Consider the following 55,923-nt stretch of genomic DNA (forward strand, 5'->3'; position numbering starts at 1 on the left):
TCCCCGGAGCCGGGCGAGCTCAACGAGTTCGCGGACAACACCGCTACCCTTTTTGAGATCCTGCCCAAGTCCATCCTCCCGGAAGCGGCCCAGGCCATGGTTTCCCAGGATCTGAAGCTCAAGCGCGTGGTTACCGTCGGCGAGCTGGACGGCGACACCGCCAAGCACACCATGACCGGCGACGTGAAGGGCACCCCGGTGGACCTGGGCGCCGAGTACACCGCGACCCGCGACGGCGATAACACCAAGCTGGACTACGAGCTCGAGGCGAAGGTGAACATCCCGTTCATGGGCGCCGCGCTGGAGCCGAAGGTGGCCGATGCGCTGGAGGAGATCGTGGAAAACGAGGCGAAGCTGACCGAGCAGTGGATTAGCGAGAACCTCTAATTCCCCACTACCACAACCTGCGCGCCACTCCGGGTGCCGCCGGCAAGCCCTACGGGGTAATCACCCGCGGCACCACCGGAGTAAATCGTTTACGCAGGTCAGACCGCTGGACCCGCTATAACCCGCGGGTCCAGTCCCTATTGCGCTCCGCCGCCGAGCCGCTGGCGGTGGACGTGGGCTATGGCGCATCCCACACCACCACCGTGGAGTGGGCCGGGTGGCTGCGCCAGATCCGCCCCGACATCGAGGTCGTGGGCCTAGAGATCAACCCCGAGCGCGTCCTGCCGCCGCGCGACGGCGTGCGCTTCGAACTCGGCGGCTTCGAGCTCGCCGGCTACCGCCCCCACCTCGTACGCGCCTTCAACGTGCTGCGGCAATACGACGTGGACCAGGTCCCTGACGTGTGGCGCACGGTGTGCGCGGGGCTTGCCCCCGGCGGCCTCTTCGTCGAGGGCACCTGCGACGAGCTGGGGAGGCGTTGCGCATGGCTGCTTCTCGACGCCTCCGGTCCCCGCACCCTCACCCTGTCCTGGAGCCCCTTCCACACCTCGAAGCCCTCGGAGGTGGCGGAGCGGCTGCCCAAGGCGCTGATCCACCGCAACGTGCCGGGCGAGCCGATCCACCAGTTTCTTGCCGACGCCGACGCCGCCTGGGAACGCTCCAGCGGCTGGGACCCGCACGGCCCCCGGGTGCGGTGGCGCCACGCCCTCGAAGACCTCGCTCGGGACTGGCCGGTGCACCCGCAGCGACGCCGCCTGGCGGACAACTTTGTCACTGTGGATTGGCAGGCAGTCGCTCCTGCTTCGTAAACTGGCCGCATGAAAACTGCGTGGAAAGTTGCCCTGTCGATCATCGTGGCGGTGCTGCTGCTGTTCATCGTGGCGGAGGCAGGCATCCGGGCGTTCGTTGCTCACCAGGTCACCTCCCAGTCCCCCGAAGGCACCTCAGTGTCCTTCGGCGCCAGCCCCGTGACCATCGGGCTGCTCGGCGGGAAATTCCCGCACATGACGGTGGACCAGCAGTCCGACCTTAAGGTCAACGGCGACCAGATCACCGGCAACCCGGCGTCTGTGGTGGACATGGACAACGTCCGTCTAAACAACGGCGAGCCGGTGGCCGAGTCCGTGCGCCTGACCACGGAGCTGCCCAACGACTTCGTGCGCGCCATGCTGAACCAGCAGATCCAGGATCAGATCGGCGACAACTTCCTCGCCAACGTGATCACCGTGTCCGACGTGGTATCCAACGAGGAGGCCGGCACGTTTTCCATCGTGTTTACCTCGGGCGCCGCCGGGATTGAGCTGCAGCCGGTGATGCAGGACGGCCAGCTGACGTTCCAGGCGCGCAGCACCGAACTGTTCGGCTTCGCCCTGCCGGACGACGTCGCCGACGCGATCAGCTCCGCCATGTCCCAGGGTGTCGCGCAAGAGGCCACCGGCGGGATGAGCGTGGAAGACTTCACGGTCATCCCCGGTGGCCTCCGGGTGACGGTTTCCGGCAACGATGTGAACTTCAAGGAGCTGCAGGAGCTGCAGCAGTCCCAGCAGCCTGAGCTGCAGCCGGCGGAGCCCGCCTACCAGCCGTAGTCGCCGTTGAGGATGCGCTGGATCTGCGGACGCACGTCGAAAAAGTAAATGCCAATTGCCACCGCGCCGAACCACGCGATGAAGGGGAAGCGCAGCAGGCACGCCAGCGCCGCCAGCGCCAGGATGCCCACCCAGGCACCCTTGGACTGGCGGTTCGCCGCCTCGAAGGCGTCTGCGCGGGTGGTGGCCGCCATGACAGCGCCGACGATGCCGGCTACGCCCACCACCAGCATCAGCACCATCCCCACGCGGGACGGCAGCATCATAATCTGGTGAATTTGACTGACTGCGGCGGTTTCCATGGCGTTTACTTCTTCAGGTCCTCGACGTTGACGGTGGTGGTGTCGGTCTTGGTGTTGTCCACAACTTCGCCGTCGATGATATCGCCGTCGGTTTTCTCGCCGGCGAACTGGTCCTGGATGCGCTGCACCAGGCCCTCGAAGCGGGCGCGCAGGTCGTCCACGGTGCCCTCAATGCCCTCGGTCTGGGTGCCGTCGAGGCGCTCGTTGAACGCGGCGCGTGCTTCGTCGATAGTGCTGCGCAGCTTCGCCTTCACATCGTCGGTGAACTGCAGGTCCCGCTCGCGCAGGCTGTTGAAGAGCTTTTCGGCCTCATCCGTGAAGTTGGTAGCGGCGCCGCGCACCTCGCGCTCGGTGTTCGCGTTGCTCAGGTTCTGGCGCGCGTCCTCGGTGGCGGACTTGAAACGGTCCGACAGCTCGCCGGTGGCCTTGCTCAGCGCCGCACCGATAGCGGAGCCGGCGGACAGCAGCGCGTCACCAGCCTCGCGCAGGTTGTTGCGCACCTCCTCGCCGGTGTCGTTGTTGAGGTTGTCGTTGAGGTTGTTGTTCTCGGTCATCATTCGCTCCTTCGCTAGTAGAAGATCAGTTGCGAACCAGTGTAAATAGCTAACCCGGCCAGTGCACCGACGATCGTGCCATTGAGGCGGATGAACTGCAGGTCTTTGCCCACCATGAGCTCGATTTTCTCCGCCGCTTCCTCGCCGTCCCACCGTTCGATGGTCTCCGCGATGATGCCCACAATCTGGTCGGCGCCGTTGTCCGCAGCGAAGTGGGTGGCCTTTTCCAGGGCTCGTTCGGCGTCGGCGCGGACCGCAGGGTCGTCGACAAGCTTCTGCCCCCACTCGCGCGCCGCGGCAGCTGCTTTTCGACGCAGCCCGCTTCCCCCATCCGACGCCTGCGCAACAATCGACGCCGAGACCTGCTCCCAGATGCTGCCCGCGGCGGACGTGACCGCGCCGGAGCCCATGATGTCGGCCTTGAGCGCCTCCACCCGCGAAATCATCTCCCCGTCGAACTGGAGGCCCTGGGCGAACTGGTTGATCTGGCGGCGGATCGCACGGCGCGCCTCGTGGTGCGGGTTGGTGTCCACGTCCTCCATGAACGCGACCATCTCGTCGTAGACGCGCTGGCCCACCAGCTCCTTTGCAAATCGCGGAGCCCAGCGCGGCATCCGCTCGTCGATCATGGTGACCACGGCGGCCTCCATGGTGTCGACCTTGCGGCGCCCCCAGGCGACAATGTCGTCGACCACCGGATCCACCTTGCCGTCCGCGATCAGCCCCTCCAGGGTGCGGCCCAGCGGCGGGCCCCAGATCGGCTCGGCCAGGCGGTCAATGAGCTGAGCGTTAATGAACGCCTCCGCCTCAGCCGGGTCAATGCCCTCCATCATGCGGACGGTGAACTTGCCGGCCTCCGCGCTGACCCGCTCCGCGTTCTCCGGCTTGGCAAGCCAGCGCCCGACACGCTCCGGGATGCCGGCGCCCATCACTTTGTCCGTGATGGTGCGGGCGTTGAGGAAGTTCTCGGACACGAAATCACTGAGCACACCGGCAACCTGGTCCTTTTTGTTAGGGATGATTGCGGTGTGCGGGATGGGAATGCCCATCGGGTACTTAAACAGCGCGGTGACGGCGAACCAGTCCGCCAGACCGCCGACCATGCCCGCCTCCGCGGCGGCGCGGACGTAGCCGATCCAGGCGGCGTCATTGCCCTGGGACTGCGCCCACGAGCAGAACAAAAACACCACCGCCATCAGGCCCAGAAGACTGGTCACCGCGATCTTGTGCTTGCGCAGCACGCGGCGGCGCTCCTCCTCATTCGTGGGGGTGGGCATCATGGAAAGCTGCTCGCTCATGCCCATGATTAAAGCAGGCGTGCCGACACGGGCACGAAAAATGCCCCCTCCGCAGGTGGAGAGGGCATTTTCGGTGCGCGCGGCGCTGCGCGGTTAGTTCACGCGGCCGGTGCGCTTGCGGTAGGCCTTGTAGTCCTTTCGGCCCACGACAATCAGGATGGCGCCGAGGACAGCGGTGACCACTGCCTCAATAACGCCGAGGATGAGCAGGCGCTCCGCCAGACCGTGCGTCTGGGAGCCGAAGCCGTACACCATCGCGCCGGCGCCCCACACGGCCAGACCGATGCCGAAGAGGGTGGACAGGATCAGGCCCATTGCAACCCAGGTCGGGATCCGGGACAGGGAGGAGTGCGGAGCACCCAGGGACACCGGATCGTAGCCCTCGATGTACGTGTCATCGATGCGGCCAGCGTACTCCGGGTAGGACTCGTTGCGGATATCTGCAACTGCGGTGGAACCCATTGTTCTTGCTTCCTTCTTCAGCTTCGGTGTGGCTTCAGCGTGAGCTGCTGCGATAGTACGAGTATACGACAGGCTTCGTTGTTGGCCCTAGTTGTCGCCTCTAGTCGTCGCCGCCCTTGAAGGCAGCGCGGGCGCGTTCGGCGTTGATCGCGCCAACTGCATCCAGCGGGATGCCAGCCGGGCACACATCAGCGCACTCGCCGTACAGCGAGCAGTGGCCGAAGTTGGTCTCCAGCTCGTCAACCATCTTGCGGGCGCGGCGGGAACGCTCCTGCTTACCCAGTGGCAAAAGCTTCAGGTGCTTCAGCTTCGCGCCGGTGAACAGGTGCGCGGCACCGTTCGGGCACGCAGCCACGCATGCACCACAGCCGATGCAAGCAGCGTAGTCGAGCGCGGTTTCAGCGTCGTGGTGGTTAACCAGCAGCGTGTCAGCGTCCGGTGCGGTGCCGGCGTTGACGGAGACGTAGCCACCCTGCTCCATCACGCGGTCCAGCGCGGAGCGGTCCACAGCGAGGTCCTTGATCACCGGGAACGCGCCGGAGCGGAACGGCTCGATCTTCAGGGTGTCGCCATCCTTGTAGTTGAACAGACGCTGCAGGCACGCAGTGGTGTTCTGGCCTGCGCCGTGCGGGCGGCCGTTGACCAGCAGGCCACAGGTGCCGCAAATGCCCTCGCGGCAGTCGGAGGCGAAGACGAACGGCTCCTTGCCCTGCTCGACGTAGGTCTCGTTCACGTGGTCGAGCAGCTCCAGGATGGACATCTGCTCCACAGCGTCATCGACCTGTACGGTCTCGAAGCTGCCCTCGGTGTCAGGACCAGCCTGGCGCCAGATTTCAAGTGTCAGTTTCATTACTTGTAGTTCCTTGCCATCAGCGGGATCGAATCAAAGTGCAGGGGTTCTGCGTGGCGGATGAACTGGCCTTCACCGGCCGGCTCCCAGGCCGACACGAAGCACCAGTTGTCGTCGTCACGCTCTGCCTCGCCGTCATCGGTGAGGTGGTCCATACGGTAGTGCGCACCGCAGGACTCGTCGCGGTCCAGAGCGTCGATGCACATGAGCTCGCCGAGGTTGATGTAGTCGACGAGGCGCAGCGCAGCTTCCAGCGTCTGGTTCATGTCGTTCGGGGAGCCCGGGATGGAGATGTTGGTCCAGAAGTCCTCGCGCAGGGCGCGGATCTTCTTGATGCCCTCCTCCAGGCCCTCCACGGTGCGGGACACGCCGCAGTGCTCGTAGAGGATGTCGCCGAGCTGCTCGTGGAAGTGCTCCGGGCCGTGCGGCTCCGGACCGCGGATGGACATGATGCGCTCGATGCGCTCGGTGACGTCAGCCACCACGTCCTGGGCCTCGCGGGAATCCTCCGGAAGCTTCTCCTCGCCGAGGTGGTCGGCCAGGTAGTTCGGCACCGTGAACGGCAGGGTGAACCAGCCGTCCACAGAAGCGGACAGCAGCGAGTTTGCGCCCAGGCGGTTCGCGCCGTGGTAGGTCCAGGAGCACTCACCGGCGGCGAACAGGCCGTCGATGGAGGTCATCTCGTTGAAGTCCGTCCACAGGCCGCCCATGGTGAAGTGGACGGTCGGGGCGATACGCATCGGAGCCTTGTACGGGTCCTCGCCGGTGGAGTCCTCGTACATCTCGAACAGGTTGGAGTAGCGCTCGCGGATGGTGTCCTCACCGAGGCGCTCAATCGCATCCTTGAAGTCCAGGTACGCGGAGTTGTGCAGCGGGCCCACGCCGTAGCCGGCGTTGAGCTGCTGGGAGATGGCGCGCGAAGCCACGTCGCGGGGCACGAGGTTGCCGAAGGCCGGGTAGCGGCGCTCCAGGAAGTAGTCGCGCTCCTCCTCCGGGATGGTGTTCGGGTCGCGGTCGTCGCCCTTTTCCTTCGGGGTCCAGATGCGGCCGTCGTTACGCAGCGACTCGGACATCAGCGTCGTCTTCGCCTGCCACTTCGCGTTGACCGGCAGGCCGGTCGGGTGGAACTGCACGAAGCACGGGGACGCGAGGTACGCGCCACGCTCGTAAGCGCGCATCATGGCGGAAGAGTTGGAGTTCTTGGCCAGCGTGGTCTTGTGGTACACGTTGCCGTAACCGCCGGTAGCGAGGATGACAGCGTGTCCCGTAAACGGCGCGATCTCACCGTTGATCAGGTTGCGGGTGACAATGCCCTCGCAGTGCTTCTTGCCGTCCTTCTCGGTGATGATCAGATCCATCAGGTCGTGGTGAGTGAAGATCTCCACGTTGCCCAGGTGGATCTGACGCTGCAGCGACGACGCGGTGGACAGCTGCAGCTGCTGGCCTGTTTGGCCGCGGGTGTAGTAGGTGCGCGAGACCTGCACACCGCCGAAGGAGCGGGTGGCCAGGGTGCCGCCGTACTCGCGGGCGAAGGGAGCACCGATGGCGTTCATGTGGTCGATCACGCGGACAGACTCAACGGCCAGGCGCCAGCAGTCGGACTCGCGGCAGCGGTAGTCGCCGCCCTTGACGGTGTCCTTGGTGTGGCGGTAGGCGCCGTCGTTGTCCACCTTCTTGCCGCGGGCGGAGTTCACGCCGCCCTGGGCCGCAATGGAGTGCGCACGGCGCGGAGCGTCGTGGTAGGTGAAGGCCTTGACGTTGTAGCCCAGCTCGCCGAGTGCGGCAGCCGCAGCGCCGCCGGACAGGCCGGTGCCGACCACCAGCACGGTGAACTTGCGGCGGTTCAGCGGCGAGACCAGGTTCATGTGGTCCTTCTGGTACTGCCACATGTCCTTCATCCGAACCTCGTCGCGGTTCGGCTCGTTGGACTCGAGGACGTTACCCGGGGTTACGCCTGCAGCGGCGGACTCGGGCTGGCGGAAGCCGCCGGTGCTCTGCTGGCCCTTGGACTGAGCGGAGGTCTGCTCCCCGCCGTTGGAACCCTGGGCCCCGGAAAGACCGGAAATAGAGGTAGTCATAGTTGTTCTCCTAAAAAGCCGTTACCTGGAAAAATCCGGGACCCAGCCGAACGCGATAGCGAGCGGCATGACAACGTTGCCAGCGACAACGATGAACGGGAGGATGTACGCGAGGATGACCATCAGGCCTTCGCCGCGCTTACCCAGCCAACCGAGGTCGGACACCGCAAGGTAGATACCGTGCGTCAGGTGCAGCAGCAGCGCCAGGTTGGCAACCACGTACACCAGCGTGACCCACCAGCGACCCGGGGCAAAGGTGGCGAGCAGGTTGTTGCGCACCGCACCGTGGACGAACTCGTCGGAGGCGACAGCCTGGCCGAGAGTCAGGTCCAGCAGGTGGAAGATGATGAACAGCAGCAAGATAATGCCGGTCCAGATCATCGACTTGGTGGCGGTGGACTGCCATCCACCCATCAGGTTCGTGCGCTTGAAGCGGCCGCGGGATGCGCTGGAGCGGGCGCGCAGGGCGAATGCGCCCCACACGTGCAGCACCAGGCAGGCCAGCAGGGCGATGCGGAGAATCCACAGGAAGCCCTCGCGCGGGAACAGCGGCTCGCCGATCGTGCGCAGGAACTCGCCGTAGTCGTCGATCGGCGCGGAGCCGTCGGCGTTCAGCGGCATAAAGATCTTCAGGTTGCCCACCATGTGGCCAAGGACGAACAGGCCGAAGATAAGGCCGGTGATGGCCATGGTCAGCTTGATGGCCCACGTGGGGTAGGACGGCCGCTCGCGCAGCGGCTTCTCAGTAATTTTTCCGTGACGAATGGCTTCACGGTCTGCGTTTTGTACAGTCATGGCACCTCCAGTGTCGCTAATACTCTAGGAGATAGCCCCCGCTCACACACACTGGATTGCCAGGTTCACCCCACATCCCCCTAACCTCAACCCCCACTTGAGCCATTCATCCAGCACGCCACACCGATTGTGACCTTCGCCACCGCCGAAGTGATCCGCCTCGAATCCCACATTCTTCACCCCGTTCAGTGTCAATCTTTGGTTGGTTAGCTGGACCTTACTTCGGCGCCAACTCCGTTCGCCGAAAATCGGTACCCTGGCTGCCATGGCTATCGACAAGAACACTGAAAACAAAGCAACCCGCCAGATCGACGCTCCCGCAGCCGAGATCTTCGACATCCTTTCCAACCCCGAGCGCCACGCCGAGACCGACAACTCCGGCATGGTCGTCTCCGCGGACCAGGGCGAGCGCCTGAAGAACGTCGGCGACACTTTCACCATGAATATGACCAAGGAGGACGGCGACTACCAGACCGTCAACGAGGTCTTCGCCATCCAGGACGACCGCATCATCGGCTGGAAGAACGTGGAAAACACCACCGCCGAGGTGAAGGTCGGCGCGAAGTGGCTCTACGAGCTCGAGCCGATCGACGCGGACAACACCAACGTCACCCTCACCTACCAGCGCGATGAGCTGGAGGAGAACCTCCTCGCCATGACCGAGAAGTTCGACGACGACTTCCTGGCCAAGTCCCTCGACTCCCTCGCAGAAGCAGCCGCAGGCGCATAAGCCCTAGCTTTTCGACGTCACCAAAGGCGGCCCGCCGGACCCAGCGCCCGGCCGGCCGCCTTTCCCATGCCCGCCTGCCCCCACACCAGCCTCGCCCGCTCTCCCGATCTGCTAGTTCTCCAAAATCGCGAACTAGCAGATCAACTGTCCAATTTTTCGTTTTCGCAGTTGATATCGGCAACGACTTTCGCTACGAGCCTGATCTGCTAGTTGCCCGGAGGAAGGCGGGGCAGAGAACTAGCAGATCTGCCGCTGAAACAGCCCAGCCACCCCATTTTCACCGTCCGGGCGGGTCCCACTCCGGCCCGGAACTGATCGTCTAGCAGTGTCGGAACACTGCCAGACGATCCCATGCCGCGATCCTGACAGAGGTTCACGCAAAATCGAAGAGCTCTCGCTCATCTGTGGATAGCTCGCCGCCATCGTTGTCCACAGCTCAGGTCTTTTGAAACCTCTCTGTGCAAAAGGCGATATCGGCATTTGCCGTCCCGGTCCGACCGCGACCAGGGCTTTTGCCACCGCGTCAGACCTAAATGCCGATATCGTCCTTTACATTCGCCCCTGCCCCCGCCCCGCAGGTACCGCAGCACCTATGACCGCTGCTTCCACCATCGGCACGCAAAAAGGCGGGCCCTGCCGGAAAGCGGGGCCCGCCTTTGGTGCGTCGTAAAGCGGAGTGCTTTTAGAGGTTGATCATGTGGCCTTCGACGCCGTGCGCGATCTCCTTGAGCACCTCAGACAGAGTCGGGTGGATGTGGATGGAGCGCGCGATCTCGCCAGCGGTGAGGTCGAAGCGCTGCGCCAGCACGACCTCCGGCAGGAGCTCGGAAACGTTGGCGCCAACCAGGTGCGCACCGAGGATCTCGCCGAACTCGGCGTCCGCGACGAGCTTGCCAAAGCCGGCGGTCTCGTTCAGGCCGACTGCCTTGCCGTTTGCGGAGAACGGGAAGGTGGCGACCTTGATGTCGCGGTCCGGCCACTTCTCCTTCGCCTGCTCCTCGGTGTAACCCATGGAAGCGACCTGCGGGTTACAGAAGGTGGCGCGCGGGGTCATCATGTAATCCTCGATCTCGAGGGTCTCCGCGTCCGCGATGGTCTCGGCGGCGATGATGCCCTGAGCCTCAGCCACGTGGGCGAGCTGCAGCTTCGCGGTCACGTCGCCGATGGCGTAGATGCCATCGACGTTGGTGCGCATGCGCTCGTCGATAGCGATGGCGCCGCGGTCCGTGAGCTCGACGCCCGTGTTCTCCAGGCCGTAGCCCTCGGTGCGCGGGGCGAAGCCGACGGAGATCATCACACGGTCCGCGGTGAGCGTCTCCACCTTGTCGGAGCCGTTCTTCTTCACGTCCACCTCGACGGAATCGCCGTTGTCGCGCACCTCGGTGGTGGCGTGGCCGGTGAGCAGCTTCACGCCGAGCTTCTTGTAGGCCTTGGCGATCTCCTTGGACACGTCCTTGTCCTCGTTGGGCAGGACACGGTCCTGGTACTCGATGACCGTGACGTCCACGCCGTAGTTGGACAGCACGTAGGCGAACTCCATGCCGATCGCGCCAGCGCCGACGATGACCATCTTCTCCGGGGCCTCCGGGTTGAGGATCTGCTCCTCGTAGGAGACCACGTTGTCGGACAGCTCGATGCCCGGCAGGGTGCGCACCACAGCGCCGGTGGCGATGATGCAGTCGTCGAAGGTGACGGTCATACCCTTGTCGTCGCCGTCGGTGATCTCGATGGTCTTGGCGTCCTTGAAGGTGCCCAGACCATTGATCTCCTGGATCTTGTTCTTCTTCATCAGGTAGTGCACGCCGCCGACGATCTTCTGGGAGACCTTGCGGGAGCGCTTGTGGGCATCCGTGTAGTCGAACTCCACGTCGCCCTTGATGCCGAACGTCTTTGCTTCGTGGTTGAAGATCTCAGCCACTTCAGCGTTCTTAATCAGGGCCTTGGAGGGGATGCAGCCCACGTTGAGGCAGACACCGCCCCAGTACTGCTTCTCAATAACAGCTACTTTTTTACCCAGCTGAGCTGCGCGGATGGCGGCGACGTAGCCACCGGGGCCAGCGCCGAGGACAACAACGTCAAAATGTTCTTTACTCACGCTGCATATCGTACGTGTCCGTCTGGCAAAATGTTGCGGAGCATCTTGTTTCTTCCTTGAATGAAAGTGAGCGGTTCACTGTGAAGTTCACTCGCACGGCGGTAGCCCTGGGCGCCGCCGCCCTTATCGCCGCAGGCTCCGCGCCCGCCGTCCAGCACTTCGCGGAGGGCGGCGCCGACAAGCCGGTCACCACCCTATCCCCGGCGGCGACGACGGTGCAGACCTCGCTTCCCACCCCAACAACAAGCACCACCGCGAGCTCGACCACCACCACGTCGGAGAAGCCGAAGGTTGTGCCGAAATCCACGACGGCGACACCTTCCACGACGGCCACAACAGCGCCGACGACGGCGGCGACAGATGCGACGCCGACAAGCACGAGCCCGACCGTAACGGTCGTGGAGACCACCGAGGACCCGGAGCCGACGGACGAGCACCCGAACGTCCGCCCGCTCGACGAGGCGCCGAAGACGTACCAGGGCAAGGACCAGGCGTGGGTGCGCATCCTCGATCGCCACCGCGACACCTGGGACAACGAGGCAATCTCCGTGAAGTCCGAGTCCATGGAGCGCGACATCCCGGTGGCGATCTTCTACGCCACCGACGAAAACGGCGACCGCAAGGAGAACGCCCCGACGGTCTACCTGCTCAACGGCGCCGGCGGATCCGAGCAGGACACCGACTGGGTCGCGCAGGCCTACGACGAGCTGGAAAAGACCTATAAGGATTCCGGCGCGAACGTTGTCATCCCGATGGAAGGCGCGTTCTCCTACTACGTGGACTGGGCCGCCGAGCCGCCGGTGGACACGGACACGAACCCGTTCTTCCACGGCAAGCAGATGTGGTCGACCTTCCTGGCTGACGAGCTGCCGCAGGCGGTTGAGCCGTACATGAACGCCGACGAGGAGCACCGCGCGGCGGCTGGCCTGTCCATGGCCGCGACCTCCGTGCTGCTGTTGGCGGAGCACAACCCGGGCTTCTACGACGCGGTCGGCTCCTTCTCCGGCTGCGCGGCGACGTCCCGGCCGATCCCGTGGGCATTCCTGGACCTGACCGTCAGCCGCGGCGCGCCGAATGTGATGACGCCGGAGTACATCTTCGGAGAGCGCGGCTCGGACTACAACCGCCACTACGACGCGCTGGTCAACGCTGCGGATCTGAAGGGCACCGCGGTATACCTGTCCACCGGCACCGGCCTGGCGGGCGCGAGCGATACGCCGGGTTACCTGAAGGACCGCTTGATCAATGAGTACGGCGTGGACCCGGACTCGGCTTCGGCCCGCGCGCTGTCCAACGCGATGACCCTGCAGGTTGAAGGCGGCGTGATCGAGGCTGCGATGAACGCCTGCACCCACGATCTGATGGTGAAGATGCGCGCCAACGACGTGGAGGTCACCCACGCTGAGCTGCGCAATGTGGGCACCCACAGCTGGGCGTCCTGGCGCGAAGACGTGCAGCTTTCCTTTGACAAGGTGTTCAAGAAGGCGCTCGGCCTGGAGCAGTAGGCACCTGCTTTTCGACGAACCAAAGGTGCCTCCCCGACAACAGTCCGGGGAGGCACCTTTTTGCTGCGCAGCGCGCTAAAACATGCCCATGCCGTAGGCGATGGTGGAGGACATGGAGGAGCCTGCGTGCACGAGCTCGCCGAGAATCTGGTTGATCTGCACCTGGACAGTTTCGATGGGGTTCATTTTTGGGGGTCCTTTCGGGGTTTCCGGGCGGGCGGCGCAACACGCCACACGCGTAACGCTGGCCACTACAGTAACGAATGTCCCATAGAATGGCGCAATAATTGCCTGTCAGTTTAACCCCCTCCCCCAGGACTGGATACACACATGAAGAAGATCAAGGCGGCGGCGCTTGCCGCCCTCACGGCAGTCTCCCTCGCCGGCACCAGCGCACCGGCGACCTCCGCCCAGCAGCCAGCCGGCCAGGAAGGCGTTGTGAAGGCGTGGGACGCACGATCGAACCCGCCGCGGATCACCCGCACCGGCCAGCCGCAGGAGTGGGCCAACCAGGTGGACCACAAGACGGTGCTGTCCTACAACGTGTACTCCCCCTCCATGCGCCGCGACATCCCGGTCGCAGTGGTGCCGGCCACCGACGCCGCCGGCAACCGCGTGCGCAACGCACCGACGCTGTACCTGCTCAACGGTGCCGGCGGCGCGGAGCAGAACCAGGACTGGCTGAAGCTCTACCCGGTGAAGGACTACTTCGCCGGCAAGGGCGTCAACGTGGTGGTGCCGCAGGCCGGCGCGTTTTCCTACTACACGGACTGGGTGAAAAACGACGTCGCCTCCGACTACATCAACGGCCCGCAGAAGTGGGAGACGTTTTTGACCAAGGAGCTTCCCGGCCCGATCGAGCGCGTGGTGGGCGCCAACGGCCGCCGCGCCGTGACCGGCGTGTCTATGTCCGCCACCTCCGCCCTGCTGTTCGCGCAGCATAACCCGGGGATGTACCAGGCCGTGGCGGCGTTTTCCGGCTGCGCGTCCACGTCTTCGCCGCACGGCTACAATTTCGCGCGCGTGACCGTCAACCGCGCGGGCAACCCGAATTTCCGAACGGTCACCCCGGAGATGATGTGGGGGCCGATGAACGGGCCGTACAACCGCTACAACGACGCGCTTTTGGGCGCGGAGAAGCTGCGCGGCACCCGTCTGTACGTCTCATCCGGCACGGGCCTGGCGGGCCACCCGGACCAGGTCAGCTACCTGCTGGGTAAGGGTGCGCCGATGCCGGCGGCGCAGCTCGGCGCGGGTGTGCTGCAGGTCGAAGGCGGCGTGATCGAGGCCGCGGTGAACAAATGCACCCACGACCTAAAGGCCAAGCTGGACGGGCTGGGCATCCCGGCGCACTTCGAGCTGCGCAACGTGGGCACCCACTCCTGGCCGTACTGGACCGAGGACATGGACCGCGCCTGGCACACCACGATCAAGCCTGGTCTGGGGGTTTAGCGTGCGCGATATCGAGCCCAAGCTTCTCGACGACCTCACGGCCGCCCCCGCCCTGAAATGGGCCCGGGAGTGGTCCGACGCGACAGAAGCGCGGCTCGATTCGTCCGCGCTGCGTAAGCGGATCCGCACCGCTTTGGATTCGGACGACCGGATCCCGTTTGTCACCCGGCGCGGCGAGTACCTGTACAACTTCTGGCGCGACGCCGAACACGAGCGCGGAATCTGGCGCCGCACGTCCCTCGCCTCGTTCCTCGCCTCGTCCCTCGGCGAGGGAGCAACCGAATGGGAGGTCCTCCTCGACGTCGATGCGCTGGCCGCCGAAGAGGACGAGGACTGGGTGTACAAGGGCGCAACCGTGTTGCCGTTGAGCTGGGACCGGGCGCTGATCCGCCTGTCGCGAGGCGGCGCGGACGCGGTGATGGTGCGCGAGTTCGACCTTGAAACCCGCACCTTCGTGGATCCGGCCGACGGCGGCTTCAGCATCGACGAGGCGAAAACGGATGTCAGCTGGGTGGACCGCGACACCATCCTGGTGGGCACCGACGAAGGCCCGGGCACGGTCACCAACTCCGGCTACCCCATGCAGGTGGCGCGCTGGACCCGCGGCGGCGACACAACCGTCATCTTCAGCGGCGAGCCCGACGACGTTGCCGTCGGGGCGGGCTATGACGTGGTGGACCGGAGGACCGTCGTCACGCGTGCGCTCGATTTTTACACCTCGCGCACGTGGGTAGACGGCGAGTTTGTGGACGTGCCGGACGATTGCGACGCCATCCCCCACCGGAAGTGGCTGTTCATCCAGCCGCGCACCGAGTTCGCGGGCGTGCCCGCAGGTGCCCTCGGCGTCATCGACCTCGACGCGTTCCACAAAGGCGACCGCGATTTCACCGTCCTCGAGCAGGACGCGACCGTCGAAGCGATCACGTTCACCGAAAACGCGCTGCTTATCACCTGCCTTGTGGACGTGGCCACCAGCATCTCCCGCGTCGCGTTGGGCACCTGGGAGCGCACCGAGCTCACGCTGCCCGCAGCCGCGAGCGCCCACGTGGTGGCCGCAAGCCCGCTCGCCGGCGACGAGTTCTGGGTCGCCGCCTCCTCCTTCACCACGCCGACAACGCTGTTGCGTGGCGACGCCTCCGGTGCACTCACCGAAGCCAAACGCGCCCCTGCCCACTTCGACACGAGCGGTCTTGAAACCCGCCAGCACTGGGTGACCTCCGCCGACGGCACGCGCCTGCCGTACTTCATCACCGGCAACTTCTCCGGTGGTCCCCGTCCCACGCTGGTGGGAGGCTACGGCGGCTTCGAGGTCTCGCTTACACCCGCGTTTTCCAACGTGCGCGGCATCGCGTGGCTGGAGCAGGGCAACTTCTACGTCCAGCCCAACCTGCGCGGCGGCGGCGAATTCGGCCCTGAGTGGCACTCGCAGGTGGTCAAGACCAACCGCCACAAGGTGTGGGAGGACCACAAGGCGGTGCTCGAGGACGTCGTCGCCCGCGGCTACGCCACGGCTGCGCAGATTGCCATCCGTGGCGGCTCGAACGGCGGGCTGCTCACCTCCGGCGCGCTGGTGCAGTACCCGGAGTGCTTCGGCGCGGCGGTGATCCAGGTGCCGCTGACGGACATGCTGCGCTACCACACCCTGTCCGCCGGCGCGTCCTGGATGGCGGAGTACGGCGACCCGGACAACCCCGAAGAGCGCGCCGCGATCGAAACCTGGTCGCCGCTGCACAACGTCCGCCCGCGCGAGGAGGTGGCCTACCCGCCGGCGCTGGTGACCACCTCCACGCGCGACGACCGCGTCCACCCCGCCCACGCCCGCACCTTCGCGCTCGCGTTGTGGCGGGCTGGCCAGCCGGTGGACTACTTCGAAAACACCGCAGGCGGTCACGCAGGTGCCGCCGATAATGCACAGGTGTCGCGGGTGGAGGCGTTGATCTACCAGTGGATCGACGGCAAGATCGGCAGACCCCTGGCGTAGACTTCCCGGCGATGAGAAACCTGAGGCTTCGCTCCACACCCATCCCCGGCACCCGCGACCGCTACACCGGCGTGGAGTTCAACCTGGGGTTCCACGTCACGCACTACGACCTGGATTTTGACTACAAGGTTGCCCCGAACCGTCTCGAAGCAACTGCGACCTTGACGCTGAGCACCTGGCGGGAGCTGAACCACCTCACCCTCGACCTCACCCAGGGCCTGTCGGTGCGCCGCGTGGAGGTGTCCAACGGCTTCGGCATCAAGCGCTATCGCCACCACGGCGGCAAGCTGCGCATCACCTTCGACCAGTTCATCCCGGTGGACACGGAGATGCAGCTGACCATCCGCTACGCCGGCTCGCCGCGCCCCCGCCGCACCGCGTGGGGCCTGCTGGGCTGGGAGGAACTGGAAAACGGCGCGCTGACCGCCAACCAGCCCGACGGCGCGCCGTCCTGGTTCCCCTGCGACGACACCCCGGACGAGAAGGCCACCTACACCTTCAACGTGCGCGCGGACCGCGGGTATGTGGCGGTGACCAACACCACCGCCCGCCCGATGGCCACCTACCTGGCCACGGTGCAGGTGGGCCAGTTCCACCGCGTGGCGCTGGGCCGCAACACGGTGGCGTGGCTGCCGGCGGCGACCCAGGTGGGCGACTTGGACAAGCAGCAGGCCATGCTGGACTACTTCGAAACCGTCTTCGGCCACTACCCGTTTGAGAACTACCAGGTGGTCGTGCATGAAGATGAGCTGGAGATCCCGCTCGAGGCCCAGGGGCTGTCCATCTTCGGCGTAAACCACCTGCAGGGCAACGAGCGCCTCATCGCGCACGAGCTGGCGCACCAGTGGTTCGGCAACTCGCTGGGCATCGCGCAGTGGGAGGACATCTGGCTCAACGAGGGTTTCGCCTGCTACGCCGAGTGGCTGTGGGCGGACTTTACGGGGCAAATGCCTATCGACGCCTCCGTGCGCACCCATTACGCCAAAATCACGCCCATGCGGTTTACCCTGGCTGACCCGGGCCCGCGCGACATGTTCGACGACCGCGTGTACAAACGCGGCGCGATCGCCCTCCACGCGCTGCGCCGCGCCTTCGGCGACGCCGTGTTCTTCAACGCGGTGCGCGATTACGTGGCCACCAACGCCCACGGCATTGTGGAGACCTTCGACCTGGTCAACGCGTTTAAGCGCCAGGGCGTAGACATCTCCCCGATCCTGGACGCGTGGATTAACCACCCCGAGCTTCCGGAGTGCCCGTGAAAAATCTCTCCCTGGCCACCATCTTCGCCGCGGCCAGCGGCTTTGTGGTCATGTGGATTGCCAGCTGGGCCCTGGACGCCGAGCACGGCTACAACTCCTTCTTGGCCTACTGGGGCCTGTTTTTCGCCTGCACCGGGCTCATCGACGGCATCACGCAGGAAACCACCCGCGCCGTGGCAGCCTCGCGCGAGACGCAGGTGCGTGGCAGCGCCAACCCGTGGAAGCTCGGCGCGGCGATCGGCGCGGCACTAGCGGCAGTGGTGCTGCTGGTGGGGTTTTTCGCCATGGGCCGCATCGTGCCCACCCACCCGGGCGCCGCCACGGGGTTGTTGGCGTTCGGCCTGCTCAGCTACGCCTTCCAGGCGGTGCTCTCCGGCATCTTGAGCGGCTCCGGACTGTGGAACCGCTACGCCGCGCTGGTCGCCCTTGACTCCGGCGTGCGCCTCGTGCTTGCGGTGGTGGTGTGGGCGCTCGGCGGCGGGCTGGTGGAGTTTCTGGCTATCACCGTCATCGGCGCGCTGAGCTGGGCGGTCATCCTGGCGCTGGCGCCGGTGCGCGTGCAGCTGGACGTGGACCGCGGGGCGTTTGTGCGCCGCGTCGGCTCCGCCATGGTGGCCTCCGGGGCGTCGGCCGCGCTGATCACGGGCTTTCCCACCGCCGCCTCCGCCGCCTTCCCCGCAGCAACTGCTGGCGCTGCCGTCGCCGCGATCAACAACGCCGTCATGCTCACCCGCGCGCCGGTGCTGGTGCCGCTGCAGCGTTTCCAATCGGCGCTGGTGGTGCGCTTCGTGGAGCGCCGCGACAGCGTCTACAAGGCACTCGCTGCCCCGGTCGGCGCGATCATGGGCGTCGGCCTTATCGGCTTCGCGGCCGCCTGGCTGATCGGCCCGTGGATTTTGCGGGTGGCGTACAAACCGGAGCTGTTTGTCGACGGGCTCACGCTCGGCCTGCTCACCTTCGCCTCCGCCTTCATGGGCATGCTCATGATCACCGGCGTGGCCGTGCTCGCCTTGGAGCGTCACGCGTTCTATGTCGCCGGCTGGCTCGCCGCCACCGCCACCGCGTTCGCTGTGTTGTTCCTCGCGCCCTGGGGTGTTGCCACAACAGTTGTGGTGGCGCTGTTCGCCGGGCCGATCGTCGGTGCACTCGTGCACCTGGTGGGCCTTGTAAGGTAGCCGGATATGGAGTCTTTGCTGGTCACCGGCGGCGCCGGTTTCATCGGGTCGAATTTCGCGCGCATGGCGTCCGAGCGCTACCGCGTCGTGGTCGTGGACAAGCTGACCTACGCCGGCAACCGCGCGAACCTGCCCGAGGACATTGAACTCGTACGCGGGGACATCTGCGAGCAATCGCTTATCAGCGAGCTCGTGTCCGCCGCCGATGCCGTCATCCACTTCGCCGCCGAATCACACAACGACAACTCGCTGAGGGACCCGTCCGCGTTCGTGCACAGCAACGTCAACGGCACGTTCGCGCTGCTGGAGGCGGTGCGAAAGTTCGGCAAACGCCTGCACCACATCTCCACCGACGAAGTCTTCGGCGACCTAGAGCTCGGCGGCACCGACGCGTTCACCGAGACCACGCCGTACAACCCCTCCTCGCCCTACTCGGCGACGAAGGCCGGCTCCGACCACCTCGTGCGCGCCTGGGTGCGCTCGTTCGGGGTGCGCGCGACGATCTCGAACTGCTCCAACAACTACGGGCCCTACCAGCACGTGGAGAAGTTCATCCCGCGCCAGATCACCAACATCCTCACCGGCCAGCCCGCGAAGCTCTACGGCACCGGCGCGCAGGTGCGCGACTGGATCCACGTGGACGACCACAACGACGCCGTGCTCGCCATCTTGGAGCGCGGGCGCATCGGCGAAACCTACAACATCGGCGCGAGCAGCCCCGGCGACGCCCACGTCACGAATAAACAGGTCATAGAGACCATCTGCGAGCTCATGGGCGGCGAATACGTCCACGTCGCCGACCGCCCCGGCCACGACCAGCGCTACACCATGGACGCCTCCAAGCTGCGCCGCGAGCTCGGCTGGCAACCGCAGCACACGGACCTGCGCAGCGGGCTGGAGCAAACCATCGCCTGGTACACCGACAACCGCTGGTGGTGGGAAGACGACAAGGCAGGCATCGAACGCGGATACGCGGAAAGGGGACAGTGAAATGACCACCATCGACGGCCTCGAGGTTCACCGGCTCACCGTCCACGAGGACAACCGCGGCTGGTTCAAAGAGAACTGGTCCGGCCAAAAACTCACCCCGAAGCAGCACAACGTCAGCTTCAACGCCCGCCGCGGTTCGACCCGCGGCATGCACGCCGAGCCGTGGGACAAGTGGGTCTCCGTGGCCACCGGCCGCGTGTTCGGCGCGTGGGTGGACATGCGCGAAGGCTCCGCCACGTACGGCGAGAAGTTCACCTGCGAGATTGGCCCGGACACCGCCGTGTTCGTCCCGCGCGGCGTGGCCAACGGCTTCCAGGCGCTCGAGGACGACACCACCTACATCTACCTGGTCAACCAGCGCTACTCCCCCGGCGGCGCGTTCTGCTCCTACAAGGAAATCGACTGGCCGCTCGAGCCCACCGAGCTGTCCGCCAAAGACCTCGAGCATCCATTGCTTATCGACGCCACTGCGCTGCCCCCACGCCGCATCCTCGTCACCGGCGCCAACGGCCAGTTGGGGCGCGCGCTGCGCCAGATCTGGTCGGAAGATCAGGCCCACTTCGTGGGCCACGACGAGTTCGACATCACGGACCCGCCCGAACTGGATTGGGCGGACTACTGGGCCATCGTGAACTGCGCCGCCTACAACGACGTCAACGGCGCGGAGGACGACCGGGCCGGGGCATGGAGGGTGAATGCGGCGGCGCCGGCGGAGCTTGCGTCGATAAGCAATGAGCACGACCTCACGCTTGTCCATGTCTCCTCCGACTACATCTTCGACGGCAGCGTCGAGGTGCACGACGAGGCGGAGGTGGCGTCGCCGCTGAGCGCGTACGGCGCGTCGAAGGCCGCGGGCGACACCGCGGCGCAGGTCGCGCGTAAGCATTATGTGGTGCGCACGAGCTGGGTGTTCGGCGACGGCCGCAACTTCATGTCCGTCATGGCCGACCTGGCGAACAAAGGCGTCGCGCCGAAAGTCGTGTGCGACCAGCGCGGCCGCCCCACCTGGGCCGAAGACCTGGCCAAAGGTATTGCGCACCTGCTCGACACCGGCGCCGAGTACGGCGTGTACAACATCACCTCCGACGGCGACGCCGTCACGCGCGACGAGATCGCCATGGCCGTGTTCGTCGCCGTCGGCGGCGACCCCGCAGACGTCCACCCCGTGACCACCGAGCAGTACGGCACCGAATTCGGTGTGGAAGCGCCGCGCCCGCGCGAATCCACCCTGGCACTGGACAAGATCAAAGCCGCAGGCTTCAACCCGACGAACTGGCGTGCCGCGCTGGCGCTGTATGTGGCACTGCGGTAGCTAGACTTCGCTTCTATGAAGGGCATCATTCTCGCCGGCGGCTCGGGCACGCGCCTGTACCCGATCACCCAGGGCATCTCGAAGCAACTCATGCCCATCTACGACAAGCCGATGATCTACTACCCACTATCCACGCTGATCAGCGCGGGCATCAGGGAGATTCTGATCATCACCACCCCGGAGGACCGGCCGAACTTCGAGCGTTTGCTTGGCGACGGCTCACGTCTCGGCATCATGCTCCACTACGCCGAACAGCCCCGCCCGGAGGGACTGGCGCAGGCGTTTTTGATCGGCGAGGAGTTCATCGGCGACGACTCGGTGGCACTCGTGCTCGGCGACAACATCTTCGACGGCAGCGGCATCGCCCAGGTGCTCGGCCAGGTGCGCGACATCGACGGCGGCGCCATCTTCGCCTACGAGGTCTCCGACCCGCAGCGCTACGGCGTGGTCGAGTTCGACGCTTCCGGCACCGCGCTGTCCATCGAGGAAAAACCCGACGAGCCGAAGTCCAACTTCGCCGTGGTGGGGCTGTATTTCTACGACAACGATGTTGTGGACATCGCCAAATCCATCACCCCCTCGGCACGCGGGGAGCTGGAGATCACCTCCGTCAACGAGGCCTACCTCCGCCGCGGCGACCTGAAGGTGCACCGTCTGCACCGGGGCGATGTGTGGCTGGACACCGGCACCATCGACTCCATGAGCGAAGCCAGCGCCTACGTGGAGGTGCTGCAAAAGCGCACCGGCACCGTCATCGGCTCGCCGGAGGTGGCGGCGTACCGTGAGGGCTTCATCGACGCCACGCAGCTGGAGGCCCTGGGCGAGCAGGTGCTGAAATCCGGCTACGGCCGCTACCTCATCGACGCAGCAAGGGACTAACCATGGCCACGATTACTGCACTGGTGACCGTCTACCACGGCACCGACGAGCACGACCTGGTCCGCGCCCTCGACTCGCTGGCGGCGCAGACACGGCCCGCGGATGAGCTGGTCATTGTGGCGGATGGGCCGGTGTCGGAGGGGGTCCGGAGGGTCGTCGAAAAGCAAGATGCCCGGGTGATCTGGCTGACTGAGAACGTCGGCGCGGGCCCGGCTTCGCAGGCTGGCCTTGCCACGATCGATTCCGACTACACCGCACGGCTGGACTCCGACGACGCCGCGAAACCGGAGCGCTTCGTCCGGCAGCTGGAGTATTTGGAGGCGCACCCGGAAGTTGGCGCGCTGGGCACCGCGGTCGAAGAGTTCGCGGAAACCCCCGGTGACACCGGCAAGGTGCGCGCCCTGCCGGAGGACCCACACGCGTACGCGAAGATGAACTCGCCGGTGAACAACCCCTCGGTGATGCTGCGCACCCGGGCGGTCAAGGAGGCCGGGGGCTACCGGGACGTGCACTTCATGGAGGACTACGACCTCTACGCGCGGCTGATCGCGGGCGGTTGGCAGGTGCGCAACCTACCCGAGGCGCTGACGGACTTCCAGGTCACCGACGCGCAGTTTTCCCGCCGCACCGGCCGCGAGATGCTCGCCGCGGAAGTGCGGATGCAGCGCAACCTGGTCGCCTACGGCCTTGTTTCACGCCCGCGGGCGGCGTTCAACCTGGCGGTGCGCACCGCGTACCGCGCGTTACCCACAGGTTTGCTCCGGCGCGTGTACGCCGCTTTGTTCCACCGCGAGGGGTAACCTAACGGGCGATATGAGCGGATTTTCAGACACTTGGCTGATCGTGCCTTGCTACAACGAGGGCACGGTCATCTTCGACGTGCTCACGAATGCGCGCGAGACGTTCCCCAACATCGTGGGCGTTAACGACGGGTCCGCCGACGACTCGGCCGCGCAGATCCGCGCCGCGGGCGCCCACCTGGTGGACCACCCGGTCAACCTGGGGCAGGGCGCGGCAATCCAGACCGGTGTGGAGTACGCCCGCGCCCAGCCCGGCGCGAAGTACTTTGTCACCTTCGACGCGGACGGCCAGCACCAGGTCAAAGACGTTATGCGGATGATCGAGCGGCTGCGCACAGAGCCGTTGGACATCATCGTGGGCACCCGTTTTGCTGGCCAGGAGAACTCGCAGGTGCCGTGGATCAAGCGTGCGGTGTTGAAGACGGTGGTGATGTTGTCGCCGCGCACGAAGAAGCTCGGGCTCACGGATGCCCACAACGGGCTGCGCGCCTTCAACCGCACGGTGGCCGAGGAGATGAACATCCGCATGAACGGGATGTCGCACGCCTCGGAGATCGTGTCCATGATTGACAAGCACGGCTGGCGCGTGGACGAGGAGCCGGTGGACATCCTTTACACGGAGTACTCGATGTCGAAGGGCCAGTCGCTGATCAACGGCGTGAACATCCTCGCCGACGGGCTCGTTGCAAGGAGGTTGCCATGATTCAGGCGTTGTTGCTGCTCGCGGTTGTTGCGTTGGCCTGGTACTTCTTTGCTAATCGACGAAAAGCTAACGCCAAAGCCTGGGTAAAAATCGGCTTCGCCCTCTTAATGGTGGCGGCCGTGTGGGCGATTGCCCGCCCCGACGATGTCACGGTGCTTGCCAACTGGCTGGGTGTGGCCCGCGGCACCGACCTGATGCTGTACGTGCTGGTGGTGGCGTTCTTCTTCGTCACCGTCTCCACGTGGACGCGCTTCCGCGAGCAGGAGTTGCGCTACGCGCGCCTGGCCCGCGCCGTCGCGCTGCAGAACGCGCAGGCGCCGGAGCAGGACGCGGAGCGCTAGAAGCCGCGGCGGATCCACTCCTCCAGGTGCGGCGCCTCTGCGCCGACGGTGGTGTGGTCGCCGTGGCCGGTGCGCACCACCGTCTCTGCCGGCAGGTCCAGCACGGACTTCTGCAGGGAGTGGATGATGGTGTCGAACGAGGAGAACGACCGTCCCGTCGCGCCCGGCCCGCCCTGGAACAGGGTGTCGCCGGAGAACAACTCGCCAGCCTCTTCGGCGTAGATGACCACGGAGCCCGGCGAGTGGCCCGGGGTGGACAGCACGCGCAGGTCGGTGCCGGCGATGTTGAACGTGGCGCCGTCGAGAAGCTGGCGGTAGTGCGCGCCCGGGTTTTGGCGCTGCCACAAGAAGCCGTCGGTGGGGTGCAGGTACACCGGGGCGTCCACAAGCCGCGACAGCTCGGGCGCGGCGTCGATGTGGTCGGAGTGGCCGTGGGTGGCCAAGATGCCTTTCACGCGCCTGTTTCCCACCGCCTCGGCGATGGCTTCGGCGTTGTGGGCGGCGTCGATGATGTAGACCTCGGAGTCGTCGCCGACGATCCAGACGTTGTTGTCCACCTCCCACTCGCCGCCGTCGAGCTTGAACAGGCCGGAGGTAACGACGTTGTCGATGCGCATTTAGAACTCCACCACGCTTCGCAGCACGTCTCCGCGCTTCATCTTCTCGAAGGATTCCTCGATGTCGCCGACGCCGATGCGCTCGGAGACGAACTCGCCCAGCGGGAAGCGGCCCTGCTTGTACAGCTCCACGTACGCGGGGAAGTCGCGCTCCGGCAGGCAGTCGCCGTACCAGGCCGGCTTGATGGAGCCGCCGCGGGCGTAGAGGTCGATCGCGGGGATGTCCACGTGGTCGGTCTGGTTGGGCACGCCGACCATGACCATGCGGCCGGCGAAGTCGCGCGAGTAGAACGCCTGGCGCCAGGTGGGCTGGATGCCCACGGCGTCGATGGCCACGTCCGCGCCGAAGCCGCCGGTGAGTTCGCGCACGGCCGCGATCACCTCGTCCTCGCTCATGTCCTTGGCGCAGATGGCGTCGGTGGCTCCGAACTCGGTAGCGGCGTCGCACTTTCGCTTATCGACGTCTACAGCCACCACCGTCGTCGCCCCCGCCAACGCCGCACCGGCAACAGCCGCCAAGCCGACCCCGCCGAGGCCGAACACGACCACGGACTCGCCGCGCTGCACGTCACCGGTGTTCACCGCGGCGCCCAGGCCAGCCATGATGCCGCAGCCGAGCAGGCCGGCCGCCGCCGGGTCGGCGTCCGGGTCGACCTTGGTGCACTGCTTTTCGTGCACGAGGGTTTTCTCCGCGAAGGAGCCGATGCCGAGGGCGGGGGTGAGCGACGTGCCGTCGTCAAGCGTCATGCTTTGCGAGGCGTTGTGGGTGTTGAAGCAGTTCTTCGTGTCGCCTTTGCGGCAGGCGCGGCACTCGCCGCACACCGCGCGCCAGTTCAGCACCACGAAATCGCCTTCCTGAACGTGGGTGACGTCCTCGCCGACCTGGTCCACAATGCCGGCCGTCTCATGACCGAGGAGGAACGGGTAGGCGTCCTCGATGTCGCCGTCGCGGTAGGCCAGGTCCGTGTGGCACACGCCGGTGGCCTGGACCTTGACCACCACATCGTTGGGGCCGGGTTCCGGGATCACAATGTCCACGACCTCGACCGGGGCACCCTTGGAACGGGCGATTACTCCTTGAACAGTCTGTGTCATGCCCCCAGACTAGGAGCGGGCGATGACGTTTGCCACGTGCTCGTGGCCGCGCTGGTTCACGTGGATAGGCAGGTTGCCCGGGCCGCCGTAGAAGTCCACCAGCCCGGCCCACATGCGCTTGTTGTCCGGAGCGCACATGTTGTTGTGCCAGGTGGAGGGCTTCAGGTCCAGAAACTCCACGCCGGCGGCGCGGGCGGCGTCAACCTGCATCCACTGCGCGAGGTTCTCCCAGCGCTGCACGTCTTGGAAGCGGGTGGCGTCTGCGACGTTCGGGGCGATGTGGAACAGGCACACGCGGTCGCCGGCGGTGACCTTCGGGTAGCCCACGATCTGGATGCGCGCGTTCGGCGCGGCGGCGCGGATGCGGTTGATCTGTGGAACCATGTAGCGGGTGAAGTCGCGGCGGATGTCGCCGTCCGGGCGCGAGTTGTTGTTGTACGTGTCGTTGAAGCCGACGGAGATGATCACGCGCGCCGTCGCCGGGGACAGCCCCCGGTCCGCGATAGCGCGGTCCACCTGCTGGAAAAAGCCCGGGCCCTTGGAGATGGTCACCACGCCGGTGCACGAGTAGTCGCGCGCAGCCAGGCCGAGCTTGGCGGCGGAGCGCTTGCCCCAGTTCGTGGGGGAAGTCGGGCACCAGGTGCCGTTATCCGAGCGCCCGCGCGGGTCCAGCCCCATCTTGCCGGCGGCCCACTGGCCCATGTTCGGGTCGGAGATGACAGAGTCGCCGAAGATGACCATGTTACGGTCCTGCGCCTGCGCTGCCGGGGCGAGCGGGGCGACAAGCGCGGCCGCCGCAACGAAAATGGCGGCGAGGCGGCGGGAAAATGACACGGTGAAATCCTTTCACAGAGGTCTCTTGCGTAACAGTAGGCTACATTATCCACATGCGACCCACCCACCGTCCGCTGTTCTTACTCAAGTCTTTCGCCCGCTTCGTGCCCGCCGTTACACGCGCCGGCATCGTCAGCGCCGAAGGCGGCCCCCGCGCGGCCCTCGCACTCGCCCCCAACCTCGCGCGCTACTGGTTCACCACCGCCCGCGAGGTCGAACAGGGCGCCGCCGCCGCACCGGAGCGCATCGCGCTTATCGACGACACCGGCGTGACCACCTACCGCCAACTCCGCAACGACTCACGCACCCTGGCCAAGTGGCTCCTCGACGTGCAGGACGAACGCGGCTTGGACGAGCTGCGCATCGGCGTCATGGCCCGCAACGGCCGCGGCATCATCCTCCCGCTTGCCGCCAAAGGCTACGCCGGGGCGCACATCTTCCTGCTCAACATCGGCTCCTCGCCAGAGCAGCTCGCGGGCATCTTCGCCGAAAACGACATCAACGTGCTGTTCATCGACGACGAATTCGCCGACCGCCTCCCCGCCGACGCTGCCAACACCGCCGGCATCACCATCGTGCGCGCGCACGAGGACGGCGGCGCTGGGCTTTCGATTGGGCAGGTGGTCCGGATGGACGTCGATAGGCAACTGCCCCGCTGGCCGAAACACGGCAACTTAGTCCTGATGAGCTCCGGCACCACCGGCATCCCCAAAGGCATCGTGCGGCCTGAACCGCGCATGCCGTTCGTGGTCGCCGGCTACCTCGAAGCCATCCCGTGGCGCGCGGGCGACACCGTGCAACTGACCGCGTCGATCTTCCACACCTGGGGCTGGTCCGCCCTTCAGGTCGCGCTGGCGACGCGCTCCACCATCGTCACCCGCCGCATCTTCGACCCGGAGGCCTGCTTCCGCGACATTCAGAAATACCGCTGCGACGGGTTGATCTCCTCACCCATCTTCTTCAAACAGATGCTGGACCTGGAGGAAAGCTACGACACGTCCACGCTGCGCTACCTCGCCTCTGCCGGCAACGCCGTCACCCCGTCGCTGCTGCGCCGCACCACCGAGCGCTTCGGCCCAATTCTGGCCAACATCTACGGCTCCACCGAACTCGCACTCGCCGCGGCCGCCTCGCCCGAACAAATGCAGGCCGACCCCACCACCGTGGGCAAAATCCCGCCCGGCACGGTGCTCAAGCTTTACGACGACCACGGCAACGAAGTCCCCACCGGCGAAACCGGCCGCATCTTCCTGCACAACGAAACCGCGCTGCGCGGCTACACCAACCCGGCGACCGAGACTGTGGAGATCGACGGCCTGGTGGAAATGGGCGACCTCGGCTACCTCGACGCCGACGGGTATTTGCACGTGCAGTCGCGCAACGACGACATGATCATCGTCGGCGGCGAAAACGTCCACCCGCAATCCGTGGTGGAAGTGCTCGAGGACATGCCGGGAGTCGGTGAGGTGTACGCGCACGGCGTCGACGACGAGCAAATGTTCAAGCGCATCGCCGTATGGGTGGTCAAAAGCGCCGACCTCACCGCCGATGCGGTGCGCGACTGGGTGCGCGCCCACCTGGCCGACCACTCCATCCCCCGGGACGTGCACTTCGTGGACGAGCTGCCGCGCAACGCCGTGGGCAAGGTCGTGCCACGGTTTCTGCCCGGTTTAGGGCAAAAAAATTGAGCCACCAGCGAGAATCGAACTCGCGACCTTCTCATTACGAGTGAGATGCTCTACCGACTGAGCTATAGTGGCCGGGCATACAAGATGCACCACCGCGAAAGTGTAGTGCAGCCGAGGGCAACTAAGAAACCGGCAGCTCAGGACACCTTGCAGGCGAGCCGAATCCGGCCGAGCATCCCACCAAACGCCACCGCCGGCTGCACCTGCTGCGCCAACCGCTCCCGGCACTGCGCGATGGCCTCCTGGCACTCCACCAGGCCTTCTGGGGTGGTGCGCTCCGCGATCTCTCGCGCCAAGCCCTCGTAGTCCGGGTGGATCAGGGCAAGACCGGCGCCGGACTGGATGATCATCGCGTCGCGGTACACCCCCGCCAGGTCCACCAGGACCAGGTCGAACATGTCGCGTTTGCGGCGGGTGCCGCGTTTCTTCTGCTCCTCTTCGAGCGCTTTTATCGACGACGCAACGCCACCCAACGCCCTGCCCGCGCCTTTGCCTTTCGCGCCCATGCCGAGGGCGTTTTCCAGCTTCGCGCGCTCGGCTTCGTCCTCGGCCTTGTGGGCCTCCACCGCCTCGGTTTCCGCCGCTTTGACCAGCCCGCCGACGGCCTGGAACGCCTGCGCGCCGTGGAACACCAGCTCCGCCAGGTTGATCGCCATGGAGCGGCGCTGTTGCACCTGGTCCGAGCGCACCAAAAGCCGCGCACGCCCCACGTGCCGCATCGTCGCCGCGGCGGCAAGGCGCGCGTCGTGCTCGGTCGCGCCTTCCTCCTCGACCAGGATGCGCACAACCTCGTCCTCCGTCGGCGCCGGCACGTACAGGTGGCGGCAGCGCGACCGCAGCGTCTGCGAAAAGTCCTGCGGGTCCGCCGAGGGCGCGCACATAATGATCACGGTGTGCTCCGGCGGCTCCTCCACGGTCTTCAGCAACGCGTCGGCGGCGTCCGTGTTCAACCGGTCGGCGTTTTCGATGATGATGACGCGCCAAGCGGCGACCGTCGGCAGGCGGGCCGCCTGCGGCACGATCGTGCGTCGCACGTAATCCACTGGGATGTTCACCCGCTGCGGCACCACGTGCAGCAAATCAGTGTGCGTGCCCGCCAACGCCAGCCGGCATGCCTCGCAGCGCCCGCACCCGACCTCGTCCGGGTCCGTGCACATCAGCGCCGCCGCGAACGCCAACGCAGCCTGCGAGCGACCCGCCCCCGGAGGGCCGATGAAAAGCCAGGCGTGGGTCATGGCGTAGCCGTCGCCAAGCCTTGCGGCCGTCGCCGCCGACATGATTGCCTCGCGCACCGCCGGCGTACCGGCAAGCCGCTCACTGACGCTACGGGTAGTCACGGATGATCACACTACCCGCGCGCTAAGGTGATACACCATGGAACGATTCTGGCGCGATCTGCGGTGGCTCTGGGGCACGTCCTGGCCCCTATATGCCGCGACCGTGCTGGGAACCAACGTCATCGCCGCCATCGGCTCGATGCTGTTCGTGCGCTACCTCATCCCCATGCCGGAAGTGCGTGAACTCGGCCTCGGCGGGCAACTCGGCGCTATCGGCGTGATCTACGCGGCCGTCGCCGTCGTTCTGGGCATCGTGGTCACGCTGTACCTGTTCCGGCCCGTGCTGGAATGGCAGCGCCACCCCGACGGGCACGACCCGAACATGGTGCGCCACCTGGTCATGCGGCTGCCAGTGCTACAAACCATCATTGTGGTGGGCGTGTGGGGTATCGGCATCGCGATTGTCACCGCGGGGGCCTGGCGTGTCGACGTCCGCCTGGCCACCGTCGTCCTCGCCACCGCCTCGCTGACCGCCTTTGTCACCGCGGTGCTGACCTACCTGCAGGCCGAGCGCCTCGTGCGCCCCATCGCCGCCTCCGCTCTGGCGCGCCGCTTCGAGGACTCCACGCTGCAGCCGCCGATCAAGTGGCAGCTGTACCTGACGTGGTTCACCACCTCCGCCGTGCCGATGGTGGGCGTTTTGTTGCTGACGGTGGCGCAACGCCACGGCTACTTCACCGGCAACGTCGGCGAGCTCACCTCCGCTATTGTCGCGCTGATCACCGCCGGCATGGCCACCGGATTTGTGGGCACCGCGCTGGTGATCATGAGCGTGGTCGACCCGATCAAGGAGCTGCAGGCGGCGATCAACCGTGTGCGCCGAGGCGAGCAGAACACGCAGGTGGACATCTACGACGGCTCCGAGATCGGCGTGCTGCAGGCAGGGTTCAACGAGATGATGAAGGGGCTGCGCGACCGCCAGCGCGTCCGCGACATCTTCGGCCAGTACGTCGGAGCGGAGGTGGCGCAGAAGGCGCTGGAGGAGATCCCGGAGCTCGGCGGCGAGGAACGCAAGGTGGCGGTGCTGTTCATCGACGTCGTCGGGTCCACCACCTACGCCGTGGACCACACCCCGGAGGAAGTCGTCGCGGCGTTGAACGACTTCTTCGACGTCGTCGTCGAGGTGGTGCACCGCAACAAGGGCGTGATTAACAAGTTCCAGGGCGATGCGGCCTTGGCGGTGTTCGGGGCGCCCGTTTCGCTTCACGACGCCGCATCGCACGCCCTCCAGGCCGCCCGCGAACTCCAACGGGACCTAGCCGGCCAGGAGCTGCGCGCCGGCATCGGCGTGGCGTCCGGGCACGTGGTGGCAGGCCACATCGGCGGCTCGGACCGCTTCGAGTACACCGTGATCGGCGACGCCGTCAACGCCGCGGCACGCCTGACCGATATGGCGAAGGACACTCCGGGCCTGGTGCTGACCAACGCCGCGACCCTGCGCGCGGCGAACGAGGTGGAGCAGCAGCGCTGGACGCTGATGAAGTCCGTGGAGCTGCGCGGCCGCGGCAAGATGACGCAGCTGGCGCGCCCGGTGCGCTCCACGTTGGCCGACCGCTCGTAGTTTTTGGGCATGCCGGTGTGCCCCGCCTGGTGGGGCGGGGTGTGTGGGGGTGGGTGTTAGTCGAAGAGCAGTTCCATCGCGCCTGGGGTGGTCATCGGGACTTTCGTGCCGTTGGGTGCGACCCAGCGGATGCGAGCGTTGGGGTTGTCGATGTAGCCGAACGGGCCGTGCCGGTTGTCGGCGTTGACCCCGTTGTGGAACGGGCACAGTTCGGCGAGGTTGTCCATGTTGGTCATCCCGCCGAAGCGCCAGGCGTTGATGTGGTGTGTTTGGGTGGTCTCGGCCGAGTGCTTGCAGTCGGGAAACGCGCAGGCCGGGCAGAGCAGTTTCGACATGGTCTTTTGTTTTGGGTTGGCGCAGCGCTTTGCGTGGTAGAGGTTGACGGGGCCTTCTTGGGGGTGGAACGCGGCGACTTCGAGTATGTCGCCGAATTCGTGCTCCATGTATTCGGCACCGGTCATGGTGGTGCCGTCGGTGCAGATCAGCGTGACCTCATCGCCGGTGCCGGATTGGATGCGGGCCCAGTCGGCGATCGGCACCAGGATGATCGGGCGGAAGTTCGCCTTCGGTATGCCTTTGCCGTCGCGCAGGATCCTGATGAGGGTGTGGGCCATTTGGGCGGCGGCTGGGTCGTCTGCGTCGATGAGTTTGCGCAGCAGGTGCTCAAGATCGGCCAGGTCGCGCTCGTTGTAGGTGAGGATCATGGTGCGCATGCCCGCCTTGGAGCGGCTAAACCTGCACGAGGGTGCTGCGGGTTTGATGGGTTGTTTGATCAACCGTTTGATCCGCTTGGTCAGGGCCCTATATGAGCCGCGGTGGCGCACCAGGTCGAGGCGGATGCGCCAGCGTTCCGCGGCTCCTTCGACGGCGAGGAGCTTTTTCTCGATGTGCACGAGCTGGTCGACCGGTAAGCCCTCGGCGGCGGCTAAAGCGTCGCGTTGTTTGCGGGTGAACTGGGTCGGCCCAAAGTAGGTGTGGTGCACCCGCGCCAAATCGCGCACCCGGCCAGACGATAGGCCGGCGGCCATGGCTACGTCGCGGTCGAAGTCGGCGAGGACACCCACGCCTGCGGTAACGAAGTCGGTGAAGTTCATGGCCCAGAAGCTATGGCGGCCACGCAACTCGAACAAGACCCAAATCAAAATCTGTGGATAACCGCGTTGAAGCGTCAACAACCAACGCCGGTTATCCACAGCAACAGCTTTAGCGCTTGCGGGCCTTCACTACGCGCTTCGTGGTCTGCTTCGGCTTTGTCGCCTTCTTGGCAGCCTTCTTCTTCGTCGCCTTCTTCTTGGTGGCCTTCTTGCCGCCGCCTTCCGCCTCGCGGGCGCGGCGGGCGGAGAGCAGCTCGTTGGCGCGCTGGTCCGTCATGGTTTCCGGGGTGTCGCCGCGCTGCAGGGACGCGTTCGTCTCGCCGTCGGTGACGTACGGACCGAAGCGGCCGTCCTTGACGGTCATGGGCTTGCCGGAGACGTCGTTGTCGCCGAGCATCTTCAGTGGCGGCTTCGCGGCGGCGCGGCCGCGGCGCTTCGGCTCGGCGTAGATGCGACGGGCCTCTTCCAGCGTGATGGAGAAGATCTGGTCTTCGCTGGCCAGCGAGCGCGAGTCGGAGCCCTTCTTCAGGTACGGGCCGTAGCGGCCGTTCTGCGCGGTGATCATCTCACCGTCCGCCGGGTCCTCGCCGACCTCGCGCGGCAGCGACAGCAGCTGCATCGCCTCGTCGAAGGTGACGCTCGACGGCTCCATCGTGGAAAACAGTGACGCGGTGGCGGGCTTGAGCTGCTCGTCGACGAGCTGCGCCATGCGCTTTTCCTTCTGAGCAGCCGCCGTCTTGGTCTCCCAGTTCTTCGCGCGTTTGCCTTCCTCGGCGCGCTGCTTATCCTCCTCGGCGCGCTCCGCGGCGATGACTTCCTCGGCACGGGCTTCGGCGGTGGCGCGCTCGTCGTCACGCACGAGCTCCGTGACGTACGGTCCGAAGCGGCCCTCCTTCGCCACCACGGTGCGGCCGTTGGCGGGGTTGACGCCAAGTTCGCGGCCGGACTGCGGGGTGGCGAAAAGTTTCTCCGCCATCTCCAAGGTGATTTCGTCCGGGGTGGCGGACTCGGGCAGGTTGGCGCGCTGGTACTCGGGCTCGCCGTCCTTCTCGCCGATCACGCGCTCGATGTAGGGCCCGTAGCGTCCGACGCGGACGACGACGGGGCGGCCGGAGGCGTCGTCGAAAAGCTTCAGCGAGTTCGCCGCGCGCGCGTCGATGGCCTCGAGGTTGTTCTCGATCATGTGCTTCAGCCCGCCGCGGCGCGCGAGTGCCTGCGCCATGGATTCGCGTGCGTCGGCGTCGCCGAAATAGAAGCCGGACAGCCACTTGGTGCGGTCCTGGTTGCCGTGGGCGATCTCGTCGAGCTCGTCTTCCATGGACGAGGTGAAGTCGTAGTCCACGAGCGCGTCGAAGTTGTTCTCCAGCAGGCCCACCACGGAGAACGCGACCCAGGACGGCACGAGCGCGTTGCCGCGGACGAAGACGTAGCCGCGGTCCTGGATGGTTTTGATGATCGACGCGTAGGTGGACGGGCGCCCGATACCGAGCTCCTCCATCTTTTTCACCAGCGAGGCTTCGGTGTAGCGCGCCGGCGGGTTGGTGGAGTGGCCGTCGGCCGTGACCTTCTGCGTGGCCAGCTCGTCGCCCTTGGCCAGCTGCGGCAGGCGGGTTTCGTTGGCTTGGCGGTCGGAGTAGGCGCGGAGCCAACCGGGGAAGGTGACGGTGCGGCCGGTGGCGGCGAACTCGCACTTCTCCCCAGCGGCGTCGCCGGCGACGGTGACCTTCATCGAAGTGCCGCGGGCGTCTTGCATCTGGGAGGCGACGGTGCGCGCCCAGATGAGTTCGTAGAGTTTGAACTCCTCGGCGTCCAAGGACCCCGCCAGTTGCCCGGGGGTGGCGAAGCGTTCGCCGGCGGGGCGGATGGCTTCGTGGGCTTCCTGCGAGTTTTTCACCTTGCGGTCGTAGGTGCGCGGCGCGTCGGTGACGTAATTGGCACCGTACAGCTCGCGGGCGGCGGAGCGCGCGGCATCTAAGCCCTGCTTGGACAGGGAGGTCGAGTCTGTACGCATGTAGGTGATGTGGCCGTTTTCGTACAACCGTTGCGCGATGCGCATGGTGCGCGCGGAGGTGAAGTGCAGTTTACGCCCGGCTTCTTGCTGCAGCGTGGAGGTCATAAACGGCGCGTAGGGTTTGCGCGAGTAGGGCTTTTCCTCCACTGCGGTGACGTGCATGGGCGCGGTGCCCAGCGCGTCGGCAAGCGAGTGCGCCTTTTGCTTATCGACGATCACCGCCTCGCCCTTCAGCCGCCCCCGGTCATCGAAATCGCGACCCTGGGCGATGCGCTTGCCGTCGAGGGCGACGAGCTTGGCGTCGAACGTCTCGTCCTTGTGCAGCTCCGCCACCAGATCCCAGTACTCGGCGGGGATGAACGCCATGCGTTCGCGTTCACGCTCGACGATGACGCGGGTGGCCACGGACTGCACGCGCCCGGCGGACAGGCGCGGCATGACCTTCTTCCACAACACGGGCGAGACTTCGTAGCCGTAGAGGCGGTCGAGGATGCGGCGGGTCTCCTGGGCGTCGACGAGCGCCATGTCCAGCTCGCGGGTGTTTTCGGCGGCTTCGCGGATCGCGGATTCGGTGATCTCGTTGAACACCATGCGCTCCACCGGCACCTTGGGCTTGAGCGTTTCCAGCAGGTGCCAGGCAATGGCTTCGCCTTCGCGGTCCGGGTCTGTCGCGAGCAGGAGTTTGTCGGCCTGCTTGAGCTTGGATTTGAGGTCGGTGACCTTCTTTTTCTTGTCCGCGGAGACGACGTAGATGGGCGTGAAGCCGTCTTCGGGGTTGACGCCGAGTTTGGCCCACGGTTCCTTCTTGTACTTGGCGGGGATGTCGGCGGCGCGGCCGGGCAGGTCACGGATGTGGCCGACGGAGGCTTCCACAATAAAGTCGTCGCCCAGGTACTTCTGGATCTTCTTCGCCTTCGTCGCGGACTCCACGATCACCAGAGTCTTGCCGCCTTCAGCCACGTTGACTGACACCTCGCTTTGCACAGAGTTATTGCCTAACAGACAACTAGCACACGATTGTGCACCCGGGTAATAGGACTACACTGCTCGGGTGCCCCGGTGCCGTATTGGCCGGGGGCGGAAAGGATGCGTCTACGTGGTCGATTCCCTCATCGATTTCCTGCATACGCTCATGGCGATGCCGGTGTTTTACCCGCTGGTGACGGTACTTATTGTCGCTGATGCGCTGGCGCCTGTGGTGCCGTCGGAGACGGTGCTGAACTTGGCGGGCGCGTTTTCCGCCTCCCGCGGGGTGCCGAGCGTGTGGGGCGTGATCGTTGCGGCGATCATCGGCGGGATCATCGGCGACAACATCTGCTTCGCGCTCGGCGGCAAGCTCATCGGCCGGGTGGAGGCGCTGGACCCGGAGTCGAAGGCGGGCCAGGCGATCCGCTGGGTGCGCCGGAACATGAACCGCGGCGCGGGCGCGACGATTATCGTCGCGCGTTTCATCCCCTGGGCGCGCTGGGTGGCCACGATTGTGCTGGGGTCGGTGCGCTACAACTGGTTCAAGTTCGTCTTCTTCGACACCATCGGCGTGATTTTGTGGGCGTTTTTGAGCGTCGGCGTCGGCTACCTGGGCGGGCGCATCTTGCAGGACTACCCGCTGTTGGCGATGCTTCTGGGCGTGGTGCTCGGCTCGTCTGTCGGCTACCTGATTCAAAAGGGCCAGAACAAGCTCGCCGAGTGGCGTGACGTGCGCCAAGGGGTCAGCAACATATAAAAAACGGGGCTCCGAGCGGAAGCCCCGTCGATAAGCAAGGAGTGCTTAGAGCGCGCGCACCTGCTGTGCCTGCGGGCCCTTAGCGCCCTCGCCGACCTCGAACTCGACCTGCTGGTTTTCTTCCAGGGTGCGGAAGCCGGAGCCCTGGATTTCGGAGTAGTGGACGAAGACGTCGGAGGAGCCGTCGTCCGGGGCGATGAAGCCGAAGCCCTTTTCGGCGTTGAACCACTTCACGGTACCGGTTGCCATGGTGAAACCTTTCAAAAATTTGCGTAGAGATGTCGTCCACCAGGGCCTAACGGGTCCTGGTGCCCGCGTGCACAATCCTCGCGAGCACCGCTTCGGGCGCACACAAAATCTGTGACCGCCACCTAGTGTGCCATGAAGTGCGGGCCTTAGCACTGGGAACTGGCATACTTCCCTGTGATTATGGTTTCCCCGTTCGGTACTGAGCTGCTCGGCGCGCTGAAGCGCCGCCATCCTGCGGCGACGATCACGCATGTCGAGCACGTTCCCGCACGTCACGCCCGGTACAGCGAGTGGCCGGAGTGGGTGGAGCCGCGTTTGAAGCAATTGCTTATCGACGAAGGCTTCGCCTCCCCCTACCTCCACCAAGCCCAGTGCGCAGAACATGCGTGGCGCGGAGACGATGTGGTGGTGGCGACGGGGACGTCTTCCGGCAAGTCGTTGGGCTACCAGCTGCCGGTGCTGACCACGTTGGCGCAGGATCCGACGGCGTGCGCGGTATATGTGACGCCGACGAAGGCGCTGGGTTCGGATCAGCTGCAGGCCACGCTGCGGATGGTGCAGGCCGCGGGGCTGGAGGGCATCCACCCGGCACCTTACGACGGGGACACGCCCGCAGAATCGCGCGCGGGCATTAGGGAGCACACGCGCTACGTGTTCACCAACCCGGACATGCTGCACGCGTCTGTGTTGGGTTCGCACGCGCGGTGGGCGCGGGTGCTGCGGCATTTGAAGTACGTGGTGGTGGACGAGTGCCACTCCTACCGGGGTGTCTTCGGCGCGAATGTGGCGCTGGTGCTGCGGCGGCTGTTGCGCATCGCGGCCGCCTACGGTGCGTCGCCGACGGTGATTTACGCCTCCGCCACCGCGGCGGACCCGGCGGGGCAGGCTCGCCGGTTGAGCGGCCGCGAGGCGGTGGCCATAACCGACGACGCCGCCCCGGCTGGCGAGCGCACCATCGTGTTGTGGGAGCCCGGCTTCATCGAAGGGGCGGAAGGCGAAGGTGGCGCGCCGGTGCGCTACCCCGCCACCACGGAGGCCGCTTCGGTGTCCGCGGAACTGCTGCTGCAGGGCGCGCGGACGCTGACGTTCGTGCGGTCCCGGCGCGCCGCGGAGACGGTGGCGATGCGCACCCAGGAGCACCTGTCGGTGGCGGGCCGGGCGGATGTGGCCGAGCGCGTCGCGCCCTACCGGGCGGGGTATTTAGCGGAGGACCGCCGCGAGCTGGAGCGCCGCCTGGACTCCGGCGAGCTACTCGGGGTGGCGTCCACGAACGCGCTGGAGCTGGGCATCGACGTCGGCGGTCTGGACGCGGTGGTGATGGCGGGGTTTCCGGGCACGGTGGCGTCGTTTCGCCAGCAGGCCGGGCGCGCGGGCCGGCGCGGGCAAAGCTCGGTGGCGGTGCTGGTGGCCCGCGACGAGCCGATGGACACCTACCTGGTCCACCACCCCGACGCGCTGTTGGGCACGTCGGTGGAAAATTCCGTGTTCGACCCCACCAACCCGTTCATTTTGCGCGGGCACGTGTACTGCGCGGCGGTGGAGCGGCCGTTGAGCGAGGCCGACGTGGAGGCGTTCGGTGCGCGCGACGTGGTGGATGATCTGACCACGGCGGGCCTTTTGCGCCGCCGGCCGGCCGGCTGGTTCGCGGTGCCGCAGCTGGACGGCGAGGTCACGCCGGAGTCGGCGCACGCCTCAGTGTCGTTGCGTGGCGGTGTTGGTGAGCAGGTGATGATCGTGGATGTCACCGACGGGCGCCTGCTCGGCACCGTGGATGCGGCGCGCGCGATGAGCCAGGTGCACGACGGGGCGGTCTACATCCACCAGGGCGAGTACTTCGTGGTCCAAGCGCTGGATCTGGACGACTACGTCGCGTTGGTGGCGCCGGAGCGGCCGGACTATTCCACGCAGGCGCGCTCGACCACGGACATCACGATCCTGGGCAAGCCCCACGAGCTGGTCAATCCCGCGCCGGGGCTGTGGGTGGCCAGCGTGGACGTGGAGGTCATCGACCGCGTCACCGGGTACGTGGTGCGGCTTTCCGACGGCACCGTCAGCGAACACATCCCCCTCGACCTACCCGAGCAGCGCCTGGTCACCCGGGCGGTGGCGTACACGATCGACCCGCTGGTGTTAGACGAGCTGGGCATCACCGCCGGCGAGATCCCCGGTGCCCTGCACGCCGCCGAGCACGCCGCGATCGGGCTTTTGCCGCTTCTGGCCACGTGCGACCGGTGGGACATCGGCGGCGTGTCCACCGCGCTGCACCCAGACACGACGCTGCCCACCGTCTTCGTCTACGACGGCCACCCCGGCGGCGCGGGCTTCGCCGACGAGGGCTTCGCCCGCTTCCACGAGTGGATCGAGGCGACCTGGGAGACCGTGCGCTCCTGCGGCTGCGAGGACGGCTGCCCGTCGTGTGTGCAGTCGCCGAAGTGCGGCAACGGCAACCAGCCGCTGGACAAACGCGCCGCGTTAAAGCTGCTCGGCGCGCTTGTGACCATGACGGCGGGCGGGGCACCGCGCTAGGCGGAGTGTAGGTTACGGCCCGGCGCGGGCGGCGGCCTCCGCCCGGCGGCGGGTGGCTGCCACCACGACGTCGCCTGCGGTGACCTCGCAGGACACCACTCGCGCGCCGTTGAGCTGCGCGGTGCGATCGGCGTTGGCGCAGGCGTCGGCGCCGCGATACATCGCGGTCGCCCCGGCCGCCGCGGCGAGGTCCGCGGCAACGCGGGCCCGGTGCGTGTCAGACACGTGCACCCCGAACGCCACCACCGCCAGCGCGAGCGAGACCACGGAGGTGATGATGCCGGTGGCGGTGACGGTGGCGGAGCCGTCGCTAGAAAGCAGACGCATCTAGAACTCCACGGGGAACACGGCGGTGGCGCGCATGGTGCCGATCGGCGCCGGAACCGAGGCCGCTGCGGTGGCCAGGCCCGCGTTTTCGGTGACGGCGACCTCGCCGCAGGGCGCGGCGTAGTCCACCCCCAGGGCGTGGGCGCGGGCGGCGGCACCTGCGATGTCCACGGCCGTGATGTAGGCGGCAACGGTTGCGATCCCGCCCACGATCGCGGCGGTGACCACCACGAGAGCCGACAGCGACAGCGCGGTTTCGATGGTGCTCATTAGCCCGGCGTGTTGCTCAGCGCGTCGGTGATGACGCTTTCGATGGCGTTGGTGACGGCGTCGCCGTTGACCACGAGGTACAGCACGCCGGCGAGGGCCGCGGCCGCGAGGCTGCCAAAGGCGTACTCGATGGTCGACATGCCCTGGTCAGAGCGCATTTTCTGGGCTCTGGAGGCAGCGTACAGGTATGCGGTGGTGAGTGCGGAATTGAGATGGTGCATAGGAAAACTCCTTCTAGTTGATCAGTGAGGTACCGAGGCTGATCACCGCGGGCGCGAGCCCGAGGACGAAAAACGCCGGCAGGAAAAACGCGGTCAGCGGGATGGCGATGAGCACGCCCGCGCGTTCCGCTTTGGCTTTGGCCCGGTCCCCCGCGCCCGCGCGCAGCTGGGCGGCGATGCGCCCGCAGCCTGCGGCCAGCGAGGTTCCGGAGGTGGCGGATAGGGCAACAAGCCCGGCGAGATCCTCGCCGCCTGGCAGGTGGCGGATCTCGGCCCAGGCGCGCTGGGGTTCAACCCCCAGCGCCGTCAGCGAGGCCACGGTGTGCCACGGGCTGCGCTCGCCGTGGGTGTCGGCGACGGCAGCTGCCGCGGTGGCGGCGGGCAGGCCCGCTGAGACGCATGCCGCGAACAGTTCGATGTCGCTGGCGCAGCGCTCCGGATCGGCCCCTGTGGGGCCGTCACGGGGCGCCTTCGGCGTGGTTGCGGTGACCCGGCTGCCAGGCCCGGCTGGTGCCACGCACAGTGCCGCTGCGACAAGCAGTGCAGGAACAAGGCCGATCATGCGCTGGCCCCCTCGATGATGCGGCGCGAGACCGTAACCCCGGCGCACACCAGCGCGGTGCCGACAACCAGCAGCACCCCACCGAGCCCGCTGCCGGTGAGAAACGCCAGCGGTTTCGCACCCATCGCGGTGCCCATGAGCACACCGGCAATCGGCAGCAGCGCCAGCACCACGGCGGTGGTCTGCGGACCGGCGAGGGCTGCGCGGGTGGCGTCGCGGTGGCGGTTGGCGTGGTCGATGTCGTCGCGAAGTGCGGCGACCAGCTTCGCCAGCGGCACCCCGCGCGAGACCGACAGGGCCCACAGCGTGCCGAGGCGCTCAAGCTCCGGCACCTGGGTCTCCAGCGTCGCGCCGGAGCGGGCAAGCTGCGTTAAACGGGCTGCTTCTTGCTGCAACGGCGACGGCACCTGCTCGGCGGCACGCGCGAGCGCGTCCGGCATAGCGGCACCGGCCTGCAGGTTGGTGGACACCGCCCCGAGGTACGTCGCGGCCGCCTCGCTGCGCCGCCGGGCGGTGCTGTCGTCGCGGCGGGCGCGCAGCACGTGCACCAGTGTCGCGCCGGCCATGGCTGCGGCGACCACCAGGCTGACTCGACCGAGCACCACCGCGAAGCCACTCGCGAGTACCACAGTGGCCGGGATGAGCCGAGGCGCGGGCCGCAGGGTGCGCTCAACCACCCGGTACACGGGCGATGGCGCGGCGACGGCGACAGCGCAGGCGAGGAGCACCACGGTGATCATCGGGCCAGCTCCTCGTAGCCGTCCAGTTCGCCGCGCTCGGCGTCCCAGACCACCTTCGCGCGCACCGGCTCGCCCTCGAGCACACCGATCTGCTGGAGGTAGCGGGTGCCGTCGGTGCGCCGTTTGACCACCAGTACCACGTCGATGGCGGCGGCGAGCTGGGTGTGCAGCCCGGCGCGGTCCATCCCGCCGAGTGCGGCGAGCGCCTCGAAGCGGGCGGGCACCTCCTCGATGGAGTTGGCGTGCAGGGTGCCGGCGCCGCCGTCGTGTCCGGTGTTGAGCGCGGCGAGCAGGTCCACCACTTCCCCGCCGCGGATCTCGCCGACGACGATGCGGTCCGGGCGCATGCGCAGCGATTGGCGCACCAGGTCCGCGATCGTGATCGCGCCAGCGCCGTCGGCGTTGGCGCCGCGGCTGGTCAGGTTCACCACGTGCGGATGGTCCGGCGTTAGCTCGAGTGTGTCTTCGATGGCCACGATGCGCTCGGCCGGATCCGCCTCCGCGAGCAGGGCGGACAGCAGCGTGGTCTTGCCGGAGCCGGTGCCGCCGACGACCACGAACGCCTTTCGCTTAGCGACGATCCCCCGCACCAGCGCCGCCCTCTCATCGTCGAGAGCGCCGCGCGCCACCAAGTCGTCCAGCGTGGCCGAAGCGGTGCGCAGCACGCGCAGGGAGATGCAAGTGCCCGCCTGGGCGGTCGGTGCGAGCACGGCGTGGAAGCGCAGCAGGGTGCCGTCGTCGCGGGTGACGTGCCCGTCGCAGAACGGCTGCGCGTCGTCCAACCTGCGCCCGCAACTGACGGCCAGGCGGGTGGCGAGGCGGCGCACGGAGGCTTCCGAGTCGAACGTCAGGCTCGTCCGCTCCAACCCCTGCCCGGTGTCCACGTACACCTCGTTCGGGGCGTTGACGCAGATATCGGTCACGGCCGGGTCCGCCAGGATGGCTTCCAACGGCCCGGCGCCCGTGGTGTCGTCGCGAAGCTTGCGCATGATGTCTAACACCCCGATGTCGCTGATCACCACCGCTTCCTCGCGGATGATCGCGGCGATGCGCGCCGGGTCGGGCTGGGCCGGCTCATCGGCCAGGCGGCGCTTCACGCGGGCGAGCACGTCGTCCATTTAGGCCACCTCCCCCAGCACAGCCTCAGCGGCGCGGTTCAGCGTGCGCGGCAGCTTCGCCGGCAGGCCGGACTGGTCCAGCTGCTTGGTCAGCCCCCGGATCTGCTGCACCTGCGCGATCACGGGCGCTTTCGCCGTGTCCTCCACTTGTGCCGGCTCCAGCGACGCCCACGAACTCTGGCGCAGCAGCAGCGCGTTGGCCACCCCGGCAGCGTTGCACTCGGCGACGATCCGGGCGGCGGCAGCGGCGGCGCGCAGCTCCGGGCGCAGCACCACCACGGCGAGGTCGCACCGGTCCGGCAGCAGCGCAAGCGGCGTATCCACCGCTGTCAGGCCCTCGGTGCCGGCGGCATGGACCACCGCGTTGAGCTCCTCTGGCGAGAGCCGGAAGGGATCCGCCACGGTTGTGCGCGGAAACGTCAACAGGGCGGTGTCGTCCTCGGTGGCGGGCAGCGCCCCGCGCATCTCCGCGCGCGAGACCGCCCCGCCGGCGGTGAAATCGATGTCGCCCCAGCGCGCGCCGGGCGTGGCCTCCAGGCCCAGCAGCAGGTCGAGTCCGCCGGAGAACTGGTGGGCGTCGATCAACGTGGCGTCGCCGGCCACGCGGCACAGCACCGCGGAAAGCACCGAGGCGCCAGACCCGCCGCACGCGCCGAGGACGGCGACCACCTTGCCGCGCGCCGTGTGCGCCGCCGGTGCCAGCGCCAGCGCGCCGATGCTGCGCAGCACGTCCGCGGCCTGCGCAGGCAGGGCAAAGACGTCCTCGCGCGTCGCGGCCGGGGCGGTGTCCGCCACCACGGTGAACACGTTCGGTCCCCGTGGTTGGGGGTGTAGGGAGGGGGCCCGGAGGTCGTCGATAAGCAAGGCATGCGCCTTGGGTGCGTGGCGGGCGAGCTGGGTGTCGTCGGCGGCGTCGATGACCTTGCGGCCTGTGGCGGCGGCGATATGGATGGCTTCGGAGTGCAGCGCCGGGTCCGCGACCGCGACGACGATGGGGCCTGTGTTCGTGTGTGTCATGGCGGTAGCGTGCAACCGCGACAACCCGGAAACAATGGGCAAAATTTTTTCTGTGGATAACCCGCCCCATTTGCGGACGCTTCAACAATTTCCCTGTGGATAAGTCGCACCACACATCACACTGGTTTCTCAGCGCGTAGCTACGCAGCCGTAGGGATTGGGGTCTACACTGCAGGAGTATGTCTGCTAACACGCCGGTGGCGGCCTTCTTCGACCTGGACAAGACGATCATTGCGACGTCGTCCGCGTTCGCCTTCGGCAAAGAATTCCTGAACAACGGGATGATCACCCGCCAGGAAGCCTGGGAGCTCTACATCACCAAAGCGCAGTACATGCTGGTGGGACAGTCCAGCGAGAGGATGGACTCCACCCGCGACGCGCTGGCGCAGATGGTCGCCGGCTGGGACGTCAAGGACATCCAGCGCATCACCCGCGACACCCTGCGCGAGGTCGTCGCCCCCGCCATCTACGCCGAGGCGCGCCAGCTTATCGACGACCACGTCGCCGCCGGCCACCACGTCATCATCATCTCCGCCTCCGCGAAAATCCTGGTGGAGCCGATCGCCGAAGAACTCGGTGTGGACACCGTGGTGGCCACCGAAATGGCTGTTGAAAACGGCAAGCTCACCGGCGAGATCACCCGCTACCTCAAAGGCGACGCGAAGGCCGAGGCGGTGCGCCAGTTCGCCGCCGAGCACGACTTCGACCTGGACAACAGCTACGCGTACTCCGACTCCGCCACCGACATCCCCATGCTGGAGCTGGTGGGCAACCCGGTGGCCGTGAACCCGGACCGGGCGCTGAAGAAGCACGCACTGGCCAACGGCTGGCAGGCCCGCACCTTCAAAAACCCGGAGCCGTTGTTCCAGATGCCGAACGCACGCGAGGTGGGCATCGGCGCCGGCGTGATCGCGGGCGTGACCGCGCTGGCCGTTGCCGGCGTCTTCATCGCCCGGGCCATGGGTGGCGGCAAGGACGACGAACGCTCGGCGTAAGCAGCCTCGACTAACCGTGCCACTCGGCGAGGCGCTCGCGCAGCACCTGCCAGGACTCGTCGTGGGCGCGCCGGTTGGCCTCCTGCGTGCCGCCGAACATGATCTGCCAGCCGTTTTCCTGAGCCTCAGAATCCTCGAAGAAGATGTGGCCCGCATCGTCGTAGACGTGCGCTTCGGCGCGCGGGGACTGCTCCGCTAGCGCACGCGCAGCGACGTCGGACTGCCACATCTGGTCGTCACCCGCGCCGAAGAATACGGCGTTGCCGTCGAAGCCGCCGAGATCAATCCGGGCATCGTCGCCCGCCGATCCTGCCGCCCCCTCGTAAGTTGGCCGGTAGGACGCGGGGTATGCCGCAATCATCCGCCCGAACATCTTCAGCCCGGTGAGCACGCCGGACTGCCAGGAGGAGGCGAACGGCACTGCCTCGCCGCGCAGGGTGAACGACGGCAGGTCCTGGCCCGAGGAGAAATCCAGTCCGCTGTAGGAGAAGTGCGCGGGCACGAACCCGACAAGGTTATCCACCGCGAACCCGTTGGCGGCCAGCAGCGCTGCAAATTCTGCACCCTTGGAGGTACCCATGACCGTCACCGGCGATGGATCCGCGACATGCTCGCGGATGTAATCAGTGACCTCGTCGAACTGCTCCAGGGGCACCTCGGCCAGCGTCGGGCGCTGGTTGTCCTGGCCGAAGAAGTACAGGCTGAGCACTTCGTAGCCGTCCTGGGCCAGCGTTTCGGCCCGGGCGTAGTCCGGCGAGCCCTCGGACCCGCCGTAGACCACCACCACGCCGCGGCGCGCCTCCGCGCCCTCGGCGGGCAGGAAGTGGAAGCCGTTGAGGTACTCGCCGGAGATCTTGCGCACCCGATCGTTTTCCGGGTACTCCTCCCCGCTTGCTCCGCCCGAGGCTTCCATCTGCGCGATCGGGTACTTGTTCGCGTTGTACGCGCGCAGGCCAGCGACCACCAGCCCCAGCGCCACAACCACGGCAACGCACCACGCCGCCACTTTGCCAATACGTCTCAGCGCCCTCATGCTCTACATTTATACCCCGATTCGGGCAAATGCCTCCATACATCGCTAACATCGTGTGAAGAGTTTCCAGGCACCTTCCCGGGTGCCGTGTATAAGCCACCCAGGAAGGTGAACTACAAGTGAGCAACGAAGGCCTCTACACCAGCGGCTCCACCGCCGTGAACGCCAAGGTGGACTCCATCCCGCTGCGCGACACCTACGCCACCCAGCCGGGCAACGACTCCATCGGCACCCTGATGTCCAACGCGTCCCAGCAGGTCTCCACCCTGGTCCGCGGCGAGATCGAGCTGGCCAAGGCCGAGGTTGTCGGCGAGGTGAAGAAGGGCGCGATGGGCGGCGGCCTGTTCGCCGCGGCCGGCGTGATCGCGCTGTACTCCACCTTCTTCCTCTTCTTCGCCATCGCGGAGATGCTCGCGTCCTGGATGCACCGCGGCTGGGCGTTCCTGATCGTTTTCCTGGCCATGCTGGCGCTGGCGGGCCTGCTCGCTTTCATCGGCTTCAAGAAGGTCAAGAAGATCAAGGCGCCGGAGAAGACCATCGAGTCTGTCAACGAGCTGAAGAACCTCAAGCCGGGCCAGGCACAGAAGAACCTGGCAAAGGACGAGGCTGGTCTTTACACCTCCACCGGCACCGGCTCCTCTTTGCCGCGCACTGGCTCCACCGCCGTTAACCGCTAACGCACGCTTGCGTATCCGCGGGGCGCGTTAAGCTCCGCACATCCCCTACGCGCTGCTGCACTTGGTGTGCAGTCAGCGCGTATCCCGTTTCTGAGGTGTCCAGCGACGCCCCGAAGATCATGCCCGCGACCTCACCGTCCGCAGTGAGCAGCGGCCCGCCGGAGTTGCCCTGGCGGATGTTGCCGCGGATGGTGTACGCCTCGCGCTCCACGCGCCCGGTGGTGTAGATGTCCGGGCCTGCGATGTCCAGCTTGCCGCGGATGCGCACCGGCGCCGCCTCAAACGGGCCGGAGCGGGGGTGGCCCATCACCACGGCGTCATCGCCCACTGCTAGCTCGTCGTCCGCCCACTGCAGCTCCGGAAGACCCAGCGCCTCGGCGCGCAGCACCGCAATGTCGGTGTCGGGGTCGAACAGCACCACCTGCGCGGGCTTGACTCCCACCACGGTGTCCAGGGCCACCCGCTCGGTGCCGGCCACCACGTGCGCGTTGGTGAGCACGTAGCCGTCCTCGATGACAAAACCGGTGCCCATGAGGCGCCGCCGGCAGGTTTCCGCATCACCCATCACGTGCACCACGCTTGGGCGCAGCTTCTCCACGACCCCCGGGGCCACCACAGACTCATCCGGCGCCGCCACCTGCGCCCCGCCCGGCGATTGGAAGGGCGAGACCAAAGGCGGTAGCCCGGATTCGTCGAGAAGCGCGGCGAACCTCGCCGGCAGCTTCGAGGCCGCCTCGGGGGCGGCGGCGTCGATGGTGCCGAAGACGCGGGAAGAGCGGATGCCGTCGCCGATCTCGCCCGGCACCGAAGCTGCCAGCGGGATGGAGATGAACCACAGCACCGCCGCCACCGCCACCGACTGGAACGTCGCGCCGAGCGCGGAATCCAGCGTGCGGCGACCCTTCGAACGCACGCGCCCGCGCAGGTTCCCGCCGACGGTGACGCCGACCAGGTTTCCCAGCCCCACAAACAGCACGACCAGGGCGATGAGCAGGACGATGCGCACCGTCTGGGATTCCGACAGGTCCAGCGTGAACGGCGCCAACGCAAGACCGATGACCAGGCCCGCCACAACGCCAACAGCAGAAAGCACCGCGGACAGCGCCCCCTGACGCCAGCCGCTGATAAAGGCGGCGACGACGGCGAGCGCGAGCAGGACGTCGATAACCAGGTGCATTTCGGTGATGTTACCGCTCACGGTTGGCAGAGCGCGCCAGCGCAGCCCGCAAGTCGCCGGGCTTTTCGTCCCAGGGCCGCACCCAGCCGCCCAGCTTCAGCACCACGGCGAGCAGCACCCCGGTAAAGCCCCACACCAGAAACTCGCCCGCCCAAAACGCGGGCCCCGACCACTCCTTGATGCCCAGCATCGCCCGGTTTCGCGGATCCACTAGCTCGCGAACCGGCACGAAAAACACCGCGTCGGTCTCCTCCTCGCTGGCCGGGTAGACCTCGCCCGGCTCCGGGGTGAACGCCACCACGGGGCGCACACGGCGGTTGCTGCCGCCGGTGGTGGCCGCGTCGAGCATGGCCAGCGGGATCACCCGGTCCGGGTCCAGGCCGGTTTCCTCCCACGCTTCACGCAGCGCGGCGCCAACCGGCCCGCCGTCCGCGGCGTCGATGTGGCCGCCAGGAAACGCCATCTGCCCGGAGTGGCTGCGCATGCGCGGGGTACGGTGGGTAATCAGCACCCGCGCGTCTTCCGGCAGCTCGGTGGCGCGCGGGTCGCCGGCGAACAGGATCAGCACCGCGGCTTGATCTGCGCCGTCTTTTTGCGGCACGCGCGGCGATAGGAGCCTGCGCGGGATCTCTGCCCCGCCATCCGCGATGGCCTCAAGCAGCGGCACGAGCCACCTGGGCGCGCGGTCCGGGCGCAGCGGCACGTCCACTTACACGGCCCCCTCGACCGCCTCGGCGAGCTCTTCGGCCGAGGTGAATTCCCTGGCAAACACCGCCACCTGCTCTCCGCCGCGCAGCACCACCGTCACCGGCACCACTGGCGGCAGCCCCTGCGCCGCGGCGAAGGCGCCTGAGTCGTCCTGGTAGCTGGGCAGGCTCACGCCGAGATCCTCCAGCAGCGCCGCGCCGTTGCCGGCGTTTCGGTCCGCGTGCACGCCCACCACGGTGTACTCCGGGTGCGTCCGCGCGAACTCCTCTACCGCCGGCAGCTCCGCGCGGCACGGGTCGCACCACCAGGCCCATACGTTGACCACGGTGATCTCCTTGGCTTCGCCGGCCACGTCCCCGCCCAGGCACGGCAGGTCCAGCCCAGCCGGGCAGTCGGGCCGTTGAGGCACTTGCTTGTCGACGGCCACAGGTTCCCCCGGAGGTTGATCGTCCATAAGCAAACTGCGCACCCCGAACACGAGCAGCACCGTGGCCGCCGCGATGACCGCAACACTCACCCAGATCGCGCGCTTCATACAAGCCCCAAAATATGCTCGCGCTCCGGGCCCGTGACCAGGCCCGCGGCTGCCTCCGGGGCCACCGGGCCGGCGCCAAAGCTGGGGCAGTCGAACGCGATCGGGCACACGCCGCACGCCGGTTTGCGGGCGTGACAGATGCGGCGGCCGTGGAAGATGATGCGGTGGGAGAACATGGTCCACTCGCGACGCTGGAGGAGCTCGGCGATGGCATGCTCGATCTTCACCGGATCCGTCTCATCCGTGAGCATGAGGCGGCCCACCAGCCGTTGGAAGTGTGTGTCCACCGTCAACCCCGGGATGCCGAACGCGTTGCCGCGCACCACGTGCGCCGTCTTGCGGCCCACCCCCGGAAGCGACACGAGATCCTCCAGTTTGGTGGGCACTTCCCCGCCGAAATCGGTGACAAGCTTCTGTCCCAGGCCGATCAGATTTTTGGCCTTCGAGCGGTAAAAACCGGTGGAGCGGATCAGCTCCTCCACCTCCGCCTGATCCGCTTCTGCATACGCTTCGGCGGTGGGGTACTTGGCAAACAACGCCGGGGTGACCATGTTGACGCGCACGTCCGTGGTCTGCGCCGAGAGCACCGTTGCCACCAGCAGCTCCAGCGGGTTGGAAAAGTCCAGCTCAGCGTGCGCATTTGGGAACGTTTCCGCCAGCGTGCGGTTGATGCGGCGGGCCCTCCTGGTGCGCCCTAAATCCGTCTCCGCCCCCTTCGCCGCCGGGTGCACCCCAGGACGGCGGTGCTTCTTCGGAGAGGTGGAGGACATGACGGACATGCTAGTTACCCGTGGCGTAAAATGACACCTATGAATGTGATCCTCGTGCTGCTGGTCCCGCTTGTGCTCGGGGCGTTCCCACTGGCGATGGAGCGGCTCGAGGCGCGCGTAGTGGATTAACACCAACTTGGCCAACCACCTGACCAAGACTGCAAACGGGTGGTAAAGTGCGAAACGCACTGTGACGGCTGCCAAAAAGTTACGCGAAAGTGACTGTAACCACTACCCCTGGCCGTCCCGCAATGAGGAGGATTCATGGAAGGTGTACAGGACACACTCGCCCGCGCCGGCATTTTCCAGGGCGTGGACCCGGAAGCCGTAGCCGCGCTGATCAACGAGATGGACACGGTGACCTTCCCCAAGGGCACCACCATCTTCGACGAAGGCGAGCCCGGCGACCGTCTCTACATCATCGTGGACGGCAAAATTAAGCTCGCCCGCCACGCCCCAGACGGCCGTGAGAACCTGCTGTCCGTGATGGGCCCGTCCGACATGTTCGGCGAGCTGTCCATCTTCGACCCGGGCCCGCGCACCTCCTCCGCCGTGTGCGTCACCGAAGTCACCTGCGCCACCATGGACTCCACCATGCTGCGCACCTGGATTGACACCCACCCGGAAATTTCCCAGCAGCTGCTGCGCGTGCTGGCCCGCCGCCTGCGCCGCACTAACGCCTCGCTGGCGGACCTCATCTTCACCGACGTGCCCGGCCGCGTGGCCAAGACCCTGCTGCAGCTGGCCAACCGCTTCGGCACCCACGAAGGCGGGGCGCTGCGCGTCAACCACGACCTGACGCAGGAAGAAATCGCCCAGCTCGTCGGCGCCTCCCGCGAGACGGTGAACAAGGCACTGGCCACCTTCGCCCACCGCGGCTGGATCCGCCTGGAGGGCAAGAGCGTGCTCATCGTCGACACCGAGCACCTGGCCCGCCGCGCCCGTTAGCACGAAGCGACAAAGCTCCGGCTTTTCCATTTAAGGGAGAGGCCGGAGCTTTGTCGATTGTCCCCGTCGTAAAAGCTGACACTCGGGCGGAATTCGACCGCTAAACCCCCAGGTGGGAAATCAGCGCTGTCAGCTTTTACGACGGGCGCCCCTAGGGCGCGGCCTTCAAGTAGCGCAGGGCCACGCGGGTGGACTGCTCAGCGGCGCCGCGAAGCACCGGGTCGACGTCGTCGTAGATCGCGTCGACCAGCGTGTTGATGTCGGCGTTTTCGCCGTGGATCTTCAGCGCCTCGCGGATCTGCTCCAGGCGCTGGTTGCGGCGGTCGATGTACTTGCGGGCATAGGCCGACAGGTCCGCGCCCTCGGGGCCATGGCCCGGCAACAGCGGGATGTCCTTGCCCTGCTCTTCCAGAAGCTCCAGGGAATCCAGGTACTTGCCCAGGTCGCCGTCGGTCTCCGAAATCATGGTGGTGTGGCGGCCGGCGATGGTGTCACCGGTGATGATGCCCTCCAGCTCGGTGGAGTCCGGGTCGCCCGGGTAGACGTAGAAGCACACGGAATCGCTGGTGTGGCCCGGGGTAGCCACGACCTTCAGGCGTGGGGTGATGCCGTCGACGGCGACCACTTCGCCGTCGACAAGCGGATCAGCCCCCGAGCTGTACTGCGGGTCCAACGAGCGAACCGGTGCACCAGTGAGCTGACGGAAACGCTCCGCGCCATCAGCGTGATCGTGGTGGCGGTGCGTGAGCAAAATCAGCGCCACCTCCCCCGCCTTGGAGTGGAGGACGTTGAGGTGGCCCTCGTCCTCCGGGCCCGGATCAACGACGATGCTTCGCTGATCCCCCTCACCCCTGATCACCCAGGAGTTGGTCCCCTCGAGCGCCGCGTAGCTGGGGTTCGGCGCCAGGACCACCGCGGCGTTGGCGGTCACAGGGCGCAGTTGGCTGTAAGCGGGATGTTGCATGTGCCCCAGCGTACCCGCTTAGCAGCCGTTTATTGGAGTTCTAGCTCTTCAGCTCGACGACGAGCTCGACCTCGACCGGCGTGTCCATCGGCAGCGCCGCCACGCCCACTGCGGACCGGGCGTGCGCGCCGGCCTCGCCGAAGACCTCCTGCAAAAGCTCGGAGGCGCCGTTGATCACGGCGGGCTGGCCGGTAAACGCCGGGTCAGAGGCGACAAAGCCGACGATCTTGAGCACACGCGCGACGTTGTCGATGCACACGAGGTCATCCACCGCGGCGATAGCGTTGAGCGCGGCCTGGCGGGCGTAGCCGTAGGCGGCCTCCTCGGTGACTTCCGCGCCGACCTTGCCGGTGGCGGGCAGCTTGCCGTCGGTAAACGGCAGCTGGCCGGACGTCCACACCTGGTTGCCGGCCTGGACAGCGGGCACGTACGCCGCCACAGGCGCGGCGACGGCGGGCAGCTCGATGCCCAGTTCCTTCAGACGGTCAGTCCACATTTACTCGACCTCCCGCTTCATGTAAGCGACAACGTTGTCCTGGGTTGGGCCCGGAACGACGGAGACGAGCTCCCAGCCGTCCTCGCCCCAGGTGTCCAGAATTTGCTTGGTGGCGTGCGTGAGCAACGGAACCGTTGCGTACTCCCATTTCGTCATGGCACCCAAGACTACCTACAGGCCGACAACTTCGCCGCCGGCGGACAGGTGCTCCGCCCAGTCGGTCACGTGCGGGTTCTTCCGCAGCACCGCGCGGCGCTGACGCTCCGTCAGCCCGCCCCAGACACCGAACTCGACCTTGTTGTCCAGCGCGTCCGCTCGGCACTCGGTGAGTACCGGGCACGCGCGGCAGATCGCGGCCGCCTTACGCTGCTCCGCGCCGCGCACGAACAAGGCGTCCGGGTCCTTGCCGCGACACTGTGCGTGAGTTACCCAATCCCCCCGGTCAAAAACGAGATGTCCGGATGCGTCGCACTTGCGGGACGTGGTCCGTTGTGCGTTTCGCTGCGTCCTGTTACCCAAAGCCGTGCTCATAGCCGTGCTCCTTTTCTCGTTCGCCTGCGCCGCCTCCTGGGCGCAGCTTTACACATCTGACCGCATATCTCCGGTCCCATGTAAATGTAATCACATAAAAAAGTTTGCTGTCGAATGGATCACATTTTCGGGGGGTCTTTTATATTCCCACGCACAGGCCCAGTCATTTAAGGTATTGGCGTGTCCGCACTGAAATCCCTAGGAAGCCTCCTGGCCGCGCTCGTTGCTGCGGCGCTGGCTATTGCCCTGTGCCTCGCTCCTGTCGCAGGCCTGGGCGGCGCCGCCGTCGCCCGCACCGACGAGACGATGCAGTCCAATCTCTCCGACCTCACGCACGGCGAAGTCCCCGGCGTCACCACGATTAACGACGCCACCGGCGCCCCCATGGCCTGGATTTTCAAGCAACGCCGCTACGAGGTGGCCAGCGACGGGATCTCCCAGCACGTCAAAGACGCCCTGGTGGCAACGGAGGACCGCCGCTTCTACCAGCACGAAGGCGTGGACATGCAAGGCTTCGCCCGCGCGATGGTGACCAACGTGCTCGCCGGTGGTGTGGAGCAGGGCGCGTCCACGATCAACCAGCAGTACGTGAAGAACTACCTCTGGCTCATCGACGCGGAAAACGAGGAAGAGGCCAACGCCGCCACCGAGCAGTCCATCCCGCGCAAGCTGCGCGAGATGCGCATGGCCTCCGACCTGGACAAGACGCTGGAAAAGGACGAGGTGCTGACCAGGTACCTCAATCTCGTCTCCTTTGGCAATCACGCCTTCGGCATCGAGGCGGCGGCGCTGACGTACTTCGACGTCCCCGCCCGCGACCTCAAGCCGGAACAGGCGGCACTCCTGGTGGGCATCCTGCAGTCCGTGGAAGCGCTCAATCCGTACACCAACCCGGAGGGAGCCACCCAGCGCCGCAACGTGGTTTTGAACAACATGGCAGCCCAGGGCTACATGGATCAGGCGGAAGCGGACCGCCTGGCCGGCACCCCACTGGGCATCTTGGAGCGACCGAAGACGCTGCCACAGGGCTGCATCGCCGCCGGCGACAAGGGGTTCATGTGCGACTACGCCCTGCGCTACCTGGAGGACAAGGGGCTGGACACCGAGACCATCCTCAACGGCTCTTACACCATCACCACCACCTTGGATCCGGCGGTGCAGCAGGTGGCCAACAACGCGGTTCGCAACAATGTCAGCCCCTATGCCCCGGGTGTGGCCGAGGTGATGAACATCGTCCGCCCCGGCGCTGATTCCCGCGACATTATGGCCATGGCGTCCTCACGGTTCTACGGCCTGGACCTGGACCAGAGCCAGACGATCCTGCCGCAGCCGGTGTCGCTGGTAGGTGCCGGCGCAGGTTCAGTGTTCAAGATCTTCACCGCCGCCGCGGCACTGGAGCAGGGCTACGGTTTGAACACGATGCTGGAAACGCCGGTGCGCTCGGTGCTTTACGGCATGGGCGGCGGCGGCGCAGCCAACTGCCCGCCGGGTGCCTACTGCGTGGAAAACGCCGGCACTTACGCCCCGCGTATGACGCTGCAGGATGCGCTGGCGCAGTCGCCGAACACCACGTTTGTGGAGCTGATCCAGAAAACCGGTGTGACGCCGGTGGTTGACTTGGCGGTGCGCCTGGGCTTGCGCTCGTACGCGGACGAGAACTCGTTCGGCGACGGCCGCTCCATCGCCCAGGCGGCAAAAGATGAGAACATGGGCGCCTTTACCTTGGGCCCGCTGGCGGTGAACGCGCTGGAGCTGTCCAACGTGGGCGCCACCTTGGCCTCGGGTGGGCGTTGGTGCGAGCCGAACCCGATCAAGGAAGTGCTGGATCAGCACGGCAAGCAAGTCTTTATCGACCGTCCCGCCTGCGAACAGGCAGTATCCCCGGAGGTCGCCGGCGCCCTGTCGCACGGTATGTCGAAGGACATTATCGACGGCACCGCGTCCGCTTCTGCCCGCAACAACGGCTGGTCAGCCCAAACGGCCGCGAAGACGGGCACGACGGAGTCCCACCACTCCACCGCGTTTTTGGGATTCACCCGCGGCATGGCGGCGGCGCCGTACATCTACAACGACGGTGTGCAGTCCACCCCGCTTTGCACCCAGCCGGTGCGCCAGTGCCAGTACGGCACCCTGTTCGGCGGCAACGAGGCCGCAGACACCTGGTTCCAGGCTGCGGCCGGGGTGCCGGGTGCCGCGGCTGGTGGTTTGCCGCCTGCGAGCCCGGCGCACGTGCGCGGCACCAAGCGCGGGGCGCTGGACGCGGTGGTCGGCCAGTACTCCTCCGCCGCGAAGTCCCAGCTTGAGGCGCAGGGCTACGTGGTCACGCTGAACACGGTTTACGGCGCCGGCGCGCCGGCTGGCACGGTGGTCTCTGCGGTTCAGGACGGCGCGAATACCACGGTGACTCTCAACATCTCTGACGGCGCCGGCGCTACCAGCGCTAGTCCCACCGCGCCGCCGACCACCTCGCCGGCGCCCACGTCGCCGACCGCGCCGCCTTCGCCAAGCCCCGCTCCCCCGCCGGGCATCGAGGGGCTCGAGCAATCGCTCAACGACGCCCGCGATGCCATCGCCGACGCTTTCGGCGTCGGCAACGACGCCGGCAACGACGCAGCCCCGAACTAGCTCAGGCGGGCCTTGACGGCCTCGGACAGGCGCTTGCCGTCGGCGCGGCCTGCAGCCTTCGCCGTGGCGGCCTTCATGACCTGCCCCATCTGGGCCATGGATTCGGCGCCGGTTTCGGCGATAGCTTCGTCGATAAGCTTGGCAAGCTCCTGGTCATCCAACTGCTTCGGCTGGTACGCCTCGAGGATGCCCGCCTCCGCGAGCTCGGCGTCCGCGAGGTCGTCGCGGCCGTTGGTTTTATAAATGTCCGCGGACTCGCGGCGCTTCTTGACCTCACGGGCGATGATCTTCTGAATCTCCGCGTCATCCACCTCGTGCTTGGAGCCCTCGGTCTCGGCGGTCTGGATCGCGGCCAGCAGCATGCGGATGGTGCCGGTGCGCTCCTTTTCCTTCGCCTTCATGGCTTCCTTGAGGTCTGCGCGGATCTGGTCTTTCAGTGCACTCATGCATGCGAGATTACAGTGGTGCGGGTGAAGAAGTTGACGGGAATCGGAGCACTTTGCCTATCGACGGGCGCCGCCGCGCTGACGTGGGGGTACCCCCAACGCAACAATTTCCAGCTGCGCGAATACACCTTGCCCCTGCTCGCACCGGGTGTGTTGGACGGGCGGGATGCTTTCAAGGTGCTGCACATCTCCGACCTGCACATGATCCCGGGACAGAGGCAGAAGGTGGAGTTCGTCTCCAGCCTGGACGAGCTCGAGCCAGACCTGGTGATCAACACCGGCGACAATCTGTCGGATGTCGGCGGCGTGCCGTGGGTGCTCGACGCCCTGGGCCCGCTGCTGAACCGCCCGGGCGCGTTCGTGTTCGGCACCAACGACTACTGGGCGCCGCGGCCGGTCAACCCGTTGAAGTACCTGACCGGGGCGAAGCGCGAGCCGTCGTACGAGGATCTGCCGTGGGAGGGCATGCGCGCCGCGTTTGTGGAGCGCGGCTGGCAAGACGCCACCCACGCCCGGCTGGAATTCAAGGCGTCCGGGGTGCGCCTGGCGCTGGCGGGCGTGGACGACCCCCACCACGAGCTGGACCGCTACTCCGAGGTGGCAGGCGCGCCTAACAGGGACGCGGATCTGTCCATTGGCCTGCTCCACGCGCCGTACCGGAGGGTGCTGGATTCATTTGAAACCGACGGCTACCAGCTTGCCCTGTCCGGCCACACCCATGGCGGGCAGATCTGCCTCCCCGGTCAGCGCGCGATTGTAACCAACGCCGACATCGACCGCGAGCGCGCGTCCGGGCTGCACAAGTACGGCAAGATGTGGATGGAAGTTTCCAATGGCCTGGGCCAGTCCAAGTACGCGCCGGTGCGGCTGTTCTGTCCGCCGTCCGCGAGCCTGATCCGCGTGGTGGAGCGAGGAGAATAGGCCGACCTACCTGGTGTTTTGGCCGAATCGCCACCCGGGGGTAATGTGTTGCCAGTACCGCGGGCGAGAGCCTGCAGATACAACCGGGATATGGCGCAGCTTGGTAGCGCGCTTCGTTCGGGACGAAGAGGTCGCAGGTTCAAATCCTGTTATCCCGACCACCTCAACGGGTCGATGACCTGCATTTACTTCAAATGCAGTGATTCGGCCCGTTTCTTTTGTGCTTTGTTTGTGGGTTAAACGACAAAAAGTGTGTCTGATTCAGCGTGTCGTGGGGGTTAGATTTGGCCTTTTTGGATGCCGATTGAGTGTGTGTAGTTGGTGTCGATAGCGTTGTCGTAGAGGGCTGGTCGTCCTGTTTCGTGGTCGGCTTCGTTCTCGTTTCGGGTCAGGGTGGATACTTTGGCGAGTTGGCCCTGGCCCCAGTCGGACTGACTGGCGATTCGTACTGGATCGTCAGGCAGTTCCGTTTTTAAGTAGAGCCACCAATCCAGCATGCAGCGTTGTCGTTCACCTGATCTGCCCCGGTGGGTTCTGGCGAGCAGTTTGAGCGGTTGCGTCCCTTAGTGTGGT

Annotated in this window: 56 protein-coding genes, 2 tRNA genes and 1 pseudogene (1 of these 59 running past the window's edge); 25 read left to right on the plus strand and 34 right to left on the minus strand. The window is 66.5% G+C overall.

What is annotated here, in order from left to right:
* The 3 genes in view from NUW87_RS03270 to NUW87_RS03280 are tightly spaced (at most 9 nt apart) and all read left to right on the plus strand, a layout consistent with a single transcriptional unit that may run on beyond the window.
* Positions 1-387, plus strand: the 3' portion of a protein-coding gene (locus NUW87_RS03270) for a DUF2505 domain-containing protein (protein ID WP_034997073.1). 105 nt of this gene lie to the left of the window's left edge; 387 of the gene's 492 nt are visible here — the last part of the coding sequence; the start codon falls outside the window, past its left edge; its stop codon occupies positions 385-387.
* A complete protein-coding gene (locus NUW87_RS03275) occupies positions 387-1,196 on the plus strand; it encodes a class I SAM-dependent methyltransferase (protein WP_269027235.1) in 810 nt (269 codons plus the stop codon). Before NUW87_RS03270 ends, NUW87_RS03275 begins: the two co-directional genes overlap by 1 nt.
* A 9-nt stretch (positions 1,197-1,205) precedes the next feature.
* Complete coding sequence (locus NUW87_RS03280; RefSeq protein ID WP_269027196.1) at positions 1,206-1,973, plus strand: LmeA family phospholipid-binding protein; 768 nt, start codon at positions 1,206-1,208, stop codon at positions 1,971-1,973.
* Here NUW87_RS03280 and NUW87_RS03285 read toward each other — a convergent pair.
* The 7 genes from NUW87_RS03285 to NUW87_RS03315 all read right to left on the minus strand — a co-directional run bounded on the left by NUW87_RS03285 (position 1,961) and on the right by NUW87_RS03315 (position 8,312).
* A complete protein-coding gene (locus NUW87_RS03285) occupies positions 1,961-2,236 on the minus strand; it encodes a DUF2516 family protein (protein ID WP_239217890.1) in 276 nt (91 codons plus the stop codon). The two genes, NUW87_RS03280 and NUW87_RS03285, sit on opposite strands and share 13 nt — an antisense overlap.
* 44 nt (positions 2,237-2,280) lie before the next feature.
* Positions 2,281-2,829: a CGLAU_01105 family protein gene (locus NUW87_RS03290; protein ID WP_269027197.1), complete on the minus strand. Its 549-nt coding sequence runs from the start codon at positions 2,827-2,829 to the stop codon at positions 2,281-2,283.
* Positions 2,830-2,843: 14 nt separating this feature from the next.
* On the minus strand, positions 2,844-4,127 hold the full coding sequence (locus tag NUW87_RS03295) for a DUF445 domain-containing protein (RefSeq protein WP_269027198.1): 1,284 nt from the start codon (positions 4,125-4,127) through the stop codon (positions 2,844-2,846).
* Between the two features lie 93 nt (positions 4,128-4,220).
* Positions 4,221-4,589, minus strand: coding sequence for a hypothetical protein (locus tag NUW87_RS03300; RefSeq protein ID WP_034997068.1), 369 nt, complete (start codon positions 4,587-4,589; stop codon positions 4,221-4,223).
* Positions 4,590-4,689: 100 nt separating this feature from the next.
* A complete protein-coding gene (locus NUW87_RS03305; protein WP_181889685.1) occupies positions 4,690-5,439 on the minus strand; it encodes a succinate dehydrogenase/fumarate reductase iron-sulfur subunit in 750 nt (249 codons plus the stop codon).
* Positions 5,439-7,517 (minus strand): fumarate reductase/succinate dehydrogenase flavoprotein subunit, encoded by a 2,079-nt coding sequence (locus NUW87_RS03310; RefSeq protein WP_269027199.1) that lies wholly within the window; start codon positions 7,515-7,517, stop codon positions 5,439-5,441. The genes NUW87_RS03305 and NUW87_RS03310 overlap by 1 nt, the downstream gene beginning before the upstream one ends.
* Positions 7,518-7,538: 21 nt before the next feature.
* Entirely contained in the window at positions 7,539-8,312 is a 774-nt protein-coding gene (locus NUW87_RS03315; RefSeq protein WP_239217842.1) for a succinate dehydrogenase cytochrome b subunit, read from the minus strand.
* 265 nt (positions 8,313-8,577) lie between these two features.
* Here NUW87_RS03315 and NUW87_RS03320 point away from each other — a divergent pair, with 265 nt between their 5' ends.
* The gene (locus NUW87_RS03320; protein WP_269027200.1) at positions 8,578-9,042 is read left to right on the plus strand and encodes an SRPBCC family protein; all 465 of its coding nucleotides are present in this window, start codon (positions 8,578-8,580) and stop codon (positions 9,040-9,042) included.
* Between the two features lie 682 nt (positions 9,043-9,724).
* On the opposite strand, the gene lpdA is transcribed toward NUW87_RS03320, so the two are convergent.
* The gene (gene lpdA, locus NUW87_RS03325) at positions 9,725-11,137 is read right to left on the minus strand and encodes a dihydrolipoyl dehydrogenase (protein ID WP_269027201.1); all 1,413 of its coding nucleotides are present in this window, start codon (positions 11,135-11,137) and stop codon (positions 9,725-9,727) included.
* Positions 11,138-11,217: 80 nt separating this feature from the next.
* On the opposite strand from lpdA, the gene NUW87_RS03330 reads away from it, so the two are divergent.
* From NUW87_RS03330 to NUW87_RS03380, 11 genes are all read left to right on the plus strand, one after another.
* The gene (locus NUW87_RS03330; protein WP_239217836.1) at positions 11,218-12,642 is read left to right on the plus strand and encodes an alpha/beta hydrolase; all 1,425 of its coding nucleotides are present in this window, start codon (positions 11,218-11,220) and stop codon (positions 12,640-12,642) included.
* 330 nt (positions 12,643-12,972) lie between these two features.
* The gene (locus tag NUW87_RS03335; protein ID WP_269027202.1) at positions 12,973-14,094 is read left to right on the plus strand and encodes an alpha/beta hydrolase; all 1,122 of its coding nucleotides are present in this window, start codon (positions 12,973-12,975) and stop codon (positions 14,092-14,094) included.
* 1 nt (position 14,095) lies between these two features.
* Positions 14,096-16,075: a prolyl oligopeptidase family serine peptidase gene (locus tag NUW87_RS03340; protein ID WP_269027203.1), complete on the plus strand. Its 1,980-nt coding sequence runs from the start codon at positions 14,096-14,098 to the stop codon at positions 16,073-16,075.
* 11 nt (positions 16,076-16,086) lie between these two features.
* On the plus strand, positions 16,087-17,334 hold the full coding sequence (locus tag NUW87_RS03345) for a M1 family metallopeptidase (protein ID WP_269027204.1): 1,248 nt from the start codon (positions 16,087-16,089) through the stop codon (positions 17,332-17,334).
* Positions 17,331-18,509 carry a hypothetical protein gene (locus NUW87_RS03350; protein WP_269027205.1) on the plus strand — a complete coding sequence of 393 codons (1,179 nt, stop codon included), beginning with the start codon at positions 17,331-17,333 and terminating at the stop codon, positions 18,507-18,509. Before NUW87_RS03345 ends, NUW87_RS03350 begins: the two co-directional genes overlap by 4 nt.
* A 6-nt stretch (positions 18,510-18,515) precedes the next feature.
* Entirely contained in the window at positions 18,516-19,499 is a 984-nt protein-coding gene (rfbB, locus tag NUW87_RS03355; protein ID WP_269027206.1) for a dTDP-glucose 4,6-dehydratase, read from the plus strand.
* 1 nt (position 19,500) lies between these two features.
* The gene (locus NUW87_RS03360; protein ID WP_269027207.1) at positions 19,501-20,811 is read left to right on the plus strand and encodes a sugar nucleotide-binding protein; all 1,311 of its coding nucleotides are present in this window, start codon (positions 19,501-19,503) and stop codon (positions 20,809-20,811) included.
* A 15-nt stretch (positions 20,812-20,826) separates the two neighbouring features.
* On the plus strand, positions 20,827-21,690 hold the full coding sequence (gene rfbA, locus NUW87_RS03365; protein WP_239217822.1) for a glucose-1-phosphate thymidylyltransferase RfbA: 864 nt from the start codon (positions 20,827-20,829) through the stop codon (positions 21,688-21,690).
* Positions 21,691-21,692: 2 nt separating this feature from the next.
* Entirely contained in the window at positions 21,693-22,490 is a 798-nt protein-coding gene (locus NUW87_RS03370; RefSeq protein WP_269027208.1) for a glycosyltransferase, read from the plus strand.
* A 13-nt stretch (positions 22,491-22,503) separates the two neighbouring features.
* Positions 22,504-23,193, plus strand: coding sequence for a polyprenyl-phospho-N-acetylgalactosaminyl synthase PpgS (ppgS, locus tag NUW87_RS03375; protein WP_239217816.1), 690 nt, complete (start codon positions 22,504-22,506; stop codon positions 23,191-23,193).
* The gene (locus NUW87_RS03380) at positions 23,190-23,534 is read left to right on the plus strand and encodes a DUF2304 domain-containing protein (protein ID WP_239217814.1); all 345 of its coding nucleotides are present in this window, start codon (positions 23,190-23,192) and stop codon (positions 23,532-23,534) included. Before ppgS ends, NUW87_RS03380 begins: the two co-directional genes overlap by 4 nt.
* Here the strand turns inward: NUW87_RS03380 and NUW87_RS03385 are convergent.
* From NUW87_RS03385 to NUW87_RS03395, 3 genes are read right to left on the minus strand one after another with little or no spacing between them, the layout of a single operon-like run.
* Positions 23,531-24,151, minus strand: coding sequence for an MBL fold metallo-hydrolase (locus NUW87_RS03385; RefSeq protein ID WP_269027209.1), 621 nt, complete (start codon positions 24,149-24,151; stop codon positions 23,531-23,533). The two genes, NUW87_RS03380 and NUW87_RS03385, sit on opposite strands and share 4 nt — an antisense overlap.
* Entirely contained in the window at positions 24,152-25,246 is a 1,095-nt protein-coding gene (locus NUW87_RS03390; RefSeq protein ID WP_269027210.1) for an S-(hydroxymethyl)mycothiol dehydrogenase, read from the minus strand. It abuts the gene before it with no gap.
* Positions 25,247-25,255: 9 nt separating this feature from the next.
* Positions 25,256-26,080, minus strand: a complete 825-nt coding sequence (locus tag NUW87_RS03395) for a GDSL-type esterase/lipase family protein (RefSeq protein ID WP_269027211.1) — start codon at positions 26,078-26,080, stop codon at positions 25,256-25,258.
* 53 nt (positions 26,081-26,133) lie between these two features.
* Here NUW87_RS03395 and NUW87_RS03400 point away from each other — a divergent pair, with 53 nt between their 5' ends.
* Entirely contained in the window at positions 26,134-27,768 is a 1,635-nt protein-coding gene (locus NUW87_RS03400; protein WP_269027212.1) for an AMP-binding protein, read from the plus strand.
* Here the strand turns inward: NUW87_RS03400 and NUW87_RS03405 are convergent.
* Positions 27,768-27,840: transfer RNA gene (locus NUW87_RS03405), tRNA-Thr, on the minus strand. The genes NUW87_RS03400 and NUW87_RS03405 overlap by 1 nt on opposite strands.
* Positions 27,841-27,905: 65 nt before the next feature.
* Entirely contained in the window at positions 27,906-29,105 is a 1,200-nt protein-coding gene (locus tag NUW87_RS03410) for a DNA polymerase III subunit delta' (protein ID WP_269027213.1), read from the minus strand.
* Between the two features lie 37 nt (positions 29,106-29,142).
* Between NUW87_RS03410 and NUW87_RS03415 the strand changes: the two genes are divergently transcribed.
* Positions 29,143-30,666 carry an adenylate/guanylate cyclase domain-containing protein gene (locus NUW87_RS03415; protein WP_239217802.1) on the plus strand — a complete coding sequence of 508 codons (1,524 nt, stop codon included), beginning with the start codon at positions 29,143-29,145 and terminating at the stop codon, positions 30,664-30,666.
* A gap of 56 nt (positions 30,667-30,722) precedes the next feature.
* Here the strand turns inward: NUW87_RS03415 and NUW87_RS03420 are convergent, their stop codons facing one another.
* The gene (locus NUW87_RS03420; RefSeq protein WP_269027214.1) at positions 30,723-31,760 is read right to left on the minus strand and encodes an HNH endonuclease signature motif containing protein; all 1,038 of its coding nucleotides are present in this window, start codon (positions 31,758-31,760) and stop codon (positions 30,723-30,725) included.
* 109 nt (positions 31,761-31,869) lie between these two features.
* Positions 31,870-34,731 carry a type I DNA topoisomerase gene (gene topA / locus NUW87_RS03425; protein ID WP_269027236.1) on the minus strand — a complete coding sequence of 954 codons (2,862 nt, stop codon included), beginning with the start codon at positions 34,729-34,731 and terminating at the stop codon, positions 31,870-31,872.
* A gap of 136 nt (positions 34,732-34,867) precedes the next feature.
* On the opposite strand from topA, the gene NUW87_RS03430 reads away from it, so the two are divergent.
* Positions 34,868-35,494 carry a DedA family protein gene (locus NUW87_RS03430; RefSeq protein WP_239217796.1) on the plus strand — a complete coding sequence of 209 codons (627 nt, stop codon included), beginning with the start codon at positions 34,868-34,870 and terminating at the stop codon, positions 35,492-35,494.
* A gap of 45 nt (positions 35,495-35,539) precedes the next feature.
* On the opposite strand, the gene NUW87_RS03435 is transcribed toward NUW87_RS03430, so the two are convergent.
* Positions 35,540-35,743 carry a cold-shock protein gene (locus NUW87_RS03435; protein WP_034996968.1) on the minus strand — a complete coding sequence of 68 codons (204 nt, stop codon included), beginning with the start codon at positions 35,741-35,743 and terminating at the stop codon, positions 35,540-35,542.
* Positions 35,744-35,923: 180 nt separating this feature from the next.
* Between NUW87_RS03435 and NUW87_RS03440 the strand changes: the two genes are divergently transcribed.
* Complete coding sequence (locus tag NUW87_RS03440) at positions 35,924-38,269, plus strand: DEAD/DEAH box helicase (protein WP_269027215.1); 2,346 nt, start codon at positions 35,924-35,926, stop codon at positions 38,267-38,269.
* A 12-nt stretch (positions 38,270-38,281) separates the two neighbouring features.
* Here NUW87_RS03440 and NUW87_RS03445 read toward each other — a convergent pair whose 3' ends face one another.
* The 7 genes from NUW87_RS03445 to ssd all read right to left on the minus strand — a co-directional run bounded on the left by NUW87_RS03445 (position 38,282) and on the right by ssd (position 42,524).
* Positions 38,282-38,596 carry an Rv3654c family TadE-like protein gene (locus NUW87_RS03445; protein WP_269027216.1) on the minus strand — a complete coding sequence of 105 codons (315 nt, stop codon included), beginning with the start codon at positions 38,594-38,596 and terminating at the stop codon, positions 38,282-38,284.
* A complete protein-coding gene (locus NUW87_RS03450) occupies positions 38,597-38,866 on the minus strand; it encodes a hypothetical protein (RefSeq protein WP_269027217.1) in 270 nt (89 codons plus the stop codon). It lies immediately after the preceding gene.
* Positions 38,866-39,024: a DUF4244 domain-containing protein gene (locus tag NUW87_RS03455; RefSeq protein WP_228496346.1), complete on the minus strand. Its 159-nt coding sequence runs from the start codon at positions 39,022-39,024 to the stop codon at positions 38,866-38,868. Before NUW87_RS03455 ends, NUW87_RS03450 begins: the two co-directional genes overlap by 1 nt.
* 76 nt (positions 39,025-39,100) lie before the next feature.
* Entirely contained in the window at positions 39,101-39,649 is a 549-nt protein-coding gene (locus NUW87_RS03460) for a type II secretion system F family protein (protein WP_034996959.1), read from the minus strand.
* A complete protein-coding gene (locus NUW87_RS03465; RefSeq protein ID WP_269027218.1) occupies positions 39,646-40,389 on the minus strand; it encodes a type II secretion system F family protein in 744 nt (247 codons plus the stop codon). The genes NUW87_RS03460 and NUW87_RS03465 overlap by 4 nt, the downstream gene beginning before the upstream one ends.
* Positions 40,386-41,507, minus strand: a complete 1,122-nt coding sequence (locus NUW87_RS03470) for a TadA family conjugal transfer-associated ATPase (protein ID WP_239217786.1) — start codon at positions 41,505-41,507, stop codon at positions 40,386-40,388. Before NUW87_RS03470 ends, NUW87_RS03465 begins: the two co-directional genes overlap by 4 nt.
* Positions 41,508-42,524: a septum site-determining protein Ssd gene (gene ssd, locus NUW87_RS03475; RefSeq protein WP_269027219.1), complete on the minus strand. Its 1,017-nt coding sequence runs from the start codon at positions 42,522-42,524 to the stop codon at positions 41,508-41,510.
* A gap of 179 nt (positions 42,525-42,703) precedes the next feature.
* Here ssd and NUW87_RS03480 point away from each other — a divergent pair, with 179 nt between their 5' ends.
* Positions 42,704-43,519 (plus strand): HAD family hydrolase, encoded by an 816-nt coding sequence (locus tag NUW87_RS03480; protein ID WP_269027220.1) that lies wholly within the window; start codon positions 42,704-42,706, stop codon positions 43,517-43,519.
* Between the two features lie 10 nt (positions 43,520-43,529).
* Here NUW87_RS03480 and NUW87_RS03485 read toward each other — a convergent pair whose 3' ends face one another.
* Positions 43,530-44,552: an alpha/beta hydrolase gene (locus NUW87_RS03485; RefSeq protein WP_269027221.1), complete on the minus strand. Its 1,023-nt coding sequence runs from the start codon at positions 44,550-44,552 to the stop codon at positions 43,530-43,532.
* Between the two features lie 119 nt (positions 44,553-44,671).
* Between NUW87_RS03485 and NUW87_RS03490 the strand changes: the two genes are divergently transcribed.
* Positions 44,672-45,229, plus strand: a complete 558-nt coding sequence (locus NUW87_RS03490; protein ID WP_063937799.1) for a phage holin family protein — start codon at positions 44,672-44,674, stop codon at positions 45,227-45,229.
* Here the strand turns inward: NUW87_RS03490 and NUW87_RS03495 are convergent.
* From NUW87_RS03495 to nth, 4 genes are read right to left on the minus strand one after another with little or no spacing between them, the layout of a single operon-like run.
* On the minus strand, positions 45,219-46,406 hold the full coding sequence (locus tag NUW87_RS03495) for a MarP family serine protease (protein WP_269027237.1): 1,188 nt from the start codon (positions 46,404-46,406) through the stop codon (positions 45,219-45,221). The two genes, NUW87_RS03490 and NUW87_RS03495, sit on opposite strands and share 11 nt — an antisense overlap.
* Positions 46,407-46,416: 10 nt before the next feature.
* Positions 46,417-47,115, minus strand: a complete 699-nt coding sequence (locus NUW87_RS03500) for an NUDIX hydrolase (protein WP_034996947.1) — start codon at positions 47,113-47,115, stop codon at positions 46,417-46,419.
* On the minus strand, positions 47,116-47,649 hold the full coding sequence (locus tag NUW87_RS03505; protein WP_269027222.1) for a TlpA family protein disulfide reductase: 534 nt from the start codon (positions 47,647-47,649) through the stop codon (positions 47,116-47,118). It abuts the gene before it with no gap.
* Positions 47,646-48,419 (minus strand): endonuclease III, encoded by a 774-nt coding sequence (gene nth / locus NUW87_RS03510; protein WP_269027223.1) that lies wholly within the window; start codon positions 48,417-48,419, stop codon positions 47,646-47,648. The genes NUW87_RS03505 and nth overlap by 4 nt, the downstream gene beginning before the upstream one ends.
* A gap of 264 nt (positions 48,420-48,683) precedes the next feature.
* Here nth and glxR point away from each other — a divergent pair, with 264 nt between their 5' ends.
* The gene (glxR, locus tag NUW87_RS03515; RefSeq protein WP_034996942.1) at positions 48,684-49,367 is read left to right on the plus strand and encodes a CRP-like cAMP-activated global transcriptional regulator GlxR; all 684 of its coding nucleotides are present in this window, start codon (positions 48,684-48,686) and stop codon (positions 49,365-49,367) included.
* 151 nt (positions 49,368-49,518) lie between these two features.
* Here glxR and NUW87_RS03520 read toward each other — a convergent pair whose 3' ends face one another.
* Genes NUW87_RS03520 through NUW87_RS03535 form a run of 4 tightly spaced genes read right to left on the minus strand, consistent with a single transcriptional unit; the run spans position 49,519 to position 51,358 of the window.
* Positions 49,519-50,331: an MBL fold metallo-hydrolase gene (locus tag NUW87_RS03520; RefSeq protein ID WP_063937803.1), complete on the minus strand. Its 813-nt coding sequence runs from the start codon at positions 50,329-50,331 to the stop codon at positions 49,519-49,521.
* 40 nt (positions 50,332-50,371) lie between these two features.
* Positions 50,372-50,827 carry a RidA family protein gene (locus NUW87_RS03525; protein ID WP_269027224.1) on the minus strand — a complete coding sequence of 152 codons (456 nt, stop codon included), beginning with the start codon at positions 50,825-50,827 and terminating at the stop codon, positions 50,372-50,374.
* A complete protein-coding gene (sp36, locus tag NUW87_RS03530) occupies positions 50,828-50,983 on the minus strand; it encodes a Sp36 family protein (RefSeq protein ID WP_076590059.1) in 156 nt (51 codons plus the stop codon).
* Between the two features lie 15 nt (positions 50,984-50,998).
* Positions 50,999-51,358 (minus strand): WhiB family transcriptional regulator, encoded by a 360-nt coding sequence (locus NUW87_RS03535; RefSeq protein WP_034996937.1) that lies wholly within the window; start codon positions 51,356-51,358, stop codon positions 50,999-51,001.
* Between the two features lie 180 nt (positions 51,359-51,538).
* On the opposite strand from NUW87_RS03535, the gene NUW87_RS03540 reads away from it, so the two are divergent.
* Positions 51,539-53,983: a transglycosylase domain-containing protein gene (locus NUW87_RS03540; protein WP_269027225.1), complete on the plus strand. Its 2,445-nt coding sequence runs from the start codon at positions 51,539-51,541 to the stop codon at positions 53,981-53,983.
* Here the strand turns inward: NUW87_RS03540 and NUW87_RS03545 are convergent.
* The gene (locus NUW87_RS03545) at positions 53,980-54,429 is read right to left on the minus strand and encodes a GatB/YqeY domain-containing protein (protein ID WP_269027226.1); all 450 of its coding nucleotides are present in this window, start codon (positions 54,427-54,429) and stop codon (positions 53,980-53,982) included. The two genes, NUW87_RS03540 and NUW87_RS03545, sit on opposite strands and share 4 nt — an antisense overlap.
* 24 nt (positions 54,430-54,453) lie before the next feature.
* Here NUW87_RS03545 and NUW87_RS03550 point away from each other — a divergent pair, with 24 nt between their 5' ends.
* Together NUW87_RS03550 and NUW87_RS03555 are read left to right on the plus strand one after the other, a co-directional pair.
* Positions 54,454-55,350: a metallophosphoesterase gene (locus NUW87_RS03550; protein WP_269027227.1), complete on the plus strand. Its 897-nt coding sequence runs from the start codon at positions 54,454-54,456 to the stop codon at positions 55,348-55,350.
* A gap of 84 nt (positions 55,351-55,434) precedes the next feature.
* Positions 55,435-55,511: transfer RNA gene (locus tag NUW87_RS03555), tRNA-Pro, on the plus strand.
* A gap of 117 nt (positions 55,512-55,628) precedes the next feature.
* On the opposite strand, the pseudogene NUW87_RS03560 reads toward NUW87_RS03555, so the two are convergent.
* Positions 55,629-55,901: pseudogene (locus NUW87_RS03560) on the minus strand (IS1249 family transposase); the annotation flags it as partial.
* Positions 55,902-55,923 lie beyond the last annotated feature (22 nt).

The organism is Corynebacterium pilbarense, assembly GCF_026930265.1.
Taxonomy (GTDB): domain Bacteria; phylum Actinomycetota; class Actinomycetes; order Mycobacteriales; family Mycobacteriaceae; genus Corynebacterium; species Corynebacterium pilbarense.

Bases quoted from the DNA above. Each gene is read 5' to 3' on its own strand.
- NUW87_RS03535 (WP_034996937.1), bottom strand. From the start codon at position 51,358: ATGAGCACGGCTTTGGGTAACAGGACGCAGCGAAACGCACAACGGACC.
- NUW87_RS03435 (WP_034996968.1), bottom strand. From the start codon at position 35,743: ATGGCAACCGGTACCGTGAAGTGGTTCAACGCCGAAAAGGGCTTCGGC.
- NUW87_RS03495 (WP_269027237.1), bottom strand. From the start codon at position 46,406: ATGCACCTGGTTATCGACGTCCTGCTCGCGCTCGCCGTCGTCGCCGCC.
- glxR (WP_034996942.1), top strand. From the start codon at position 48,684: ATGGAAGGTGTACAGGACACACTCGCCCGCGCCGGCATTTTCCAGGGC.
- sp36 (WP_076590059.1), bottom strand. From the start codon at position 50,983: ATGACGAAATGGGAGTACGCAACGGTTCCGTTGCTCACGCACGCCACC.
- NUW87_RS03480 (WP_269027220.1), top strand. From the start codon at position 42,704: ATGTCTGCTAACACGCCGGTGGCGGCCTTCTTCGACCTGGACAAGACG.
- NUW87_RS03390 (WP_269027210.1), bottom strand. From the start codon at position 25,246: ATGACACAGACTGTTCAAGGAGTAATCGCCCGTTCCAAGGGTGCCCCG.
- NUW87_RS03305 (WP_181889685.1), bottom strand. From the start codon at position 5,439: ATGAAACTGACACTTGAAATCTGGCGCCAGGCTGGTCCTGACACCGAG.
- NUW87_RS03450 (WP_269027217.1), bottom strand. From the start codon at position 38,866: ATGAGCACCATCGAAACCGCGCTGTCGCTGTCGGCTCTCGTGGTGGTC.
- NUW87_RS03485 (WP_269027221.1), bottom strand. From the start codon at position 44,552: ATGAGGGCGCTGAGACGTATTGGCAAAGTGGCGGCGTGGTGCGTTGCC.
- NUW87_RS03285 (WP_239217890.1), bottom strand. From the start codon at position 2,236: ATGCTGCCGTCCCGCGTGGGGATGGTGCTGATGCTGGTGGTGGGCGTA.
- NUW87_RS03545 (WP_269027226.1), bottom strand. From the start codon at position 54,429: ATGAGTGCACTGAAAGACCAGATCCGCGCAGACCTCAAGGAAGCCATG.
- NUW87_RS03440 (WP_269027215.1), top strand. From the start codon at position 35,924: ATGGTTTCCCCGTTCGGTACTGAGCTGCTCGGCGCGCTGAAGCGCCGC.
- NUW87_RS03505 (WP_269027222.1), bottom strand. From the start codon at position 47,649: ATGAAGCGCGCGATCTGGGTGAGTGTTGCGGTCATCGCGGCGGCCACG.
- NUW87_RS03335 (WP_269027202.1), top strand. From the start codon at position 12,973: ATGAAGAAGATCAAGGCGGCGGCGCTTGCCGCCCTCACGGCAGTCTCC.
- ppgS (WP_239217816.1), top strand. From the start codon at position 22,504: ATGAGCGGATTTTCAGACACTTGGCTGATCGTGCCTTGCTACAACGAG.
- NUW87_RS03295 (WP_269027198.1), bottom strand. From the start codon at position 4,127: ATGAGCGAGCAGCTTTCCATGATGCCCACCCCCACGAATGAGGAGGAG.
- NUW87_RS03520 (WP_063937803.1), bottom strand. From the start codon at position 50,331: ATGCAACATCCCGCTTACAGCCAACTGCGCCCTGTGACCGCCAACGCC.
- NUW87_RS03360 (WP_269027207.1), top strand. From the start codon at position 19,501: ATGACCACCATCGACGGCCTCGAGGTTCACCGGCTCACCGTCCACGAG.
- NUW87_RS03380 (WP_239217814.1), top strand. From the start codon at position 23,190: ATGATTCAGGCGTTGTTGCTGCTCGCGGTTGTTGCGTTGGCCTGGTAC.
- NUW87_RS03290 (WP_269027197.1), bottom strand. From the start codon at position 2,829: ATGACCGAGAACAACAACCTCAACGACAACCTCAACAACGACACCGGC.
- ssd (WP_269027219.1), bottom strand. From the start codon at position 42,524: ATGACACACACGAACACAGGCCCCATCGTCGTCGCGGTCGCGGACCCG.
- NUW87_RS03420 (WP_269027214.1), bottom strand. From the start codon at position 31,760: ATGAACTTCACCGACTTCGTTACCGCAGGCGTGGGTGTCCTCGCCGAC.
- NUW87_RS03385 (WP_269027209.1), bottom strand. From the start codon at position 24,151: ATGCGCATCGACAACGTCGTTACCTCCGGCCTGTTCAAGCTCGACGGC.
- NUW87_RS03315 (WP_239217842.1), bottom strand. From the start codon at position 8,312: ATGACTGTACAAAACGCAGACCGTGAAGCCATTCGTCACGGAAAAATT.
- NUW87_RS03415 (WP_239217802.1), top strand. From the start codon at position 29,143: ATGGAACGATTCTGGCGCGATCTGCGGTGGCTCTGGGGCACGTCCTGG.
- NUW87_RS03345 (WP_269027204.1), top strand. From the start codon at position 16,087: ATGAGAAACCTGAGGCTTCGCTCCACACCCATCCCCGGCACCCGCGAC.
- nth (WP_269027223.1), bottom strand. From the start codon at position 48,419: ATGTCCTCCACCTCTCCGAAGAAGCACCGCCGTCCTGGGGTGCACCCG.
- NUW87_RS03310 (WP_269027199.1), bottom strand. From the start codon at position 7,517: ATGACTACCTCTATTTCCGGTCTTTCCGGGGCCCAGGGTTCCAACGGC.
- NUW87_RS03455 (WP_228496346.1), bottom strand. From the start codon at position 39,024: ATGCGCTCTGACCAGGGCATGTCGACCATCGAGTACGCCTTTGGCAGC.
- NUW87_RS03470 (WP_239217786.1), bottom strand. From the start codon at position 41,507: ATGGACGACGTGCTCGCCCGCGTGAAGCGCCGCCTGGCCGATGAGCCG.
- NUW87_RS03320 (WP_269027200.1), top strand. From the start codon at position 8,578: ATGGCTATCGACAAGAACACTGAAAACAAAGCAACCCGCCAGATCGAC.
- NUW87_RS03445 (WP_269027216.1), bottom strand. From the start codon at position 38,596: ATGCGTCTGCTTTCTAGCGACGGCTCCGCCACCGTCACCGCCACCGGC.
- NUW87_RS03370 (WP_269027208.1), top strand. From the start codon at position 21,693: ATGGCCACGATTACTGCACTGGTGACCGTCTACCACGGCACCGACGAG.
- NUW87_RS03400 (WP_269027212.1), top strand. From the start codon at position 26,134: ATGCGACCCACCCACCGTCCGCTGTTCTTACTCAAGTCTTTCGCCCGC.
- NUW87_RS03280 (WP_269027196.1), top strand. From the start codon at position 1,206: ATGAAAACTGCGTGGAAAGTTGCCCTGTCGATCATCGTGGCGGTGCTG.
- rfbB (WP_269027206.1), top strand. From the start codon at position 18,516: ATGGAGTCTTTGCTGGTCACCGGCGGCGCCGGTTTCATCGGGTCGAAT.
- NUW87_RS03525 (WP_269027224.1), bottom strand. From the start codon at position 50,827: ATGTGGACTGACCGTCTGAAGGAACTGGGCATCGAGCTGCCCGCCGTC.
- rfbA (WP_239217822.1), top strand. From the start codon at position 20,827: ATGAAGGGCATCATTCTCGCCGGCGGCTCGGGCACGCGCCTGTACCCG.
- NUW87_RS03300 (WP_034997068.1), bottom strand. From the start codon at position 4,589: ATGGGTTCCACCGCAGTTGCAGATATCCGCAACGAGTCCTACCCGGAG.
- NUW87_RS03465 (WP_269027218.1), bottom strand. From the start codon at position 40,389: ATGATCACCGTGGTGCTCCTCGCCTGCGCTGTCGCCGTCGCCGCGCCA.
- NUW87_RS03460 (WP_034996959.1), bottom strand. From the start codon at position 39,649: ATGATCGGCCTTGTTCCTGCACTGCTTGTCGCAGCGGCACTGTGCGTG.